The 57223-nt window shown below is 60.0% G+C and carries 50 protein-coding genes (2 of these 50 running past the window's edge); 24 read left to right on the plus strand and 26 right to left on the minus strand.

Annotation, left to right across the window (positions count from 1 at the left end; all coding sequences use genetic code 11):
• Nucleotides 1-136, plus strand: the end of a protein-coding gene (locus ABVN21_RS25365; RefSeq protein WP_339554896.1) for an L-serine ammonia-lyase. It extends 1241 nt beyond the left edge of the window; the window shows 136 of its 1377 coding nt (coding positions 1242-1377); its start codon lies off the left edge, out of view; the stop codon is at nucleotides 134-136.
• Between the two features lie 606 nt (nucleotides 137-742).
• Nucleotides 743-1846 carry a GlxA family transcriptional regulator gene (locus ABVN21_RS25370; RefSeq protein ID WP_150773583.1) on the plus strand — a complete coding sequence of 368 codons (1104 nt, stop codon included), beginning with the start codon at nucleotides 743-745 and terminating at the stop codon, nucleotides 1844-1846.
• A gap of 64 nt (nucleotides 1847-1910) precedes the next feature.
• Here ABVN21_RS25370 and ABVN21_RS25375 read toward each other — a convergent pair whose 3' ends face one another.
• The 6 genes from ABVN21_RS25375 to ABVN21_RS25400 form a co-directional block, all read right to left on the minus strand.
• The gene (locus ABVN21_RS25375) at nucleotides 1911-2174 is read right to left on the minus strand and encodes a hypothetical protein (RefSeq protein ID WP_339554895.1); all 264 of its coding nucleotides are present in this window, start codon (nucleotides 2172-2174) and stop codon (nucleotides 1911-1913) included.
• A gap of 342 nt (nucleotides 2175-2516) precedes the next feature.
• The gene (locus ABVN21_RS25380; RefSeq protein WP_339554894.1) at nucleotides 2517-3680 is read right to left on the minus strand and encodes a gamma-butyrobetaine dioxygenase; all 1164 of its coding nucleotides are present in this window, start codon (nucleotides 3678-3680) and stop codon (nucleotides 2517-2519) included.
• 14 nt (nucleotides 3681-3694) lie between these two features.
• Nucleotides 3695-4171, minus strand: coding sequence for a thioesterase family protein (locus ABVN21_RS25385; protein WP_339554893.1), 477 nt, complete (start codon nucleotides 4169-4171; stop codon nucleotides 3695-3697).
• A gap of 130 nt (nucleotides 4172-4301) precedes the next feature.
• Nucleotides 4302-5267 carry an L-carnitine dehydrogenase gene (locus ABVN21_RS25390; protein WP_339554892.1) on the minus strand — a complete coding sequence of 322 codons (966 nt, stop codon included), beginning with the start codon at nucleotides 5265-5267 and terminating at the stop codon, nucleotides 4302-4304.
• A gap of 136 nt (nucleotides 5268-5403) precedes the next feature.
• On the minus strand, nucleotides 5404-6291 hold the full coding sequence (locus ABVN21_RS25395) for a 3-keto-5-aminohexanoate cleavage protein (RefSeq protein ID WP_075946234.1): 888 nt from the start codon (nucleotides 6289-6291) through the stop codon (nucleotides 5404-5406).
• 74 nt (nucleotides 6292-6365) lie between these two features.
• Nucleotides 6366-7310: a choline ABC transporter substrate-binding protein gene (locus tag ABVN21_RS25400; RefSeq protein ID WP_339554891.1), complete on the minus strand. Its 945-nt coding sequence runs from the start codon at nucleotides 7308-7310 to the stop codon at nucleotides 6366-6368.
• A 196-nt stretch (nucleotides 7311-7506) separates the two neighbouring features.
• Between ABVN21_RS25400 and ABVN21_RS25405 the strand changes: the two genes are divergently transcribed.
• Nucleotides 7507-8451 carry a GlxA family transcriptional regulator gene (locus tag ABVN21_RS25405; protein WP_339554890.1) on the plus strand — a complete coding sequence of 315 codons (945 nt, stop codon included), beginning with the start codon at nucleotides 7507-7509 and terminating at the stop codon, nucleotides 8449-8451.
• A gap of 117 nt (nucleotides 8452-8568) precedes the next feature.
• On the opposite strand, the gene ABVN21_RS25410 is transcribed toward ABVN21_RS25405, so the two are convergent.
• Nucleotides 8569-8985 carry a DUF3010 family protein gene (locus tag ABVN21_RS25410; protein WP_339554889.1) on the minus strand — a complete coding sequence of 139 codons (417 nt, stop codon included), beginning with the start codon at nucleotides 8983-8985 and terminating at the stop codon, nucleotides 8569-8571.
• A 61-nt stretch (nucleotides 8986-9046) separates the two neighbouring features.
• A complete protein-coding gene (locus tag ABVN21_RS25415) occupies nucleotides 9047-9448 on the minus strand; it encodes a lysozyme inhibitor LprI family protein (protein ID WP_339554888.1) in 402 nt (133 codons plus the stop codon).
• 221 nt (nucleotides 9449-9669) lie between these two features.
• On the opposite strand from ABVN21_RS25415, the gene ABVN21_RS25420 reads away from it, so the two are divergent.
• The 8 genes from ABVN21_RS25420 (at nucleotide 9670) to ABVN21_RS25455 (ending at nucleotide 19449) form a co-directional block, all read left to right on the plus strand.
• Entirely contained in the window at nucleotides 9670-10647 is a 978-nt protein-coding gene (locus tag ABVN21_RS25420; protein ID WP_008033250.1) for a dipeptidase, read from the plus strand.
• Nucleotides 10648-10725: 78 nt separating this feature from the next.
• Complete coding sequence (locus ABVN21_RS25425) at nucleotides 10726-11256, plus strand: DUF5943 domain-containing protein (protein ID WP_075946228.1); 531 nt, start codon at nucleotides 10726-10728, stop codon at nucleotides 11254-11256.
• A gap of 15 nt (nucleotides 11257-11271) precedes the next feature.
• Nucleotides 11272-13332 (plus strand): dimethylglycine demethylation protein DgcA, encoded by a 2061-nt coding sequence (dgcA, locus tag ABVN21_RS25430; protein WP_339554887.1) that lies wholly within the window; start codon nucleotides 11272-11274, stop codon nucleotides 13330-13332.
• Between the two features lie 138 nt (nucleotides 13333-13470).
• Nucleotides 13471-15417, plus strand: coding sequence for a dimethylglycine demethylation protein DgcB (dgcB, locus tag ABVN21_RS25435; RefSeq protein ID WP_339554886.1), 1947 nt, complete (start codon nucleotides 13471-13473; stop codon nucleotides 15415-15417).
• The gene (locus ABVN21_RS25440) at nucleotides 15417-16637 is read left to right on the plus strand and encodes an electron transfer flavoprotein subunit alpha/FixB family protein (RefSeq protein WP_339554885.1); all 1221 of its coding nucleotides are present in this window, start codon (nucleotides 15417-15419) and stop codon (nucleotides 16635-16637) included. Before dgcB ends, ABVN21_RS25440 begins: the two co-directional genes overlap by 1 nt.
• Nucleotides 16638-16652: 15 nt before the next feature.
• Nucleotides 16653-17423 carry an electron transfer flavoprotein subunit beta gene (locus ABVN21_RS25445; protein ID WP_339554884.1) on the plus strand — a complete coding sequence of 257 codons (771 nt, stop codon included), beginning with the start codon at nucleotides 16653-16655 and terminating at the stop codon, nucleotides 17421-17423.
• 124 nt (nucleotides 17424-17547) lie between these two features.
• On the plus strand, nucleotides 17548-18114 hold the full coding sequence (locus tag ABVN21_RS25450) for a GNAT family N-acetyltransferase (protein WP_339554883.1): 567 nt from the start codon (nucleotides 17548-17550) through the stop codon (nucleotides 18112-18114).
• Nucleotides 18115-18243: 129 nt separating this feature from the next.
• Nucleotides 18244-19449: a retropepsin-like aspartic protease gene (locus ABVN21_RS25455; protein ID WP_339554882.1), complete on the plus strand. Its 1206-nt coding sequence runs from the start codon at nucleotides 18244-18246 to the stop codon at nucleotides 19447-19449.
• Between the two features lie 804 nt (nucleotides 19450-20253).
• Here the strand turns inward: ABVN21_RS25455 and gbcA are convergent.
• Nucleotides 20254-21549, minus strand: a complete 1296-nt coding sequence (gene gbcA / locus ABVN21_RS25460) for a glycine-betaine demethylase subunit GbcA (protein ID WP_339554881.1) — start codon at nucleotides 21547-21549, stop codon at nucleotides 20254-20256.
• 281 nt (nucleotides 21550-21830) lie between these two features.
• Here gbcA and gbcB point away from each other — a divergent pair, with 281 nt between their 5' ends.
• Complete coding sequence (gbcB, locus tag ABVN21_RS25465) at nucleotides 21831-22931, plus strand: glycine-betaine demethylase subunit GbcB (protein ID WP_339554880.1); 1101 nt, start codon at nucleotides 21831-21833, stop codon at nucleotides 22929-22931.
• 117 nt (nucleotides 22932-23048) lie between these two features.
• On the opposite strand, the gene ABVN21_RS25470 is transcribed toward gbcB, so the two are convergent.
• Together ABVN21_RS25470 and ABVN21_RS25475 are read right to left on the minus strand one after the other, a co-directional pair.
• The gene (locus ABVN21_RS25470) at nucleotides 23049-23873 is read right to left on the minus strand and encodes an NAD(P)-dependent oxidoreductase (protein WP_339554879.1); all 825 of its coding nucleotides are present in this window, start codon (nucleotides 23871-23873) and stop codon (nucleotides 23049-23051) included.
• 171 nt (nucleotides 23874-24044) lie between these two features.
• Nucleotides 24045-25085, minus strand: coding sequence for a low specificity L-threonine aldolase (locus tag ABVN21_RS25475; RefSeq protein ID WP_339554878.1), 1041 nt, complete (start codon nucleotides 25083-25085; stop codon nucleotides 24045-24047).
• 131 nt (nucleotides 25086-25216) lie between these two features.
• On the opposite strand from ABVN21_RS25475, the gene ABVN21_RS25480 reads away from it, so the two are divergent.
• The 9 genes from ABVN21_RS25480 (at nucleotide 25217) to ABVN21_RS25520 (ending at nucleotide 36056) form a co-directional block, all read left to right on the plus strand.
• On the plus strand, nucleotides 25217-25945 hold the full coding sequence (locus ABVN21_RS25480; RefSeq protein ID WP_339554877.1) for a TraX family protein: 729 nt from the start codon (nucleotides 25217-25219) through the stop codon (nucleotides 25943-25945).
• Between the two features lie 259 nt (nucleotides 25946-26204).
• Nucleotides 26205-27458 (plus strand): serine hydroxymethyltransferase, encoded by a 1254-nt coding sequence (glyA, locus tag ABVN21_RS25485; RefSeq protein WP_339554876.1) that lies wholly within the window; start codon nucleotides 26205-26207, stop codon nucleotides 27456-27458.
• Nucleotides 27459-27481: 23 nt separating this feature from the next.
• Nucleotides 27482-28732: a sarcosine oxidase subunit beta gene (locus ABVN21_RS25490; RefSeq protein WP_007980419.1), complete on the plus strand. Its 1251-nt coding sequence runs from the start codon at nucleotides 27482-27484 to the stop codon at nucleotides 28730-28732.
• Between the two features lie 15 nt (nucleotides 28733-28747).
• The gene (locus tag ABVN21_RS25495; RefSeq protein ID WP_034147448.1) at nucleotides 28748-29077 is read left to right on the plus strand and encodes a sarcosine oxidase subunit delta; all 330 of its coding nucleotides are present in this window, start codon (nucleotides 28748-28750) and stop codon (nucleotides 29075-29077) included.
• Nucleotides 29074-32091, plus strand: coding sequence for a sarcosine oxidase subunit alpha (locus tag ABVN21_RS25500; RefSeq protein WP_339554875.1), 3018 nt, complete (start codon nucleotides 29074-29076; stop codon nucleotides 32089-32091). The genes ABVN21_RS25495 and ABVN21_RS25500 overlap by 4 nt, the downstream gene beginning before the upstream one ends.
• Before the next feature lie 166 nt (nucleotides 32092-32257).
• On the plus strand, nucleotides 32258-32890 hold the full coding sequence (gene soxG / locus ABVN21_RS25505) for a sarcosine oxidase subunit gamma family protein (protein ID WP_339554874.1): 633 nt from the start codon (nucleotides 32258-32260) through the stop codon (nucleotides 32888-32890).
• Between the two features lie 130 nt (nucleotides 32891-33020).
• Nucleotides 33021-33878: a formyltetrahydrofolate deformylase gene (purU, locus tag ABVN21_RS25510; RefSeq protein ID WP_339554873.1), complete on the plus strand. Its 858-nt coding sequence runs from the start codon at nucleotides 33021-33023 to the stop codon at nucleotides 33876-33878.
• 202 nt (nucleotides 33879-34080) lie between these two features.
• Nucleotides 34081-35280, plus strand: a complete 1200-nt coding sequence (fdhA, locus tag ABVN21_RS25515; protein WP_339554872.1) for a formaldehyde dehydrogenase, glutathione-independent — start codon at nucleotides 34081-34083, stop codon at nucleotides 35278-35280.
• 215 nt (nucleotides 35281-35495) lie between these two features.
• Nucleotides 35496-36056 (plus strand): DUF2780 domain-containing protein, encoded by a 561-nt coding sequence (locus tag ABVN21_RS25520; RefSeq protein ID WP_339554871.1) that lies wholly within the window; start codon nucleotides 35496-35498, stop codon nucleotides 36054-36056.
• On the opposite strand, the gene ABVN21_RS25525 is transcribed toward ABVN21_RS25520, so the two are convergent.
• Nucleotides 36057-36941 (minus strand): acyltransferase, encoded by an 885-nt coding sequence (locus ABVN21_RS25525; RefSeq protein WP_339554870.1) that lies wholly within the window; start codon nucleotides 36939-36941, stop codon nucleotides 36057-36059.
• Nucleotides 36942-37169: 228 nt separating this feature from the next.
• Between ABVN21_RS25525 and ABVN21_RS25530 the strand changes: the two genes are divergently transcribed.
• Nucleotides 37170-37673 (plus strand): ATP-dependent zinc protease, encoded by a 504-nt coding sequence (locus ABVN21_RS25530; RefSeq protein ID WP_339554869.1) that lies wholly within the window; start codon nucleotides 37170-37172, stop codon nucleotides 37671-37673.
• Nucleotides 37674-37722: 49 nt separating this feature from the next.
• Here the strand turns inward: ABVN21_RS25530 and ABVN21_RS25535 are convergent, their stop codons facing one another.
• The 9 genes from ABVN21_RS25535 to ABVN21_RS25575 all read right to left on the minus strand — a co-directional run bounded on the left by ABVN21_RS25535 (nucleotide 37723) and on the right by ABVN21_RS25575 (nucleotide 48304).
• Nucleotides 37723-38352 (minus strand): glutathione S-transferase, encoded by a 630-nt coding sequence (locus ABVN21_RS25535; RefSeq protein WP_339554868.1) that lies wholly within the window; start codon nucleotides 38350-38352, stop codon nucleotides 37723-37725.
• Between the two features lie 169 nt (nucleotides 38353-38521).
• Nucleotides 38522-39823, minus strand: a complete 1302-nt coding sequence (locus ABVN21_RS25540) for an MFS transporter (RefSeq protein WP_339554867.1) — start codon at nucleotides 39821-39823, stop codon at nucleotides 38522-38524.
• Nucleotides 39824-40042: 219 nt separating this feature from the next.
• Nucleotides 40043-40222: a hypothetical protein gene (locus ABVN21_RS25545; protein WP_339554866.1), complete on the minus strand. Its 180-nt coding sequence runs from the start codon at nucleotides 40220-40222 to the stop codon at nucleotides 40043-40045.
• Entirely contained in the window at nucleotides 40219-41349 is a 1131-nt protein-coding gene (locus ABVN21_RS25550; protein ID WP_339554865.1) for a PepSY-associated TM helix domain-containing protein, read from the minus strand. The genes ABVN21_RS25545 and ABVN21_RS25550 overlap by 4 nt, the downstream gene beginning before the upstream one ends.
• Before the next feature lie 72 nt (nucleotides 41350-41421).
• Nucleotides 41422-43857, minus strand: a complete 2436-nt coding sequence (locus tag ABVN21_RS25555; RefSeq protein ID WP_339554864.1) for a TonB-dependent siderophore receptor — start codon at nucleotides 43855-43857, stop codon at nucleotides 41422-41424.
• A gap of 157 nt (nucleotides 43858-44014) precedes the next feature.
• Nucleotides 44015-44989, minus strand: a complete 975-nt coding sequence (locus ABVN21_RS25560; protein WP_339554863.1) for a FecR family protein — start codon at nucleotides 44987-44989, stop codon at nucleotides 44015-44017.
• Nucleotides 44986-45504 (minus strand): RNA polymerase sigma factor, encoded by a 519-nt coding sequence (locus tag ABVN21_RS25565; RefSeq protein WP_339554862.1) that lies wholly within the window; start codon nucleotides 45502-45504, stop codon nucleotides 44986-44988. The genes ABVN21_RS25560 and ABVN21_RS25565 overlap by 4 nt, the downstream gene beginning before the upstream one ends.
• A gap of 161 nt (nucleotides 45505-45665) precedes the next feature.
• Complete coding sequence (locus ABVN21_RS25570) at nucleotides 45666-46373, minus strand: 3'-5' exonuclease (protein WP_339554861.1); 708 nt, start codon at nucleotides 46371-46373, stop codon at nucleotides 45666-45668.
• On the minus strand, nucleotides 46370-48304 hold the full coding sequence (locus ABVN21_RS25575) for a putative nucleotidyltransferase substrate binding domain-containing protein (protein WP_339554860.1): 1935 nt from the start codon (nucleotides 48302-48304) through the stop codon (nucleotides 46370-46372). Before ABVN21_RS25575 ends, ABVN21_RS25570 begins: the two co-directional genes overlap by 4 nt.
• A 260-nt stretch (nucleotides 48305-48564) precedes the next feature.
• Here ABVN21_RS25575 and ABVN21_RS25580 point away from each other — a divergent pair, with 260 nt between their 5' ends.
• On the plus strand, nucleotides 48565-49005 hold the full coding sequence (locus ABVN21_RS25580) for a response regulator (protein WP_339554859.1): 441 nt from the start codon (nucleotides 48565-48567) through the stop codon (nucleotides 49003-49005).
• 151 nt (nucleotides 49006-49156) lie between these two features.
• On the opposite strand, the gene ABVN21_RS25585 is transcribed toward ABVN21_RS25580, so the two are convergent.
• Complete coding sequence (locus ABVN21_RS25585; RefSeq protein ID WP_339554858.1) at nucleotides 49157-51334, minus strand: malate synthase G; 2178 nt, start codon at nucleotides 51332-51334, stop codon at nucleotides 49157-49159.
• A 534-nt stretch (nucleotides 51335-51868) separates the two neighbouring features.
• Here ABVN21_RS25585 and ABVN21_RS25590 point away from each other — a divergent pair.
• Nucleotides 51869-52387 carry a glycine cleavage system protein R gene (locus tag ABVN21_RS25590; protein WP_034147426.1) on the plus strand — a complete coding sequence of 173 codons (519 nt, stop codon included), beginning with the start codon at nucleotides 51869-51871 and terminating at the stop codon, nucleotides 52385-52387.
• 215 nt (nucleotides 52388-52602) lie between these two features.
• Here ABVN21_RS25590 and rarD read toward each other — a convergent pair whose 3' ends face one another.
• From rarD to ABVN21_RS25610, 4 genes are all read right to left on the minus strand, one after another.
• A complete protein-coding gene (gene rarD, locus ABVN21_RS25595; protein ID WP_339554857.1) occupies nucleotides 52603-53490 on the minus strand; it encodes an EamA family transporter RarD in 888 nt (295 codons plus the stop codon).
• Nucleotides 53491-53609: 119 nt separating this feature from the next.
• Nucleotides 53610-54584, minus strand: coding sequence for a serine/threonine protein kinase (locus ABVN21_RS25600; RefSeq protein ID WP_339554856.1), 975 nt, complete (start codon nucleotides 54582-54584; stop codon nucleotides 53610-53612).
• A 208-nt stretch (nucleotides 54585-54792) separates the two neighbouring features.
• Nucleotides 54793-56694 (minus strand): PhoX family phosphatase, encoded by a 1902-nt coding sequence (locus ABVN21_RS25605; protein ID WP_339554855.1) that lies wholly within the window; start codon nucleotides 56692-56694, stop codon nucleotides 54793-54795.
• A gap of 67 nt (nucleotides 56695-56761) precedes the next feature.
• Nucleotides 56762-57223, minus strand: partial view of a TOBE domain-containing protein gene (locus tag ABVN21_RS25610; protein WP_339554854.1) — the 3' portion only. The gene runs 303 nt beyond the window's last position; 462 of the gene's 765 nt are visible here — the last part of the coding sequence; its start codon lies off the right edge, out of view; its stop codon occupies nucleotides 56762-56764.

Below are 57223 nucleotides of genomic sequence, written 5' to 3' on the forward strand. Positions count from 1 at the left end.
CTTGCGCGGTGATGGTCAGCACTTTATCTCGCTGGATCGGGTGATTCGCACGATGCGTGATACCGGTGCCGACATGCATGACAAATACAAAGAGACTTCGCGGGGTGGATTGGCCGTTAGCGCTGTGGAGTGTTGAGACCGAGTCGACCCCAATCGCTGGCAAGCCAGCTCCCACAGGTTCTCTGGTGTTGCTGATATCTGGATCACACCACAACCCTGTAGGAGCCGGCTTGCCGGCGATGAACGATAACGCGGATTTCCTGATGCACCGCGTTGAATGTATCGCCAGCAAGCCGGCTCCTACAGATAGCGGCCAGACCAGTCAAAACTGCGCGCTAAGTGAACACGTGATCCCAGGCGCGCCACCTTTTGGCGCGTCGCTTACAGATAAGTAATTGACCCCAATATCAGGAACGACCTGACCCTGACCATCCGTCACCTGTGCCTGCGGTGACACTCTTTCCGGGTTGCTCGCAGCCCTGTTCCCACAAGTGCTACCGATTTGCTCACAGGCAACGGAGCAGGGCATTTGCCGCCGCTGATGGCACTTATAACCCCTGCTCCCTGCGCGTCTTATATAGACACATTCCGACGTCGTTTTTAGGAGTTATTGAACGCACATTCAAATTTAGGCATGGCAATTGCTCTGTCATTACAAAGCCCGTCTCTCACGCGAGAACGATGGCAATAACAAGAGCCTCCGCCTGAGGCCATCACCCGCTTTGTGTGAGGAGATACCGCGATGACGTCGTTCAACTCCGGGGCCCAACCCCAGAACCGTGCGCCTCAATCCATCGGCTTTTTGCTGCTGGACAATTTCACGCTGATTTCCCTGGCTTCCGCAGTCGAACCACTGCGCATGGCCAACCAATTGTCCGGTCGCGAGTTGTATCGCTGGACCACCCTCACCGTCGATGGCGGTCAGGTCTGGGCCAGTGACGGTCTGCAAATCACCCCCGATGCCTCCATGCACAAAGCCCCCGCCCTGGACACCGTGATTGTCTGCGGCGGTATCGGAATTCAACGCACTGTTACCCGCGAACACGTTTCTTGGCTGCAAAGCCAGGCCCGTCAGTCCCGTCGCCTAGGCGCGGTCTGTACTGGCAGCTGGGCCCTGGCGTGCGCCGGCCTGCTGGACGGTTTCGATTGCAGCGTGCATTGGGAATGTCTGGCGGCGATGCAGGAAGCTTTCCCGCGTGTGGCCATGAGTACTCGTCTGTTCACCCTCGACCGTAACCGCTTCACCAGCTCTGGTGGCACGGCGCCGCTGGACATGATGCTGCACCTGATCAGTCGCGATCACGGTCGCGAACTTTCAGCCGCGATTTCGGAGATGTTCGTCTACGAGCGCATCCGTAACGAACAGGATCACCAGCGCGTGCCGCTCAAGCACATGCTCGGCACCAATCAGCCGAAGTTGCAGGAAATCGTCGCGCTGATGGAGGCCAACCTTGAAGAGCCGATCGACCTCGACGAGCTGGCGGTGTATGTCGCGGTCTCCCGTCGTCAGCTCGAGCGCCTGTTCCAGAAGTACCTGCACTGTTCGCCGTCGCGTTACTACCTCAAGTTGCGCCTTATCCGTGCGCGTCAACTGCTCAAGCAAACGCCGATGTCGATCATCGAAGTGGCGTCGGTGTGTGGTTTTGTGTCCACGCCGCACTTCTCCAAGTGCTACCGCGAATACTTCGGCATTCCGCCGCGTGACGAGCGCGTAGGTTCCAACACCACGCAGCAAGTGGCGATGATGCCGCTGCCACAAGCGCTGGTGCTGTCGCCGCTGTCCGGGCCATTGTCGGCGTTGAGCCAGGCGCGCAATGAGTCGACGTTTGCTAGCGTAAGGCTCTAAAGCAGAGGCACTTTTGTGGCGAGGAAGCTTGCTCCCTCGCCACAGAGTTGTTACACCTCGGCCATCAGGCGCTACGGCTCTGCTGAAACTCCGCCAACGCCGGCAACAACTGCTTGTCGATCGCCTGGCGCACCGCCGGCAGAATCGTCGCGCTGCTGGTGTACATCTGCTTGACCATGGTCCGCAGCACGATAGCTCGTTCGTTGTTCAAACCCCGCACTGCACATTCACAAGCCTGCTCGGCCGTGGCGCCGCTCGGCACTTGAAATCCCAACGCTTTCAGTTGGCCCAACAGGTCTTCCTGGTCTATCAAATCGGCGTACATCATGACGCAATCCTTCTTCAGGGAACGGTGTCGTGGCTCGATTCTGGTAGTGGCAAAGGGTGGCGGCAAGGGCGATTTGTCGCAATGGCCGCAATGACTACGAACAGGTCGTTTTCGGGCAATTTGCCGGCGAAGAGAGTTGGCACACTGGACCCAGCTCGCTTCACGAAGGTTTGGTCACCCTCGCGCAACGGCTCCTCAACAGTACCCTCCTCAGCTCCGATCTTGTCACGGCTTGATCGGGGTTTTTTTTGGCTGCAAAACGCAATCGCTGGCAAGCCAGCTCCTACAAGGTTCGCGTAAGCCTTTAGGAGCTGGCTTGCCAGCGATGAACGATGGCGCGGTCTAGCGTTGCAACACCAGAATGCGCGACAACAGCTCATCCCGGTCGACATAACACCCCTGGAAATGCCGCGCCCCGGTGGCCGGGTCAAACGCGTTACGCGCATGCAAAGTGCGGCGGTTGTCGAAGCACCACAGCTCGCCGGGATTGAGCCTTTGCATCAGCCTGAACCGAGGCTCGCGAGTCATCGCAATAAACCGTCGATATGCGCGATAGAGCTTGGGCATCTGCTCCACCGAGGCATCAAACGGACCCCGCAAAAAGTTTGCCATGCGAATTTCCGACACCTGCCCCAAGGCATCCAGCGCAATGATCGGCGCGAGGCAGCGGTAGTCGCTGTGGCGGTCTTTATTGCGGAATTCCACGGGGACCTCGCAGAGACTTTTGAACGACTCGGGATCTTCCAGGCGTAACGACTCGGCGATGGCAAAACCGTCGACAAAAATGCTCTCGCCACCCTCGGCGTCATTGATCAGGCAATGGAGGAATTGCAGGCCGGGTTGTAATTCGCGAGTCGGCAAATCGCTGTGAAGCGGCAGGTTGAACGCGGTGTAGGCGTTACTGTCGGCGTCAGCCTTGGATTGCACGTTGAACAGCACGCCGAAATTGCTTTCGCGGATGAAGGAGATGCGCTGGGCGATCAACTTCAAGGAGCCGGGTTCGGTCGGCACGCCACGGACTTGAGTCAGCCCGACGTCGCGCACCGCCAGCAGCCATTGCAACAAGGCGTCGTTGTCGTTTATCAGCGCTTGGTAATCGAACACTGGAAGCTGCAAATCACTGCGCCAGAGCCTGGCTTTCGGCTTGCCTGCGCGGCGTTCGGCACGGGATTCATCGTCGTAAGCGTGGGCGCGCAACCAGCCGGGATCGAAACGGCTGAGGTGGCCGTCCTGCCACTGCACGCACAGGCAGCCTTCAGCATCGACACAGGTTTCGGTGGGTGTCAGGTTTTCCGGCACGTCGACGATTTCCAGTACCTGCTCGCGGGTCACCGTGTACACGCATTGCGGGCACGGGCAATTGTCCCGCAGCCATTGATGATGGAAGGGACTGACGCGGTTGTCAGCCCACTTCACCAGAACACGATCCGCCATGGCCTGCACGCCTGTCAGCGCGCTGATCAACGGATAAGTACGGAAGTCGGCAAAAGCAGCGGCGGTGTTCAATGGCGATCTCCTTGTTATTTTTTTGGCGGCAGTGCGATCACTCGGCCGACGTAAGCGGGGGTTGGCAGGTCGGACTGTTCGGCGACAATGGCTTGCAGTTTGCCCAACGTTGCTTCGCTGAACGGAGTAGAACGCGGCCCGGCCAAATCCACGTGCAGCAGCATTTGCTCGTTACCGGCCAGCTCCTTGTCGTCACCGACCAGATGCAGGCTGTGATAGAGGTGCAGGCGTTTGCTGTCGTGGCCGATGATCTGCGTGCGCACTTCAACGTCGGCGTCGAGTTTCACTTCATGCAGGTAATTGAGGTGCAGTTCCAGGGTGAACAGCGAGTGGCCGCTGGCTTCGCGGTTGTTGCTGTCCATGCCGAGGCGATCCATCAGCGCGTCGGTGGCGTAGCTGAAGATCAGCAGGTAAAAGGCGTCGCGCAGGTGGCCGTTGTAGTCGACCCAGTCGGTGATGATTTTTGTCTGGTAGGTGGTGAGGGTGGGCATGTCATCAAATCCTGAAGTCATCAAAACCTGTAGGAGCCGGCTTGCTGGCGATAAACGATAACGCGGTACACCTGATGCATCGCGTGGCCTGGATCGCCAGCAAGCCGGCTCCTACAGAGAGCGGTGTTGCTTATTCGGCAAACGCCATCCCATGCTTCTCTTTGGTGGTCTTCACCGCCTCCAGCACCGCCAGCAGGCAGTCATCACGATAGCGCTCCAGCGCCGAAATGCTGTGTTTGCCAAGTTGATCGCTGGTGCCATCGACGACATCGTCGATCAACTTGTCGGTCAGTTCCGGCGCCGGCAGATAAGTCCAGGGCAACTGCAACGCCGGGCCGAATTGCGCCATGAAGTGGCGCATGCCGGCATCGCCGCCGGCCAGAGTGTAGGTCAGGAATGTGCCCATGAACGACCAGCGCAGACCGGCGCCAAAACGGATCGCATCGTCGATTTCGCCAGTGGTCGCCACGCCGTCGTTGACCAGGTGCAGCGCCTCGCGCCACAACGCTTCGAGCAAACGGTCGGCGATGAAACCCGGTACTTCCTTGCGCACATGCAGCGGGCGCATGCCGAGGGATTCATAGACTTTCATCGCCGCTTGCACGGCTTCAGGTGCAGTGTTTTTGCCGCCAACCACTTCCACCAATGGCAGCAGATACACCGGGTTGAAAGGGTGCCCGACCACGCAGCGTTCAGGGTGCGTGGCGCTCTCGTAGAATTCGCTGGGCAGCAGGCCGGAGGTGCTGGAGCCGATCAGGGCATTGGGCTTGGCCGCTGCGCTGATCTTGCTGTGCAGTTCCAGTTTCAGCTCCAGGCGTTCCGGAGCGCTTTCCTGGATGAAGTCGGCGTCGCGCACGCATTCTTCGATGGTCGCGACAAAACGCAGGCGATCTTGCGACGCGCCAGGCGCCAGGCCTTGTTTCTCCAGCGCACCCCAGGCATTGGCGACGCGTTTGCGCAGGGCGGCTTCGGCGCCGGGCGCCGGGTCCCAGGCCACCACGTCGAGGCCGTGGGCGAGGGCGCGGGACACCCAGCCGCTGCCGATGACACCGCTGCCCAGGGCAGCGAAGGTTTTGATTTCGGTAATGAAGGTCATGGCAACTTCCTGAAAAAATCGATGATCCCCGTAGGAGCCGGCTTGCTGGCGATTTGCGGTGTAACAGTCGACGTTTATTTCGAATGCCCGACCGTAATCGCCAGCAAGCCGGCTCCTACAAAGGGTGGCGTTCTAATTAACCGCGCTGGGTCAGGCCCATCTTTTTGCGGCCTTCAGCCGGAGTCAGCACGCGGGCGCCGAGGCGGCTGAGGATTTCGCTGGCGCGTTCGACCAATTGGCCGTTGGTCGCCAGCACGCCCTTGTCCAGCCACAGATTGTCTTCCAGCCCGACGCGCACGTTGCCGCCCAGCAACACGGCTTGCGCGGCCATCGGCATTTGCATGCGGCCGATGCCAAAACCGGCCCAGACCGCATCGGCGGGCAGGTTGTCGACCATGGCCTTCATGGTAGTGGTGTCCGCCGGCGCGCCCCACGGGATGCCCAGGCAGAGCTGGAACAGCGGGTTGTCGAGCAGGCCTTCCTTGATCATCTGCTTGGCGAACCACAGGTGACCGGTGTCGAAAATTTCCAGCTCGGCCTTCACGCCCAGCTCTTGAATGCGTTTGGCGCCAGCACGCAGCTGGGCCGGAGTGGACACGTAAATGGTGTCACCGTCGCCGAAGTTCAGGGTGCCGCAATCGAGGGTGCAGATTTCCGGCAGCAATTCTTCAACGTGGGCCAGACGGGTCAGCGGGCCGACCAGGTCAGTGTTCGGGCCGAACTCCATCGGGTTCTCGCCGGCGCCGATTTCCAGGTCGCCGCCCATGCCGGCGGTGAGGTTGACGATGATGTCGACGTCGGCCTCACGAATGCGCTCCATCACCTCGCGGTACAGCGCAACGTCACGGCTGAACTTGCCGGTTTGCGGGTCGCGAACGTGGCAGTGCACCACGGTGGCACCGGCCTTGGCGGCTTCTACGGCGGCAGCGGCGATTTGTTTCGGGGTGACCGGCACGTGTGGGCTCTTGGCGGTCGTGTCGCCAGCACCGGTGAGTGCGCAGGTGATGATGACGTCGTGGTTCATGAGGCGGTTTCCTTCAGGCGTAATGGTCCCGTCCGCAGCCCTGTCGGGCTGCGAATCGGTGGTTCAGATGAGATTTATTTGCTGGTCAGTTTCAGGTTTTCAGCCGCTGGTTTGCCATCGAAGGTGGTGACGCCTTCGAGCCAGCGCTGCTTGTCTTGCGGGTGATCTTTCAGCCATTGCTTCGCCGATTCGAAGGCGTCCTTGTGATCCAGCAGCGGCTGCATCATCCGGCTCTCGTCTTCGGCGGTGAATGTCAGGTTGCTCAGCAGGCGACCGATGTTCGGGCATTGCTCGGCGTATTTCGGCGCGGTGACCGTCCACACCGTGGCCATGCCTTCATCCGGGCCAAGGGCGTCTTCGCTGCCGGTGAGGTAAGTCATTTGCACGTTGACGTTCATCGGGTGCGGTGCCCAGCCGAAGAACACCACGGCTTCCTTGCGGCGCACGGCGCGATCAACCGCCGCGAGCATGCCGGCTTCGCTGGATTCAACCAGCTGAAACTTGCCAAGGCCGAACTGGTTCTTGGCGATCATCGCCTTGATCTGGGTGTTGGCGCCCGAGCCAGGTTCGATGCCGTAGATCTTGCCGCCCAGTTCTTTTTCGAACTTGGCGATGTCGGCGAAGGTTTTCAGGCCCTTGTCGGCGAGGTAAGTCGGCACGGCAAGGGTAGCGCGGGCGTCTTTCAGGCTGGGCGCTTCAAGGACCTTGACCTGGTTGGCGTCGACGAACGGGGTGATGGTCTGGGTCATCAGCGGGTTCCAGTAACCCAGGAACAGGTCCAGACGCTGATCGCGGATCCCGGCGAAGATGATTTGCTGGGAGGCGCTGGTTTGTTTGGTGTTGTAGCCGAGGCCATCGAGCAATACCTGGGTCATCGCGCTGGTGGCGATTACGTCGGTCCAGTTCACCACGCCCATGCGCACATTTTGGCAAGAAGCGGGTTCGGCGGCCATGACGCTGGCGCTCAGCAAAGCGGTACCACTGAGTGCAAGAACACAGCTGCTGATCAGTCGTTTCATTCTCAGGTTCCTCGGCAGTTTCATTATTGTGGGTCCGGTCGTCTTTGTGCGCCGGTGATGACACGTTACGCAGCAAATCAGCCATGAAAGCGCACTGCGGCGACCAGCACTTGCACTGCAGCGACCTGTGCTCTTGAATGCCTGTGGCAAGTGGCGTATCAACACTCTCACGCTGCCCGTCAACCGAGTGCGCTCAATGTCCCAGGATTTCTATTTCTTGTTGATGCCGGGTTTCTCGGCCATTGGATTTATCTCGGCCATCGAGCCGCTGCGAGTCGCCAACCGTTTCCGAGGCGAGCTGTATCGCTGGCATGTGCTGAGCGCCGACGGTGGCGCGGTTTTGGCCAGCAACGGCATGTCGGTCAACGCCGATGCGGCGCTGGAGCCGCTGAAGAAGGGCGCGACCCTATTGGTGGTCGCCGGTTTCGAACCGCTGAAATTCGCCACTCCCTCGCTGGAGCACTGGCTGCGGCGACTGGACAACGAAGGCGTGACCCTCGGCGCCATCGACACCGGTAGTTTCATTCTCGCCGAGGCGGGGTTGCTCGACGGCCATCGCCTGACCCTGCACTGGGAGGCCATCGACGCCTTCAAGGAGTCCTATCCGCAGCTCAGCGTCACCCAGGAGTTGTTCGAGATCGATCGTCGGCGCATCACTTCTGCTGGCGGAACCGCTTCGATCGATTTAATGCTGGATCTGATCGCCCAGGCCCACGGCCCGGACCTGGCGATCCAGGTCAGCGAACAATTCGTGCTCGGCCGAATTCGCCCGCGCAAAGACCACCAGCGCATGGAAGTCGCCACCCGGTATGGCATCCGCAACAAGAAACTGGTGCAAGTAATCGGCGAGATGGAGCAACACAGCGAACCGCCGCTGAGCACGCTGGAACTGGCGGAATCGATCAAGGTGACACGGCGTCAGCTCGAACGGCTGTTTCGCCTGCATTTGAATGACACACCGAGTAATTTCTATCTGCAATTAAGGCTGGAAAAAGCGCGGCAGTTGCTGCGACAGACCGACATGAGCGTGCTGGAAGTGAGCATTGCCTGCGGGTTTGAATCGCCGTCGTATTTCACCCGCAGTTATCGGGCGAAATATGAGCGGTGCCCTCGGGAAGACCGGCGCACCGCAAAAGCATGAACAATTGAGGCCCTTGTAGGAGCTGGCTTGCCAGCGATAGCGGTATATCCGTCAGCATCCTGATTGACTGATACACCGCTATCGCCAGCAAGCCGGCTCCTACAGAGTGTGATGCGGTTACTTCTTCATCAACGCCGAACACGCCGCCTTGTACGCCTCATGCTGATACTTGTTCAGCGTCGCAGGCGGCTCAAAACCGTGCTTCTTGGCTTGCGCATTGATCGTCTGTGGCGACAACAGCGTCACCTCACAATTCTCCAGCAACTGGAAAATACCCTCGATCTTGAACGTCGTCGGCCCGCCGGCGAACTCACCTTTCTTGCTGCGCTTCTTGATCGCGATCCGATCAACCGAATTCTCGCGCACAAACGAAGCAACCTGAGCCGCAAAGACTTTGACGTTGGCGGCTTCGTCGTCATCGTCCAGGGCGATTTTCTTGGTGGCGAGTGCGACATGGCTCAAAGCCGAGCCTTCGAGGTCGGCCACGGCGATGATCGCTTCGCTGCCTTTGATTTCGATGCCGCAGACTTTCATGTTGAATCCCTTTTCTGGCTGATGGCGTGCAGCTTACAGCTCAAGTTGACTGGCGGTGACGTTACTCCTGCCCAATCGACTCCAAAAACTCCGACCGCTCGTCACTCATCCTTGCCACGCAATCATTCTGCGCAATCGTGAACGCCTTGCTGCCCGACGTGGTCGGGAAGGCTTCGACGGCGCAGTCGGCGTCGCGGGTTTTCAGCCATTGTTGTTGGGCGGCTTTGATTTTGGCGGTGATGTCGGTCAGTTGCGACGGGTTCTTGCCGTAGAGCGACTGCATGCGCTCATTCAGACTTTTGTAGTTTTCGCTCAGCAGGTCTTCGGCGGTGGTTTTGCTGAAGGCCGAGCATTCCAGGGTCTGGATGTCGTTTTCGACTTTGTCGCAGGGGTTGTCGTCGGCTTCTTCAGCCGCGTGTACGCCAGTCGCTATCAGTGCCAAAGCCAGGAAGATCGATTTCATTACATCGCCCCAAATTTAGTAATGCGGCGAATTCTGGCCCAAGCGCGAGGGCTTGAACAGGGCACTGATTACGCCCGGCGACGACCCTTTGTCGCAGATTGACGCTTTCGGCAAACCCCCTGTCGTTTTTGCACCGGGTCGCCCCGGTCCTCAGGCATATGCTGGCCCCAAAGCGCCGGCAGACGATTCGGCGCATGAATCGCTAATAAGGGGACAGCCTGATGAGCCCAGCCGAATTGCACGCCGACAGCATCGTTATCGACGGGCTGATTATTGCCAAGTGGAACCGTGAGCTGTTCGAAGACATGCGCAAGGGCGGTCTGACCGCGGCCAACTGCACCGTGTCGGTGTGGGAGGGCTTCCAGGCCACCGTCAATAACATCGCCGCCAGCCAGAAACTGATTCGCGAGAACAGCGACCTGGTGATTCCGGTGCGTACCACTGCCGACATCCGCAAGGCCAAGGAGCAGGGCAAGACCGGCATCCTTTTCGGCTTCCAGAATGCCCACGCGTTTGAAGACCAGATCGGCTATGTCGAGGTGTTCAAGCAGCTCGGCGTCGGTATCGTGCAGATGTGCTACAACACCCAGAACCTCGTGGGCACCGGTTGCTACGAGCGTGATGGCGGCCTGTCGGGCTTCGGTCGTGAAATCGTTGCCGAAATGAACCGCGTTGGCGTGATGTGCGACCTGTCCCACGTCGGCTCCAAGACTTCCGAGGAAGTCATCCTCGAATCGAAGAAACCGGTGTGCTACTCCCACTGCCTGCCGTCGGGCCTGAAAATCCACCCGCGCAACAAGTCCGATGAAGAACTGAAGTTCATCGCCGACCACGGCGGCTTCGTCGGCGTGACCATGTTCGCGCCGTTCCTGGCCAAGGGCATCGATTCGACCATCGACGACTATGCCGAAGCCATCGAATACACCATGAACATCGTCGGCGAAGACGCCATCGGCATCGGCACTGACTTCACCCAGGGCCATGGCCAGGACTTCTTCGAATACCTGACCCACGACAAGGGCTACGCCCGCCGCCTGACCAGCTTCGGCAAGATCATCAACCCGCTGGGCATCCGCACCGTCGGCGAGTTCCCGAACCTCACCGAAACCCTGCTCAAGCGCGGTCATTCCGAGCGCGTGGTGCGCAAGATCATGGGCGAAAACTGGGTGAACGTCTTGAAAGATGTCTGGGGCGAATAAGCCGCCGCACTTCTGATTCCTTTCCTGCGGCCGTCCGTGCCGCAGGCAACACAACGAATTTTCTGGAGTTAAGTTTCCATGGCCAAGATCGCCCCACAATTGCCTATCGAAGTCGACAGCGAGACCGGTGTCTGGACCTCCGACGCCCTGCCGATGCTGTATGTGCCGCGCCATTTCTTCGTTAACAACCACATGGGCATCGAGGAAGTGCTGGGCGCTGACGCCTACGCCGAAATCCTCTACAAGGCCGGCTACAAATCCGCCTGGCATTGGTGCGAAAAAGAGGCTGAATGCCACGGCCTGGAAGGCGTCGCGGTGTTCGAGCACTACATGAAGCGTCTGTCGCAACGCGGCTGGGGCCTGTTCAAGATCCAGGACATTGACCTCGACAAAGGCACCGCCAGCGTCAAGCTCGAACACTCCGCTTTCGTCTACGTGTACGGCAAGGTCGGGCGCAAGGTCGACTACATGTTCACCGGCTGGTTTGCCGGCGCGATGGACCAGATCCTCGCCGCCCGCGGCAGCCAGATTCGCACCGTGGCCGAGCAAGTCTACGGTGGCTCCGAAGAGGGCCACGAAGACGGCTTGTTCATCGTCAAGCCGTTGTAAGTCGAGGAACCCGCCATGGCTTTCGAAGCAATGTTCCAGCCGATCCAGATCGGCAAACTGACCATCCGCAACCGTGTGCTCAGCACCGCGCACGCCGAGGTCTACGCGACCGACGGCGGCATGACCACCGACCGGTACGTCAAGTATTACGAAGAGAAGGCCAAGGGCGGGATCGGCCTGGCGATCTGCGGCGGCTCGTCCGTGGTAGCCATCGACAGCCCGCAGGAATGGTGGAGCTCGGTGAACCTGTCCACCGACCGCATCATTCCGCATTTCCAGAATCTGGCCGACGCCATGCACAAGCACGGCGCCAAGATCATGATCCAGATTACCCACATGGGCCGTCGCTCGCGTTGGGACGGCTTCAACTGGCCAACCCTGATGTCGCCATCGGGCGTGCGCGAGCCGGTGCACCGTGCCACCTGCAAGACCATCGAGCCGGAAGAAATCTGGCGGGTGATTGGTAACTACGCACAGGCTGCACGTCGCGCCAAGGCCGGTGGCCTGGACGGCGTGGAATTGTCGGCGGTGCACCAGCACATGATCGACCAGTTCTGGAGCCCGCGCGTCAACAAGCGTACCGACGAATGGGGCGGCACCTTTGAAGGCCGTATGAAATTCGGCCTGGAAGTCTTGAAAGCCGTGCGCGCCGAGGTCGGTGACGACTTCTGCGTGGGAATGCGCATCTGCGGTGACGAGTTCCACCCGGATGGTCTGTCCCACGAAGACATGAAGCAGATCGCCAAGTACTACGACGACACCGGCATGCTCGATTTCCTCGGCGTCGTCGGCTCGGGTTGTGACACCCACAACACCCTGGCCAACGTGATTCCGAACATGAGCTACCCGCCGGAGCCGTTCCTGCACCTGGCGGCCGGCATCAAGGAAGTGGTCAAGGTTCCGGTGCTGCACGCGCAGAACATCAAGGACCCGAACCAGGCCACGCGCATTCTGGAGGGCGGTTACGTCGACATGGTCGGCATGACCCGCGCGCACATCGCCGACCCGCACCTGATCGCCAAGATCAAGATGGGCCACATCGACCAGATCAAGCAGTGCGTCGGTGCCAACTACTGCATTGACCGTCAGTACCAAGGCCTGGACGTGCTGTGCATCCAGAACGCCGCGACGTCCCGTGAATACATGGGCCTGCCGCACATCATCGAGAAAACCACCGGCGTGAAACGTAAAGTCGTGGTGGTCGGTGCAGGTCCTGCGGGGATGGAAGCGGCTCGAGTGGCTGCCGAACGTGGCCACGACGTGACGCTGTTCGAAAAGAAAGAATTCATCGGCGGGCAAATCACCACGGCCTCGAGAGCACCGCAGCGGGACCAGATCGCCGGTATCACCCGCTGGTATCAGCTGGAACTGGCGCGCTTGAAAGTCGATCTGCGCCTGGGCACCGCGGCGGATGCGCCGACCATCATGGACCTGCGTCCAGACGTGGTGGTGCTGGCCGTCGGCGGTCATCCGTTCATCGAGCAGAACGAGCACTGGGGCGCGGCTGAAGGCCTGGTGGTCAGCAGTTGGGACATCCTCGACGGCAAAGTGGCGCCGGGCAAGAACGTGCTGGTCTACGACACCATTTGCGAATTCACCGGCATGTCGACCGCCGACTTCATCGCCGACAAGGGCAGCCAGGTCGAGATCGTCACCGACGACATCAAGCCGGGCGTGGCCATCGGTGGTACGTCGTTCCCGACTTACTACCGCAGCATGTACCCCAAAGAAGTGATCATGACCGGCGACATGATGCTGGAGAAGGTCTACCGCGAAGGCGACAAGCTCGTCGCGGTACTGGAAAACGAATACACCGGCGCCAAAGAGGAGCGGGTGGTGGACCAGGTGGTCATCGAAAACGGCGTGCGCCCGGACGAAGAAATCTACTACGCAATGAAGGAAGGCTCGCGCAACAAAGGCCAGATCGACGTCGAAGCCTTGTTCGCGATCAAGCCGCAACCTTGCCTGGAACAGAGCGGTGACGGCTATTTGCTGTTCCGCATCGGTGACTGCGTGGCCCAGCGCAACGTGCACGCGGCGATCTACGACGCGTTGCGGTTGTGCAAGGATTTCTAAGCCTGCCACCTGTAGGAGCCGGCTTGCTGGCGATGAACGATAACGCGGTCTGACTGATTCACCGCGTCGTCTGAATCGCCAGCAAGCCGGCTCCTACAAGACCGATGCATGACTCCGTGGTTTGTGGGAGCAACACCTATGTTGAACACCCTTCTTCCAATCCTGTTGTTCGCTGCCCTGGGCCTTGCGGTTCTCGGCGCGTTGCGGCGGGTGGCCATGTGGCGCCGGGGCCGGGCCTCGAAGGTCGACTTGATCGGCGGCCTGTTCGCCATGCCCAAGCGCTACATGGTCGACTTGCACCACGTCGTCGCGCGGGACAAATACATCGCCAACACCCACGTCGCCACGGCGGGTGGTGCGGTGGCGTCGATTGTGCTGGCGATTCTGGTGCACGGTTTCGGCCTGCATAACCGCATCCTCGGTTACGCACTGTTGTTGATGTCGGCGGTGATGTTCGTCGGTGCGGTCTTCGTTTATCTGCGTCGGCGCAACCCACCGAGCCGTTTGTCCAAAGGCCCGTGGATGCGCCTGCCGAAAAGCCTGTTGGCGTTCTCGGCTTCGTTCTTCATCGTGACCCTGCCGGTAGCGGGCATTCTTCCGGAAAACTTCGGTGGCTGGCTGGTTGCGGCGATCCTCGGCATTGGCGTGCTGTGGGGTGTGTCCGAGTTGTTCCTCGGTATGACCTGGGGCGGGCCGATGAAACACGCCTTCGCCGGTGCCTTGCACCTGGCCTGGCACCGTCGCGCCGAGCGCTTTGGCGGTGGTCGTTCCACCGGTTTGAAACCGCTGGACCTGAACGACCCGAGCGCACCACTGGGCGTGGAAAAACCCAAGGATTTTACCTGGAACCAACTGCTCGGCTTTGACGCCTGCGTGCAGTGCGGCAAGTGCGAAGCCGCGTGCCCAGCCTTCGCCGCCGGCCAACCGCTGAACCCGAAAAAACTGATTCAGGACATGGTGGTCGGTCTCGCCGGTGGCACCGATGCCAAGTTCGCCGGCAGCCCTTATCCTGGCAAGCCAATCGGCGAGCACGCAGGCAATCCGCATCAGCCGATCGTCAACGGTCTGGTGGATGCCGAAACCCTGTGGTCGTGCACCACCTGCCGCGCCTGCGTCGAGGAATGCCCGATGATGATCGAGCACGTCGATGCCATCGTCGACATGCGTCGCCATCTCACGCTGGAAAAGGGCGCCACACCGAACAAGGGCGCGGAAGTCCTGGAAAACCTGATCGCCACCGACAACCCGGGCGGCTTCGCTCCGGGCGGGCGGATGAACTGGGCGGCGGACCTGAACCTCAATCTGATGAGCGAGATGAAATCCGTCGACGTGCTGTTCTGGGTCGGCGACGGCGCTTTTGACATGCGCAACCAGCGCACCCTGCGGGCTTTCGTCAAAGTGCTGAAAGCGGCCAAGGTCGACTTCGCGGTACTGGGTCTGGAAGAGCGCGACAGCGGCGACGTGGCTCGACGCCTGGGCGATGAAGCGACCTTCCAGCTACTGGCCAAGCGCAATATCCAGACCCTGGCCAAATACAGTTTCAACCGCATCGTCACCTGCGATCCTCACAGCTTCCACGTGCTGAAAAACGAGTACGGCGCCTTCGATGGCAACTACCTGGTGCAGCACCACAGTACCTACATGGCGGAAATCATCGGTGCCGGCGCGCTGAATCTCGGCCAGCACAAAGGCAACAGCGTGACCTATCACGACCCGTGCTACCTCGGCCGCTACAACGGCGAGTACGAAGCGCCGCGCGAAGTGCTGCGCGCCCTCGGGATCGAAGTGAAAGAGATGCAACGCTCCGGTTTCCGCTCGCGCTGCTGCGGTGGTGGTGGCGGTGCGCCGATCACCGACATTCCCGGCAAGCAACGGATCCCCGACATGCGCATGGAAGACATTCGCGAGACCGGCGCCGAACTGGTGGCCGTGGGTTGTCCACAGTGCACGGCGATGCTCGAAGGCGTGGTCGAACCACGGCCGCTGATCAAGGACATCGCCGAACTGGTGGCCGACGCGCTGCTTGAAGACGAAGCGCCGAAGTCGACCACCCCGGTCAAACGTGAACCTGCGGAGGTGCACTGATGAGCGACATTATCCGCCGCGACCCGCGCGCCGAATGGATCGCCCGCAACCGTCTGCATCCGCTGCACGCGGCCATGCAACCGGCGCAGCACAGCTGGATGGGACCGAATGGCGTCATCCGCAAGAACCCCCATGGGATTGGTTTTATCGGTCCCGACGGCATCAAGCGCATTGACCGCAGTGGCGCTCAACAGGGTGGGGCGACCAAACGCTCGGCCGCCGTTGAAGTGCAATTGCCGCTGCATCAAGTGCCTACACCGGCCTTCTACATCAGCGTCGTTCCGGACATGGTCGGTGGCCGCTTGAGCAGCCACGATCGCGACCTGTTGGGCCTGGCTCATCAATTGGCCGGCAACGACGGAGCGGTGTTGGCCGTGGTCTTCGGTGAACACAAAGAGAGCGCCTTCGCGACCGCTGGTGTCGACCGCTTGCTGGTGCTGGAAGGCGACGAGTTCAGTGGTTATGCACCGGAACAACGGGTACAGGGCCTGCGGGCTGTGGATAACCAGTTCAGTCCGCGTCATTGGTTGCTGCCGGACAGCCGCACCGGTGGCGGCGAACTCGGTCGACGCTTTGCCGCAGCGCTGGGCGAGCGCCCGGCAACGCGGGTCTGGCAGGTCAAGGATCAGGAATGCATCGGCCGTGCGGGTGCCGGTTTGCAAGACCTTGCACGTCCGGTTGCACGCTTGATTCTGGCCGCCGTCGAATGTGCCGAACCAGTCAGCGAAACCCGACACGAAGCCTTGCCCGTGGAGTTATCCACAACCGTCGCGCGCAGTTTGTCGCGCATCGAAGATCTGGGCGCGGTGGCGGTGGACCCGGCGGCGATTCCGATGGCCGAAGCCGAGTTCATTTTTTCCGGCGGCAACGGGGTCAAGGATTGGGATTTGTTCCACCAGACCGCTGCAGCGTTGGGCGCCACCGAAGGCGCGTCCCGTGTGGCAGTGGACGATGGCTTCATGGCCCGCGACCGTCAGGTCGGCGCGTCCGGCACCTGGGTCACCGCACGGGTCTATGTTGCGGTGGGGATTTCCGGGGCGATCCAGCACCTGCAAGGCATCGGTGCCTGCGACAAGGTGGTGGCGATCAACCTTGATCCTGGCTGCGACATGATCAAACGGGCCGACCTGTCGGTGATTGGCGAAAGCGCCGAGGTTCTTCAAGCCTTGATCGATGCGGTGGCGGCTTACCGCAACGACGCCAAGCGTGATGCGGCTTAAGGGAAGGAAAGGGTTATGAGCACGAAAATCATCAGCCTGGTGTCCATCGGCGCCCACCCGACCTCCGGCCGGCCTCGTCGCGCGGAACAGGATGCGCGGGCAGTGGAACTGGGTCTGCAACTGGCTGGGGATAACTTGCAGGTGCTGCATGCCGGCGATGTCGCCGAGCCTGCGTTGCGCGCTTATCTGGGCATGGGGCTTGAGCAGTTGCACGTGCTGGAACAACCGCAGGGCGCCGATGCGCTACCGGCGCTCACTGCTTATTTGCGCGACGCCGGGGCGCAGGTGGTGCTGACTGGCAGCCAGGCGGAAACCGGCGAAGGCTCGGGCATGTTGCCGTTCCTGCTCGCCGAGGGCCTCGGTTGGCCGCTGGTGGTGGGGCTGGCGCAGGTCGAATCCATCGATGGCGGTTCTGCGCTGGTACTGCAAGCGTTGCCTCGTGGTCAGCGTCGTCGCTTGAAGGTTCGTTTGCCGTTCCTGGCGACTGTGGATAACGCAGCGCCCAAGCCGCGACAGAGCGCCTACGGCCCGGCCCGGCGCGGGGTGTTGCAGGCCGATGAAGTGGAAATCGTCGACGATGAACTGCTGGCGGTCGCCACGCTGCAACCGGCCAAGCCACGGCCTAAACGCCTGAAAGTGATCAAGGCCAAGAGCGGCGCCGACCGCATGAAAGCCGCAACAGCGAAGGCCAGCGGTGGCGGTGGGCAAGTGCTCAAGGGCGTGACGGCGCAGGCGGGGGCCGAAGCCATCCTCAAGTTGCTCATCGAAGAAGGCGTGGTCCGCTAAACGCTCATCCGCACAAATCTAAATGTGGGAGCTTGCCTGCTCGCGATGACGGTGTGTCAGTCGATATATACGAGGCTGATACACCGCCATCGTGAGCAGGCTCGTTCCCACAGGGGGAAAAACAATGGCAGTTGAATTTCGTTCTGCGGTACGCGCGGATGCGCGAGAGATTGCGCGCTTGTTCCAGATTTCATCAGAGGGCGCTTCGGATTACATCTGGAGCCAGATAGCTGAACCCGGCCAGGATCTGTTGGACGTCGGGGCTCTGCGTTACGCCCGTGACGGTGTGGATTTCTCCTGGCAAAACTGCCTGATTGCCGAGTCGCATGGGCAGGTCGTCGGCATGATGCACAGCTATGTTATGCGTCATGATCCATTCGCTGCACCGGTGACTGATCCGGTGCTGGCGCCCTACGCCACCATGGAAATCCCCGACACCCTCTACATTTCCAGCCTGGCGCTGCATGAGGATTGGCGCAATCAGGGGCTGGGCAAGGTGTTCCTTGCTTACGGCTATGACCGTGCCAATCAGCTCGGGCTCAATGGCCTGAGCCTGATCGACTACGCCGCCAACACCGGCGCCCGGCGTTTCTATGAGCGCCACGGCTTCCGTATTGTGGATACCTGTCAGATCACGCCGCATCCGATGATTCGGGTCACGGGGGAAGCCTATTTGATGTATCGGCCTTAGGGCCTGATCACCTCTCGCGACATGCCCTTGGCTGCTACATTTTTACTGTGCGCTGTTGAGGGTGCAGCATCCGGTATTCCTGGTTTCAGCGCTTGATCATAAAACCTGGTTTTTATGAATGGGCAGGCTATGAAGCCTTTAAAGCTGTCGCTACTGCTTCTTGTCGGGACGTTGCTCGCATCGACGGGAATGCTGGCCGCACCTCGCTCGAGCAAGTCTGAGCTGCGCCCGGACATTGATCCGAACTTCGATCAGTGGCTGGTCTCGGAGCAAGGGGTGAATGCTTCCCTGGGGCAAATGCGTCAGCGCTGCGACAGGGTTTTGGATGCCGAGAAAAACCTTAATTGTTCAGTGTCCGTCATTGCCCGCATGTTCGAGGACAAAGCCGCCAATCAGTTGCCCGATTACTTTCTTGCAATCAAGCGTAAGCACGCCCGGGCCATAGAGGCTAACCAAGAGCTGAAAGTGCTGTTCTCAATGTTCGGCGACCAGTCTCTTTCGACACTCAGAGAGACTGGCGATTTCTCGGTCAAAAAGATCCAGCGGCGCGAAGTGCTCGTCATCCATCCCTACGCCACTGATTTTTTCATTGCCGAAGAGGTCCTTCCGTTCATTGATGTCAGCGCAGCCAATGGTCATTCGGCGCGCTTCGTCCTCGACACCGGCGCCCCGCAAACCCGGGTGAATTACGAAACGGCGAAGCTGATGGGGATCAAGTTGCTGACCGACTCCCACTACGCCTACAGCACGTTCTATGGCGAGAAAGAGTTGACCGCACGCCTGGGGATTCTTGATTCCATCCAGATAGGAGGGAGCGAGTTCCGGAATGTGCTGGTGTTTGTCAGTGATCGGGACAACCTGCTGGGGCTCGATCTGATCAGCAAGTTGGGGCGGCTGAAAATTACCCGCAAAACCCTGGTGTTCAATCCCGCGCCTGCAACCCGATGTGATTCACCGATTGCCTACACCCGCATGGACATCAACCAACGGCTGACGATCGCTGTACGGCTCGATAACAGGGCCACGCTGGCGATTGTGGATACCGGGAACGTTGATTACCTGACATCCGCGTCACCGGGCGATCAAGTCAACGTTGTCACAGGCAACTCACCGATCAACATGGCGCAGCAGCGCTACCAAACCTTCAAGGGCGTTTTGAGTCTGCCGGGTGGAACCACGGCGATCACCTACAAGTTTTATCCTCGCTTCACCATTCCGCCGTCGTGGGTAATGGGCCGGTACGTGCCTTCAATCCTGCTGGGGTGGAGCGCGTTCGAGGACTTTGAGTTGGAGCTGGATATCGATGCCGGAAAATCCTGCTTGAATAAGGTTTGATCGAATTCCGCGTTTCCCAAGCTGTTTACCCACAATCCCTGTTAGCGCTTCTGTGGATAACATGTTCGCCCCTCGCTGCGACCCATACAGACCGCGGCCTGTAAGCCTCAGATCAAAAAACAACCAACATAAGTTGCGGTTTTCCAACGCTTTTTCCTGGAGATACGAGGGTTCGCAAACCTATAGTTGCCCCCAATCTCTGTTGGCGCTTCTGTGGATAAGATGTTCGCTTACTGCTACAGGCCTTATAAAACGTGGCTTTCGAGCGCCTGGCTAAAAAATGATCAAAGTTGTGTTTTTAACCGTCAAACCCTCCGCAAACCCAGAAAATTCGCGGCTTTCACCGGTTTTCCACAGAGGTTCTAAAGTTGTACCCAAAGTCTGTTGGCGCTTCTGTGGATAAGGTGTTCGCGATCCTCTGCAGGCCACGTAAATCGTGAGTTGTACGGGGTTGATCAATAAATGATCAGGTGCTGATGAAAACCAGGGTTATGGATAAGTCACGGATTTTCTTCGGTTTATGTCGAGAAAGTTTCCAGGGTTTCCACAGTTGTCCCCATTAGCTGTGGGTGGAGGTGTGGATAACTTGTTTGCGGAAGGCTGGGAGGCACGAGGGGCATAGCGCGGAACGGAATAGGTCATATTTCGTACAGCTCTAAGGCTGCGGGGGACTTAGATGGGGATGTAGTGCGAGGAACGACGCTATCGCGAGCAAGCTTGCTCCTACAATGGGTCTGAGGTGTACACACATTTCGTGAACGACCCGGACCTGTAGGAGCAAGCTTGCTCGCGATGCTTTTGACCTTAGCCTTGAACCGGAACGCCTTTAAGGTAAGGCGCAGGCTCAGCTCCGAGGTTGTTCAATAGGCGCTCGCTGTACCAGTCCACAAAGTTCACCACACCAAACTCATAGGTCTTGGAGTAAGGCCCAGGCTGGTACGCAGTGGAGTTGATGCCGCGCTGGTTCTCTTCGGCCAGGCGGCGGTCCTGGTCGTTGGTGGCGTCCCAGACCTGGCGCATGCGTTCCACGTCGTAGTCCACGCCTTCGACCGCGTCCTTGTGGACGATCCACTTGGTAGTGACCATGGTTTCCTGAGCGCTGATCGGCCACACGGTGAACACGATGATGTGGTCGCCCATGCAGTGGTTCCACGAGTGCGGCAGGTGCAGGATGCGCATCGACCCCAGGTCCGGGTTCTTGATGCGGCCCATGAGCTTGGCGCAGCCCTGTTTGCCGTCCAGGGTCATCGACACGGTGCCCTTGAGCAGCGGCATGCGCACGATGCGGTTACGCAGACCGAAACTGGCGTGGGCGTAAGGGATTTTCTCGGCTTCCCAGGCTGCGGCAGAGGCGGCGACGTGGTCTTTGAACGCCTGGTCGGCGCGCGGGTCGGTGACGTCGTCCCATTCCAGCAGGGTTTTCAACAGTTCCGGGTGCGACGCGTTGCAGTGGTAGCACTCGCGGTTGTTTTCCAGCACCAGTTTCCAGTTGGCCTTTTCCATCAAGGTGGTGGTAATCGCCACCTTGGTGTTTTCCATGTCGTACGGTTCCATGTAATGGCTGAGCGTCGACAGGAAATCATCGATCGCCGGCGGGTTCTCCGCCAGGCTGATGAAGATGTAGCCGCCGGCGGTCTTCACGTTCACCGGTTTGAGGCCGTACTGCTTCATGTCGAAGTCGGCGCCCATTTCGGTGCCGGCGAACAGCAGGCGACCGTCGAGTTCGTAGGTCCACTGGTGGTAGTGGCAGACCAGTTTGGCGACCTTGCCTTTTTCGCTGGTGCACAGGCGCGAGCCACGGTGCCGGCAGACGTTGTGGAATGCATGCACCACGCCTTCGGCGCCACGGATCACGATGATCGGGTTCTTGCCCACTTGCAGCGTCAGGTAGTTGCCCTTGGTCGGGATCTCGCAGGTCATTCCGGCGATCAACCACTCTTTCTGAAAGATTTCCTGCATGTCGATATCAAACAGGCGCTCGTCCGAGTAAAACGGCTGCGGCAGCGAGAACGTGCGCTCGCGCTCTTGCAGCATCTGCGCGGTGGCCTTGCGTGCGGGTTCCAGCGGATCGCCCAGGCTCAGGGTAGTAGTGACGTCCATCGTTTAATCCTCAAGGCCATTCTGTGTGGCCGGCGAAAGTGGCTACGGTTGTGCGACGCAAGACAAAAAACAGCAGTTATCTGTTGAGGCGAGTGTGGGGCCGGCGCTGGCCAGAACCTTATCCATGGGCGACATGGTGCAATCTGTTCCCGACGCGCAAGCCCCGGTAGTTGGGGGCTGGTCGCGATAAGCATGTGAATGTCGCAGATAGGTAAATGGGCGGTTCGCGCTATACGCAGAATCGCCAACATGAAGGCCGACAGTCGGCCGTGGAGATCAGCATGTCCAACAGCTTCCTGAACCCGGTAACCACCCAGACCTGGGCCAATGGTCGGCACATCGTCCGTTGCGTCAAAGTCATCCAGGAAACCTGGGATGTGCGCACCTTCTGCTTCATGGCCGACCAGCCGATCATGTTCTTTTTCAAGCCGGGGCAGTTCGTCACCCTGGAGCTGGAAATCGAAGGCCAGCCGATCATGCGTTCATACACCATTTCCAGCTCGCCGTCGGTGCCGTACAGCTTTTCGGTGACCATCAAGCGGGTCCCGGGCGGCCGGGTTTCCAACTGGCTGCACGACACCCTGCACGAAGGTCAGGAGCTGGCGGTGCACGGCCCGGTCGGGTTGTTCAACGCCATGGATTTCACCGCGCCGAAGGTCCTTTACCTCAGCGGTGGTGTCGGGATCACGCCGGTCATGTCCATGGCGCGCTGGTTCTACGACACCAACGGCAACGTCGACATGGTGTTTATCCACAGCGCCCGTTCGCCCAAGGACATCATTTACCACCGCGAACTCGAACACATGGCGTCGCGGATCGACAACTTCAGCCTGCACCTGATTTGCGAGAAGCATGGCCTGGGCGAACCGTGGGCCGGTTATCGCGGTTACCTGAACCACAAGATGCTGGAACTGATGGCGCCGGACTTCCTCGAGCGCGAAGTGTTCTGCTGCGGCCCGACGCCATACATGAACGCGGTCAAGCGCCTGCTGGAGAACGCTGGCTTCGACATGAAGCGTTATCACGAAGAGTCGTTTGGTGCGACGCCGCCAGAAGCACGCGCCGATGCCGTGGAACAAGCCGAACAAGCCGCCGAGGCGCCGGAAGTCGATGCGGCGGACCTGCATCAAGTCGAGTTCATCGCTTCCGGCAAAAGCATTCGCGTGGCGCCGGGCGAGACCGTTCACGCGGCGGCATCCAAGGCCGGTCTGCTGATCCCGAAAGCCTGCGGCATGGGCATCTGCGGCACCTGTAAGGTGCTGAAGCTGGGCGGCGAAGTGGAGATGGAACACAACGGCGGGATCACCGAAGAAGACGAAGCCGAAGGGTACATCCTGTCGTGCTGCAGCGTGCCGAAGGGCGACGTGCGTATCGATTTCTAAACAACGCCAAACAACCTGTGGGAGCGAGCCTGCTCGCGGTTGCGGTGGTTCAGCCAACATTGATGTTGAGTCTGATTCCTTCATCGCAAGCAGGCTCGCTGCCACAGGTGCTGTGTTTCAGTCGATAAACAGGTCGGGCATCAGCTTGTCGCTGCTGTCGGGCTCGAAACGGTAATGATGGAACTCGGTCACGCCGTTCTCCCGCAAAACCTCCTCATCAATCAACAACCGCCCGGTCAGGCTGCGATTCGCGCTGCTAAGGATGATATGCGCCGCATCGGCCATGATCGCCGGCGTTCGCGCATGTTTGAACGACTCCCGCGACCCCAGCTGAAACTCGATCGCCGCCGTGGCAATCATCGTCTGCGGCCACAGTGAATTGACGCTGATCCCGTAGTTCTTGAATTCCTCGCTCATGCCCAACGTGAGCATGCTCATGCCGTATTTGGTCACGGTGTACGGGCTGTATTGGGCGAACCATTTGGTGGCGAGATTCAGCGGCGGCGAGAGGTTGAGGATGTGTCCGTTGGACTTCTTCAGGTAGGGCAACGCGGCCTGACTGCACAGCAGTACGGCGCGGGTGTTGATCTGGTGCATGAGGTCGAAGCGCTTGAGTTCGACGTGTTGCACCCCGGTCAACTTGATCGCCCCGGCGTTGTTGATCAGCGCATCGATGCCGCCGAAGTGTTCGTTGGCCTGGGCCAAAGCCTGATGCACGGCGTCTTCATCGCGCACATCCACTTGCAGGGCCAGCGCCTTGCCACCGGCGGCCTCGACTTCCTGGGCCACGCTGAAAATCGTGCCGGGTAGCTTGGGATGCGGCGAGGCGCTTTTCGCCGCGATCACAATATTGGCCCCGTCCCGCGCAGCCCGTAGCGCGATCTCACGACCAATCCCGCGACTGGCGCCGGTAATGAACAGGGTTTTGCCTTGCAATGACATGCGTACGCTCCTGCTTATTGTTTTGTGAGCGGAGGCTCGACAAACAATGTAGACCAAGAGCGCACATCGCCTCTGTAGGAGCCGGCTTGCTGGCGATCCGGACGACGCGGTGCCTGGTCGTCCGCCATCGCTGGCAAGCCAGCTCCTACAGGGATTGCGTAAGTTTGATTATTACGCGGACATCACTTCACGAATGTCTTTGGCCAATTCCCGAACGCGTTCTTCTTCGGTGTCCCACGAACACATGAAGCGTGCGCCGCCGTTGCCGATGAAGGTGTAGAAGCGCCAGCCCTTGGCGGTCAGCGCGGCAATAGCCGGTTCCGACAGTTGCAGGAACACGCCGTTGGCCTGCACCGGGAACATCAGCTCCACGCCCGGAATATCGCTCACCAATTCGGCCAGCAATTGCGCGCAGCGGTTGGCGTGATGGGCGTATTTAAGCCAGGCGCCGTTTTCCAGGATCCCGACCCAAGGCGCGGAGAGGAAGCGCATCTTGGAGGCCAGTTGCCCGGCCTGTTTGCAGCGATAGTCAAAGTCTTCGGCCAGTTTGTGGTTGAAGAACAGAATCGCCTCGCCCACGGCCATGCCGTTTTTCGTGCCACCGAAGCACAACACGTCGACGCCGGCCTTCCAGGTCAGGTCCGCCGGGGTGCAGCCGAGGAACGCGCAGGCGTTGGAGAAGCGCGCGCCGTCCATGTGCAGGTTCAGGCCCAGTTCCTTGCAGGTGGCGCTGATGGCGCGGATTTCGTCCGGGGTGTAGACGCTGCCGACTTCAGTGGCTTGTGTCAGGGTCACGACGCGGGGTTTCGGGTAATGGATGTCCTGGCGCTTGAGGGCCACTTCGCGGATCGAGTCCGGGGTCAGCTTGCCGTTTTCGGTGCGGGCGATCAGCAGCTTGGAGCCGTTGGAGAAAAATTCCGGGGCGCCGCATTCGTCGGTTTCGACGTGGGCGGTTTCCGAGCAGATCACGCTGTGGTAACTCTGGCACAGCGACGACAGGGCCAGCGAGTTGGCGGCAGTGCCGTTGAAGGCGAAAAACACTTCGCAGTCGGTTTCGAACAGTTTGCGGAAATCGTCGGACGCGCGGGCGGTCCATTCGTCGTCGCCGTAAGCGCGCTGGTGGCCATGGTTGGCCTGCTCCATGGCAGCCCAGGCTTCAGGGCAAATGCCGGAGTAGTTGTCGCTGGCGAATTGTTGGCTCTTGTCGGTCATGGCCTGCTTCCGTGGTCGAGGCGCTTATGGTGAAGCGTCTCGTGGTCAATGAGGGTGCGCACTTTACCGAAGATCGTCCGGGGAGCACACGGGATGTCACTGTCAGAAAAATACAAGGATGCCGGGCAATTATGCACATGACTATGCCCTTAAAGCAGCGCGACGGTGCACTGGATCTGCTCAAGTGGCTGGCGCTGCTGAGCATGGTGCTCGATCACCTGCGATATGTCGGTTATTCCGTCGATTTGTTGTATGTGCCGGGGCGTTTGGCGTTTCCGTGGTTTTGCCTGGCGATGGCTGCGAACCTGGCGCGCACATCGACGGTGACGACGGGCGGGCAGTGGCGTTATTTGGGGTGGTTGCTGTTGTTTAGCGCGGTGAGTGAAATTCCTTACCGGATGTTCATTCCTGAGCACGATACGCTGAACGTGTTGCCCACCCTGGTCCTTGGCTTGTTGGTGGCGCGTGGCTGGCAGCAGCCGACGCTGCAATCGCGGTTGCTGGCGGCGCTCGCCTTGCTGCTGGCGGCGCTTTTCACACAAAAAGTGATGTTCGGTTTCTTCGGGGTGTTGTTGCCGTTGGCGATGTTTTTGGTTATCCGGCGACCGTGGTATATCGCGCTTTTGCCGGGGCTGGTTTGTCTGGCGTGTAATCAGTGGCAAGTGTTGTATTACGCCGCACGGCTGGGCAATCACGCCGCCATTCCGGCCATCGTCACTTGCCTGATTGCACCATGGATGGGGATGTTCTTGTTGCGACACCTCCATGACGTAAAACCACCTCCGATGCGCCGCTGGGCGTATGCGCTGTACCCCGCGCATTTTTTGGTGTTGCTCGCGGTACGACAGGCTATCGCGTAGCCCTGTAGGCGCTGGCTTGCCAGCGATTGCGATGGGTCAGCCGGTATCAATGCCAGATGTGACGCCCCCATCGCTGGCAAGCCAGCTCCTACAGGGACCCTGCGTCCATTTCCCGCCATGTCGTAAACGCACCTTTGCGTGGCGCCCGTAGGCATTTGACGACTCCAAGCCAGTCATACCATCGCTATCAAAGGGCACTGCCGAAAAGTACGTGCCTCACCGAGACGAATGGCGCACCACCGCCGCTGGGAGAGACGCGATGTTCAGCAAGCAAGACCAGATCCAGGGTTACGACGATGCACTGCTGGCGGCGATGAATGCCGAGGAGCAACGTCAGGAAGATCACATCGAGCTGATCGCGTCGGAGAACTACACCAGCAAACGCGTCATGGAAGCGCAAGGCAGCGGCCTGACCAACAAATACGCCGAAGGCTATCCGGGCAAGCGCTACTACGGTGGCTGCGAGCACGTCGACAAGGTCGAGGCCCTGGCCATCGAACGCGCCAAACAACTGTTCGGCGCCGATTACGCCAACGTCCAGCCGCACTCCGGTTCCTCGGCCAACAGCGCCGTATACTTGGCGTTGATCCAGCCGGGCGACACCATCCTCGGCATGAGCCTGGCCCACGGCGGTCACCTGACCCACGGCGCCAAAGTGTCGTCCTCGGGCAAGCTGTACAACGCCGTGCAGTACGGCATCGACACCAAGACCGGCCTGATCGACTACGACGAAGTCGAGCGCCTGGCCGTTGAATGCAAGCCGAAGATGATCGTTGCCGGTTTCTCGGCTTACTCCAAGACCCTCGACTTCCCGCGCTTCCGTCAAATCGCCGACAAGGTTGGCGCGCTGCTGTTCGTCGACATGGCCCACGTGGCTGGTCTGGTGGCCGCCGGTCTGTACCCGAACCCGCTGCCGTACGCCGACGTGGTCACCACCACCACCCACAAGACCCTGCGCGGTCCACGTGGCGGCCTGATCCTGGCCAAGTCCAACGAAGAGATCGAGAAGAAACTCAACGCAGCCGTTTTCCCCGGCGCCCAGGGCGGCCCGCTGATGCACGTCATCGCCGGTAAGGCGGTGTGCTTCAAGGAAGCGCTGGAGCCAGGCTTCAAAGCGTATCAACAACAAGTGATCGACAACGCCCAAGCCATGGCCGGCGTGTTTATCAAACGCGGCTACGATGTAGTGTCCGGCGGTACCGACAACCACCTGTTCCTGGTCAGCCTGATCCGTCAGGGCCTCACCGGCAAAGACGCGGATGCAGCACTCGGTCGCGCCCACATTACTGTGAACAAGAACGCTGTCCCGAACGATCCACAGTCGCCGTTCGTGACCTCCGGCCTGCGCATCGGCACCCCGGCAGTCACCACTCGCGGCTTCAAGGTTGCCCAGTGCGTGACGCTGGCGGGCTGGATCTGCGACATCCTCGACAACCTCGGCGATGCCGATGTCGAGGCCAATGTCGCCCAGCAAGTATCGGCCCTGTGCGCAGACTTCCCGGTTTATCGCTGAGTGCGGTTTTGGAGTAAATGACTATGCAACGCTACTCAGGCTTCGGCCTCTTCAAACACTCTCTCAGCCACCACGAAAACTGGCAGCGCATGTGGCGCACGCCGACCCCTAAAAAGGTCTACGACGTGGTCATCGTCGGCGGTGGCGGGCATGGTCTCGCCACGGCTTACTACCTGGCCAAGGAACACGGCATCACCAACGTGGCGGTGGTCGAGAAAGGCTGGCTGGGCGGCGGTAACACCGCGCGCAACACCACCATCGTTCGCTCCAACTACCTGTGGGACGAGTCGGCGCACCTGTACGAGCACGCGATGAAATTGTGGGAAGGACTGTCCCAGGACCTGAACTACAACGTCATGTTCTCTCAGCGCGGCGTCTATAACCTGTGCCACACCCTGCAAGACATCCGTGATTCCGAGCGTCGGGTCAGCGCCAACCGCCTCAACGGCGTCGACGGCGAACTGCTCGATGCCAAGCAAGTGGCCGACGAGATTCCGTATCTCGACTGCTCGAAAAACACCCGCTACCCGGTGATGGGCGCAACCGTCCAGCGTCGCGGCGGCGTGGCCCGACACGATGCCGTGGCCTGGGGCTTTGCCCGTGCCGCTGACGCATTGGGCGTGGACCTGATCCAGCAAACCGAAGTGATCGGCTTCCGCAAGGAAAACGGCGTGTGCATCGGTGTTGAAACCAACAAGGGCTTCATCGGTGCCAAGCGAGTGGGTGTCGTCACCGCCGGTAACTCCGGGCACATGGCCAAGCTCGCTGGTTTCCGCTTGCCGATCGAATCCCACCCGCTGCAAGCGCTGGTGTCCGAGCCGATCAAACCGATTATCGACAGCGTGATCATGTCCAACGCCGTGCACGGTTACATCAGCCAGTCCGACAAGGGCGACCTGGTGATCGGCGCCGGTATCGACGGCTACAACGGCTACGGCCAGCGTGGTTCGTACCCGGTGATCGAGCACACCATCCAGGCCATCGTCGAGATGTTCCCGGTGCTGTCGCGGGTGCGCATGAACCGTCAGTGGGGCGGCATCGTCGACACCACGCCGGATGCCTGCCCGATCATTTCGAAAACCCCGGTACCGAACATGTTCTTCAACTGCGGCTGGGGTACCGGTGGCTTCAAGGCAACACCTGGCTCGGGCAACGTGTTTGCCGCGAGCCTGGCCAAGGGTGAAATGCACCCGCTGGCGGCGCCTTTCTCCATCGACCGCTTCCACAACGGTGCGCTGATCGACGAACACGGCGCTGCTGCCGTCGCCCACTAACAGGAGAAATTTCCTATGTTGCATATCTTCTGTCCTCACTGCGGCGAGTTGCGCTCCGAAGAGGAATTCCACGCATCCGGCCAGGCGCACATCCCGCGTCCACTGGACCCCAACAGCTGCACCGACGAGGAGTGGGGCGACTACATGTTCTTCCGCGACAATCCTCGCGGTCTGCACCATGAGCTGTGGATTCACGCCGCCGGTTGCCGTCAGTACTTCAACGCCACCCGCGACACCGTGACCTACGAGATTCTCGAAACCTACAAGATCGGCACCAAGCCACAATTCACCGACAAGACCGATAGCCCGAAAGCGGCCACCACGGCTCTGGGAGAGAAGGTATGAGCCAGATCAATCGCCTGTCCAACGGCGGACGGATCGACCGCAACAAAGTGTTGAGCTTCACCTTCAACGGCCAGAGCTACAAAGGCTTTGAAGGTGACTCCCTGGCCGCTGCACTGCTGGCCAACGGCGTCGACATCATCGGTCGCAGCTTCAAGTATTCCCGCCCGCGCGGCATCTTCGCCGCCGGTGCCGAAGAGCCGAACGCGGTGCTGCAAATCGGCGCCACCGAAGCCACGCAAATCCCGAACGTACGCGCCACGCAACAAGCGCTGTATCAAGGTCTGGTCGCCACCAGCACCAACGGTTGGCCGAGCGTTAACAACGACATGATGGGGATTCTCGGCAAGGTCGGCGGCAAGCTGATGCCACCGGGTTTCTACTACAAAACCTTCATGTACCCGCAATCGTTCTGGATGACTTACGAGAAGTACATCCGCAAGGCTGCCGGTCTGGGCCGCTCGCCAACCGAGAACGATCCCGACACCTACGACTACATGAACCAGCACTGCGACGTGCTGATCGTCGGCGCCGGCCCTGCGGGCCTGGCCGCTGCACTGGCCGCTGCGCGCAGCGGTGCCCGTGTGATCCTCGCGGACGAACAGGAAGAGTTTGGCGGCAGCTTGCTCGACTCCCGCGAAAGCCTCGACGGCAAGCCTGCCGTGGAATGGGTCGCCAGCGTCATCGCCGAACTGAAAAACACCCCGGACGTGCTGCTGTTGCCTCGGGCCACGGTCAACGGTTACCACGACCACAACTTCCTGACCATTCACGAGCGTCTCACCGATCACCTCGGCGACCGCGCACCGATTGGCCAGGTGCGTCAGCGCATCCATCGGGTTCGCGCCAAGCGTGTCGTACTTGCGACCGGTGCTCACGAGCGTCCGCTGGTCTACGGCAACAACGACGTGCCGGGCAACATGCTCGCTGGCGCTGTCTCCACTTACGTGCGCCGTTACGGCGTGGCGCCGGGCAAGAAACTGGTGCTGTCGACCAACAACGACCACGCCTACCGCGTGGCGCTGGATTGGCTCGACGCCAGCCTGCAAGTCGTCGCCATCGCCGACGCCCGCAGCAACCCGCGTGGTGCGCTGGTGGAAGAAGCACGCGCCAAAGGCATCCGTATCCTCACCGGCAGCGCCGTGATCGAGGCCCGTGGCAGCAAGCACGTGACCGCTGCCCGCGTGGCCGCGATCGATGTCAAAGGACACAAAGTCACCAGCCCGGGCGAATGGCTCGAATGCGACTTGGTCGCCAGTTCCGGCGGTTACAGCCCGGTGGTTCACCTGGCTTCGCACTTGGGCGGCAAGCCGGTCTGGCGTGAAGACATCCTCGGTTTCGTACCGGGCGAAGCACCGCAAAAACGCGTGTGCGTGGGTGGCATCAACGGCGTCTACGGCCTCGGCGATTCCCTGGCCGATGGCTTTGAAGGCGGCGTGCGCGCGGCCAGCGAAGCCGGTTTCGGTCCGGTCGAAGCGACTCTGCCGAAAGCCCTGGCGCGTCTGGAAGAGCCGACGCTGGCATTGTTTCAAGTGCCCTACGAAAAAGTCACCGCGCGTGCCCCGAAGCAATTCGTCGATCTGCAAAACGACGTCACCGCAGCCGGCATCGAGCTGGCGACCCGCGAGGGTTTCGAGTCGGTCGAGCACGTCAAGCGCTACACCGCACTGGGCTTTGGCACCGATCAGGGCAAGCTCGGTAACGTCAACGGCCTGGCCATTGCCGCCCGTTCGCTGAACGTGACCATCCCGCAAATGGGCACCACCATGTTCCGCCCGAACTACACGCCGGTGACTTTCGGCGCCGTGGCCGGTCGTCACTGTGGGCACATTTTCGAGCCGGTGCGTTTCACTGCGCTGCATCACTGGCACCTGAAAAATGGCGCCGAGTTTGAAGACGTCGGTCAGTGGAAGCGTCCCTGGTACTTCCCGAAATCCGGCGAAGACATGCACACCGCGGTCAAACGCGAATGCAAAGCCGTGCGCGACAGCGTCGGCCTGCTGGACGCTTCGACCCTGGGCAAGATCGACATCCAGGGCCCGGATGCGCGTGAGTTCCTCAACCGCATCTACACCAACGCCTGGACCAAGCTCGACGTGGGCAAGGCGCGTTACGGCCTGATGTGCAAAGAAGACGGCATGGTGTTCGACGACGGCGTAACCGCTTGCCTGGCCGACAACCATTTCGTCATGACCACCACCACCGGCGGCGCTGCACGCGTGCTGCAATGGCTGGAAATCTACCAGCAGACCGAATGGCCAGACCTGAAGGTGTACTTCACGTCCGTGACGGATCACTGGGCGACCATGACCCTGTCCGGGCCGAACAGCCGCAAGCTGCTCAGCGAGGTCACCGACATCGATTTGAGCAACGAAGCCTTCCCGTTCATGACCTGGAAAGAAGGTCTGGTCGGTGGCGTGCCGGCGCGGGTGTTCCGGATTTCGTTTACCGGTGAACTGTCGTACGAAGTCAACGTGCAAGCCGACTACGCCATGGGCGTGCTGGAAAAAATCGTCGACGCCGGCAAGAAATACAACCTGACGCCGTACGGCACGGAAACCATGCACGTACTGCGGGCCGAGAAGGGCTTCATCATCGTCGGCCAGGACACCGACGGCTCGATGACCCCGGACGACCTGAACATGGGGTGGTGCGTTGGTCGCACTAAACCGTTCTCGTGGATCGGCCAGCGCGGCATGAACCGTGAAGACTGCGTGCGTGATCAGCGTAAGCAACTGGTCGGCCTGAAGCCGATCGATCCGAACAAATGGCTGCCGGAAGGTGCGCAACTGGTGTTCAACACCAAGCAGGCCATCCCGATGACCATGGTCGGCCACGTGACCTCCAGCTACGCGCACAACTCCCTCGGCTATTCGTTTGCCATGGGCGTGGTCAAGGGCGGCCTGAATCGCATGGGCGAGCGTGTGTTTGCGCCACTGGCGGACGGCAGCGTGATCGAGGCTGAAATCGTTTCTTCGGTGTTCTTCGATCCGAAAGGCGAACGGCAGAACGTGTGATTGCCGGATGTGGCGCGGTGTATCCGATACACCGCGTTGCCTGGGATCGCCGGCAAGCCGGCTCCTACGGGATTGAGGTGAACGCGGTCTGAAGGAGCTGGCTTGCCAGCGATGGCATCAGATCAGTCACCACAAGCCTCACAACAGAATTCAGGAAAGGTGCTTTATGACCGCAGCCAATGTTTACCAACAACGCCCAACCACCGGGTCCAAGGCCGAGTCGTCGCTGCATCACGCCGACCTCGCCAGCCTGGTGGGCAAGGGTCGCAAGAACGCCGGTGTGACCGTGCGTGAAAAGAAACTCCTCGGCCACCTGACCATTCGTGGCGATGGCCACGATGCCGCGTTCGCCGCTGGCGTGCACAAAGCCCTGGGCATTGAATTGCCGGGCGCGCTGACCGTTATCGTCAAAGGCGAAACCAGCCTGCAATGGATGGGGCCGGACGAATGGCTGCTGATCGTGCCGACCGGCGAAGAATTCGCCGCCGAGAAAAAACTGCGTGAAGCGCTGGGCGACCTGCACATCCAGATCGTCAACGTCAGTGGCGGCCAGCAGATTCTCGAACTGAGCGGCCCGAGCGTGCGCCAGGTGCTGATGAAGTCCACCAGCTACGACGTGCACCCGAACAACTTCCCGGTAGGCAAGGCCGTCGGCACGGTGTTCGCCAAGTCGCAACTGGTGATCCGCCACACCGCCGAAGACACCTGGGAACTGCTGATCCGTCGCAGCTTCTCGGATTACTGGTGGTTATGGTTGCAGGATGCTTCTGCCGAGTATGGCCTTAGCGTTCAGGCTTGAGAATTTATCGCCAGCAAGCCGGCTCCTACAGGGTTGATGTCGATCACTTGAACGGCATGATTCTGTAGGAGCCGGCTTGCTGGCGATCAACCGCACAGCGGTTGTCCATAACAAAAGGAGTCACCGCACTATGAGCCGCGCCCCAGACACATGGATTTTGACCGCCGACTGCCCCAGCGTGCTCGGTACCGTGGACGCGGTGACGCGCTTTCTGTTCGAGCAGGGTTGCTACGTCACCGAACACCATTCGTTCGATGACCGGCTCTCGGGCCGTTTCTTCATTCGAGTGGAATTCCGCCAGCCCGATGGCTTCGATGAGCAGTCGTTTCGCGCAGGCCTGGCCGAACGTGGTGAATCCTTCGGCATGGTCTTCGAGCTGACGCCGCCGCACTATCGACCGAAAGTGGTGATCATGGTCTCCAAGGCTGATCACTGCCTCAACGACTTGCTCTATCGCCAGCGCATCGGCCAGTTGTCGATGGATGTCGCCGCCGTGGTCTCAAACCACCCGGACCTCAAGCCGCTGGCAGACTGGCACCAGATTCCGTACTACCACTTCCCGCTGGACCCGAACGACAAACCGTCGCAAGAGCGTCAGGTGTTGCAGGTGATCGAAGAGTCCGGCGCCGAGCTGGTGATCCTTGCGCGTTACATGCAGGTCCTGTCGCCGGAACTGTGCCGCAAGCTCGATGGCAAGGCGATCAACATTCATCACTCGTTGCTGCCGGGTTTCAAAGGCGCCAAGCCGTATCACCAGGCCTACAACAAGGGCGTGAAACTGGTCGGCGCGACGGCGCACTACATCAACAACGACCTGGATGAAGGTCCGATCATTGCCCAGGGCGTCGAGGTGGTGGATCACAGTCATTATCCGGAAGACCTGATTGCCAAGGGGCGCGACATTGAAGGCCTGACCTTGGCGCGGGCGGTTGGGTATCACATTGAGCGCCGTGTGTTCCTTAACGCGAACAGAACAGTCGTTCTCTAGATCGCCATCGCTGGCAAGCCAGCTCCTACAGGGGGTTTGTGTCGTTCACAAATTTTGCGTTCGCCCCGAATCACTGTAGGCGCTGGCTTGCCAGCGATGAGGCCCTGACAAGCAACACAAGAAACAGCATCTGTACCCGAGCACTTAACGCGCTGCCTGCCTGGGCAACGCATTTCCATAAAAACAACAGCGAGGTGAAAGCATGTCTGGCAATCGTGGTGTGGTGTATCTCGGCGCTGGCAAGGTCGAAGTACAGAAGATCGACTATCCGAAAATGCAGGACCCACGCGGCAGGAAGATTGAACACGCCGTTATCCTGCGCGTGGTTTCCACCAATATCTGTGGTTCCGACCAGCACATGGTGCGCGGTCGCACCACTGCGCAAACCGGCCTGGTGCTGGGCCATGAGATCACCGGCGAAGTGATCGAAAAGGGCAGCGACGTCGAGAATCTGCAAATCGGCGACCTGGTGTCCGTGCCCTTCAACGTGGCTTGCGGGCGCTGCCGTTCCTGCAAGGAAATGCACACGGGCGTGTGCCTGAGCGTCAACCCGGCACGTCCGGGCGGCGCTTACGGTTACGTCGACATGGGCGACTGGACCGGTGGCCAGGCTGAATACGCCATGGTGCCGTACGCCGACTTCAACCTGCTGAAGCTGCCGGATCGCGACCGGGCCATGGAAAAAATCCGTGACCTGACCTGCCTCTCCGACATTCTGCCGACCGGCTACCACGGCGCCGTGACTGCGGGCGTTGGCCCAGGCAGCACCGTGTACATCGCGGGCGCCGGCCCGGTTGGTCTCGCCGCCGCCGCTTCCGCCCGCCTGCTGGGCGCGGCAGTGGTGATTGTTGGTGACGTCAACACCGTGCGGCTGGCCCACGCCAAGGCCCAGGGTTTCGAAATCGCCGACCTGTCCCTGGACACGCCGCTGCACGAACAAATTGCAGCACTGCTCGGCGAGCCTGAAGTGGACTGCGCCATCGACGCCGTTGGTTTCGAAGCCCGTGGACACGGCCATGACGGCGTGAAACACGAAGCCCCGGCCACCGTACTCAACTCGCTGATGGGCGTGGTGCGGGTTGCCGGTAAAATCGGCATTCCGGGCCTCTACGTCACCGAAGATCCGGGCGCTGTCGACGCCGCCGCGAAAATGGGCAGCCTGAGCATTCGCTTCGGTCTGGGCTGGGCCAAATCCCACAGCTTCCACACCGGCCAGACCCCGGTGATGAAGTACAACCGCCAGCTGATGCAGGCGATCATGTGGGACCGCATCAACATCGCCGAAGTGGTGGGTGTTCAGGTGATCAGCCTGGATCAGGCGCCGCAGGGGTATGGCGAGTTTGATGCGGGCGTGCCGAAGAAATTTGTGATCGATCCGCACAAGATGTTCAGCGCGGCGTAAGCCTCCAAGTAAAACAAAACGGCGACCTCAGGGTCGCCGTTTTTGTGGGCCTGTACACCCCAACCCTTGTGGCGAGGGAGCAACCTCCCTCACTACAACAGACGAGCGGCTTTGAAGTGGAGGGCAGCCTGCGGAACATGCCCGCCGATCCCCGGTCAAACCGGCAGCTTTGCGCCCGTGAGCCGGGCGTTTTCATGGCACAAGAGGATGTCTGGATGAAGATTTCACGCGTTTTTGCACTGACTTCGCTGATGACCCTGGCGGCCAGCCCGGTTTTCGCACAGTTCAGCCTGGGCGATGCAGCCAACGCCATTGCGGGGATGAAGGGTGACAACGCAGCGACGAAGGCCGCGCCGACCTCCGAAACGGCGGACCTGTTGGGTGCGCTCACCCAGTTGGATGTAACACCACAGCAAGCCGTCGGCGGCGCCGGGGCGATGCTGGGGCTGGCGAAGAATCAATTGAGTTCTGCCGACTATTCGGAACTGGCCAAAAGCGTGCCGGGGATCGACAAGTTGTCGGGCGGCGGTGAGCTGGGCGCGCTCGCCGGTTTACTCGGCTCCACCGGCAAGGCTGCCGGGCTGGATAACGCCCTGGGCAACGTGAAGGACACCAACGACCTGAACAACGCCTTCAGCGCCCTGGGCATGGACACGGGCATGATCGGCCAGTTTGCCCCGGTCATCCTGCAATACCTCGGTCAGCAAGGCGTCGGTGGCTCGTTGCTGCAAAGCCTCGGCGGGATCTGGGGCACCGGCGCCGGAATCGGTAGCTGATCAGCTACCGGCGCGCAACGCGTCGATGCGCCGGTCCTTCTCGATCCAGAGCTGGTTGACCCAGTTCTGGATTTTCTCCCGAAACAGCGGATCGTTTTCGTAATCGCCCTGCCACAGGGCCGGATCAAGTTCGCGGGTCTTGATGTCGATGATGACCCTTGCCACGTTGCCGCTGATCAAGTCCCAAAACCCCGGAATCGTCGGCTGCGGATACACCACCGTCACATCCAGAATCGCATCCAGCTGTTCGCCCATTGCCGCCAGCACAAAGGCCACGCCACCCGCCTTGGGCTTGAGCAAGTGAGTGAACGGTGATCGCTGCTGAGCGCTTTTAGCTGCGGTAAAACGGGTGCCTTCCAGGTAATTCACCACCGTCACCGGCTGGCGCTTGAACAGTTCGCAAGCTTGTCTGGTGATCTCCAGGTCTTTGCCGGCCAGCTCCGGATACTTCGCCAGGAACGCTTTGGAGTAACGCTTCATGAAGGGGTAATCCAGCGCCCACCAGGCCAGGCCCAGTAACGGCACCCAGATCAGTTCTTTCTTGAGGAAGAATTTGAAAAACGGCGTGCGCCGGTTCAGCGTCTGGATCAACGCCGGGATATCGACCCAGGATTGATGGTTGCTGATTACCAGGTACGAAGTGTCACGGCGCAAATCGTCACCGCCGCGAATGTCCCATTGGGTAGGGATGCACAGGCGGAAGATCAGTTTGTCGATTTCCGACCAGGTTTCGGCGATCCACATCACCGCATTTGATGCGTAATCGCGAAGGCGACCAGACAGGACCAATTTGAGCAGGGCAAACACCATTAAAGGTCCGATCAGGACCAAAGTGTTCAATAAAAGCAGCAGGGTAACGAAACAGCCGGTGAGCAGGCGGCGCATAAGAAACTCTTAAAAGCGTTTGGGCGCGCCATGATAAGCAGCTTCGTGCGGCAGGCCAAATCGGGTGCTGACAAATGTTTCACCTGGCTATCGGTAGGCTTGCAGCGCAGTGCACACCCCGTGGCGAGGGAGCTTGCTCCCGCCGGGTTGCGAAGCGGCCCAACTATCGTTGTTTGTTGCGGTCTAGAATTTGGCCATTGCACCCTTATTTCCAAGGACACCCATCACGTGAAATCGCTCCTCGCACTGCTTTCCCTTTTGGCCCTGCCGGTCATGGCTGCCGAACCAACCCTGTACGGGCGCTACGAATACATCGCCCTGCCGGAAATTGGCGGTGAAGTGCTCAAGGCGAAAATGGACACCGGCGCCCTGACGGCGTCGCTGTCGGCCAAAGACATCGAAACTTTCACCCGCGATGGCGAAGACTGGGTACGTTTCCGCCTTGCCACCAAGGACGCGAGCAACCAGGTCTACGAACACAAAATCGCGCGGATCAGCAAGATCAAGACCCGTTCCGAAGAGGACGAGGATGAAGAGGCGGCCGCGCCCACCAAGCGTCCGGTGGTCGATCTGGAACTGTGCCTGGGTAACGTCAAACGCACGGTCGAGGTCAACCTGACTGACCGCAGCAGCTTTAACTACCCACTGTTGATCGGCGCCAAGGCCCTGCGTGAGTTTGGCGCGGCGGTGAACCCGGCTCGGCGGTTTACCGCGGACAAGCCGGATTGTTGAGTGGCGGGATCGTTTTGGGTCAAAAGATCGCAGTACAGCCAGCGAAGCTTTAAACCTTCGGCATCGTCGCAATCATCGAAGGCCGCTGACTCACCTCGAAATACCACGCCGCCAATTGCGGGTTTACTGAGCGCCAGTCCAAATCCGGATGGCGCAGGTCCACGTATCCCAACGCACACGCCACGCTGATCGCGGCCACGTCGAAGTGGCTGGTCAGCTCGGCGATGGCGTCTTTTTCCAGTAGTGCCAGGGCACGGCGGATCTTGTCGCGTTGGCCGTCCAGGTACGCGTCCCAGTGTTTTTCCGGGGCGCGAAGGACGACTTCGTAGCGCACCAGCACCGCCGCATCCATGATCCCGTCGGCCAGTGAAGCCAGGGTCAGGCGGCGCCAGCGGGCCGTGCCTTCGCGAGGGATCAGCGGGTTGCCGACGTGCTGGTGATCCAGGTAGTCGAGAATCACCCGGCTGTCGTGGATGACGTTGCCGTCGGCCAGGCGCAGGGCGGGAATTTTGCTTAGGGGGTTGTCGTCGATCAGGGTCTGGTCCGGGTCGACCGGCGTGAGCACACAGTTTTGCAGGGCGACGCGGTCTTGCTGACCGGTTTCGTGCAGCAGCACCATGACTTTGCGAACGAAGGGCGAGAGAGAGTTGTGGTACAGGGTCATGCTCGGGGCAGACATATCGACGTCTCGGTCAGAGGGAGTGTCGGGGCAGCATAGCGCGTTGATGCGAGAGCTCAAGTGAAGCCTGTGGGAGTGAGCCTGCTCGCGATGGCGGTGGTACAGGCAACGGTAATGTTGACTGTGACGGCCGCATCGCGAGCAAGTTTGCTCCGACAGGATTTGCGTGTCAGCTGGCGGGTTGCAGTGTCTGCGACCCAGCTTGTGGGCCTGAAGCTTGCTGAGGCTTGAGTTCGCGGGCGACGGTCCAGACGATGAACGCGGCGACGATGTCGAAGATCGCCAGCACCACGAACAGCGGGCTGTAACCGATTTTGGTCACCATCACACCGAACACCAGGGTGAAGGCAGCCGCGCCGAGGTAACCGAACATTCCGCCCATGCCGGTGGCCGTGGCCACTTCGTTTTTGCCGAACGAGTCAGAGGTGATCGCGTACAGCGCACCGGACAGGGTCTGGTGAGCGAAGCCGCCGACGCACAGCAGAGCAATTGCCGTGTACGGGCTGGCGACGAGGCCGATGCACGCCGGGCCGATCATGCACGAGGCACCGAACAGCAGGACCATCTTGCGCGAGGTGAACAACGACACTTTGCAGTGCTTGTGGAAGAACGGGCTCAGATAGCCGCCCAGTACGCAGCCAAGGTCGGCGGCGAGGAACGGCAGCCAGGCGAACATCGCGATCTCTTTGATGTTCATGTGCCGCTCGGTCATCAGGTACAGCGGAATCCACGCGTTGAACGTCTGCCAGGCTGGCTCGGAGAGAATCCGCGCGCTGGCGATGGCGTAGAAATTACGGCTGCCAATGATCTTCTTCCAGCTGCCTTTTTTGCTCGCCGCGTCTTTGAAGTGTTCTTCCTGGCCGCTGAGGATGTAAGCGCGCTCTTCGTCGCCCAGGCGTTTTTGGTCCCTTGGGTGTTTGTAGAGGATCAGCCACAAGAAGCTCCAGATCACGCCCAGGCCGCCGACGATCAGGAACGCCAGTTCCCAGCCGCTGTGCAGGATCGCCCAGACCACAAGTGGCGGCGCCAGCAATGCGCCGACCGATGAACCGATGTTGAACCAGCCGATTGCCACCGAACGTTCCTTGGCCGGAAACCATTCAGTGGTCGCTTTGACTGCCGCCGGCAAGCCTGCCGCTTCTGTCAGCCCAAGCAGGCCGCGGACGAACGCCAGACCCTGCCAGCCACTCGCCAGCGCAGCCAGGGCGCAGGCAATCGACCAGGCGAAAGCGAAAATGGCGAAACCCATTTTGGTGCCGATGGCATCAATGATGTAACCGGCCACCGGTTGCATCAGCGCATAGCAAACCTGCCAGGCGACGACGATGTGCGAGTACTGCTCGGTGGAAATGTTCATTTCGCTCATCAGTGTCGGGGCAGCCACTGAGAGGGTATTGCGAGCCAGGTAGTTGACTATCAGGCCGGCTGTCACCAGACCGACCATCCACCAGCGGATGCCTTTGACTTTCATCACATCACCGTCATTTTATTTTTGGAGTTATGGGTGTAGCTGTTGTTGTAAGTTGTCGTACAACATGCGTCTTTATAGGAGCGCAAGGGGGAAAGTGTCAACAAATATGTCAAAGGGTAGGCGGGGTAAAGCGACAGGCGGGGAGGGAGGTGTTGTCGTATAACCCTGCAGGAGCTGCCGAAAGCTCGGGCCGCGTTCGGCAGCGCCTACAGGGGTGGGTCAGTGGCGTTGGAGGAGACCGCGCAGGGCAAGAACGGCAGGAATACCCAGCCCGAGCCAGCTCAGGGCATCCCAGATGCCATCGCCAAGCAACGCGGCAAACAATCCCGCGGCACTGAACAGAGCGATGATGGTGGGCGTAGCGAAGACTTTCCAGAAATTCGACTGCCTGGGTCTCATGCCGCGCTCTCCACTTTTTCCAGGACTGGTTTTGCTGCCTTGCGCCGCACCACCCAGAGGTAAACCCCGCTGCCGAGCACGATGATCGTCAACACATCCAGGGTCGCCCAGAGGATCTGCATCGGCATGCCGCCGTAATCACCGAAGTGCAGCGGTTGCGACATGCCCATCGCATCCATGTACCACGGACGTTCAGCCACGGCGGTGACTTGCAGGGTGCTCGCGTCGATCAAAACCGGGGTCAGCAGGTGAGAAGTCAGGTGCGTGCTGCCTTTCATGAACACTGCGTAATGGTGCTCGCTGGAAAACCGCGTGCCGGGGAAAGCGATGAAGTCCGGTTGCATGCCCGGTGCGACTTCCTTGGCGATGTCGAGCAGGCGGGTGGCGGGCGCCAGTTGTGTCAGCGGCGGGGCATCGCGGTACGGCGCGACCATCGCGCTGAGGCTGTCGTTGCGCCACGCGGCGATCAACAGGTCGGCGCAAGCACTGATTACACCCGTCACGCCCACCACCAGCGCCCAGGTCAGGGTCACGACGCCGATCAGGTTATGCAGGTCGAGCCAGCGCAGGCGTGTGGATTTGTCCTGGCGCACGGTGGCGAACTTCAAGCGGCGCATGAACGGCAGGTACAACACCGTGCCGGAGACGATCGCCACCACGAACAAAATCCCCATGAATGCCAGCAGCAACTTGCCCGGCAGCCCGGCGAACATGTCCACGTGCAAGCGCAACATCAGCATCATGAAACCGCCATTGGCCGACGGCATCTCCAGCGCTTCGCCGGTGCGGGCGTCGAGCATGAACGTGTGGGAAGAGTTCGGTTCAGTACCGGCCGTTGCCGCCATGATCGCGATGGCGGCATTGGGCTCGTCTTCATCGAATCCGAAGTACTGCATCACTTCGCCGGGACGATGCTTCTCCGCCGCCAGCACCAATTGCTGCAAATTCAGTTGCGGGGTGTCCGCGGGCATTTGCTTCAACTCGGCAGCATCTCCCAGCAAGTGGTCGATCTCGTGGTGGAAGATCAACGGCAAGCCGGTCAGCGCCAGCATCAGCAGGAACACCGTGCAAATCAGGCTGGTCCAGGTATGAACAGCGGACCAGCGGCGAATTGTTTTACTTTTCATTTCAAAGCCTTCAGAAACACCAAAGCCGCCCATTGAGGGCGGCTTGGTCGTGGGGCATGTCAGGTCATGCCGTTACCACTTGTAGTTAACGCTAGCCAAGACATTGCGACGGTCGCCGTAGTAGCAGTAGAACCCGTCACACGTCGAGATGTATTCCTTGTCGAATACGTTATTGGCGTTGACGGCAACGCTAACGCCTTTGAGGGAGCTGTTCAGGCGGCCCAAGTCATAATGGACTGCTGCGTCATAAACGGTATACGAATCGCTATGGCCGTCAGATTTATCACGCACGAAGCCCATGCTGCCGATGGCAATGTTGTCGGTTTCTCCGATATAGCGCACGCCGAAGCCGAGTCCGAAACCATCCAGCACGCCAGTGTGCCAAGTGTAATCAGCCCATGCAGAGGCCTGGTTTTCCGGCGTCAGTGGAAGTGGGCGGTTTTTGTCCAGGGGGCTGGTGACTTTGGTCATCTTGGTATTGGCGTAGGTATACGCCGCCGTCAATTTGAGGTTTTCGTTGACGTCACCGGTCGCCTCCAGTTCGAAACCACGCACCTTGGCTTCACCCAACGGACGCGATACGCCCAGTGTGTCACTGAGCACGATGTCCTTGCGGGTCAGATCATAGGCCGCTGCAGTGAACAGCATGTCCATACCCGGAGGCTGGTATTTGATACCCACTTCGTATTGCTTGCCAGTGCCCGGCTTGAAGGCTTCACCGTTGGCGCCACCGGCTTCGGCCTGGAAAGACTCCGCGTAAGAGATGTACGGGGTGAAGCCGGAATCGAACACATAGCTCAGGGCTGCGTTTGCGGTGAAGGCTTCGTCGTTGCGGGTGTCCTTGGCATTGTTCGCGTTGTAGAAGGTCGAGTCGGTGTGCAGCCAGTCCTGACGACCGCCCAGCGTCAGGCGCCAGTTGTCGAGGGCCATCTGGTCCTGAACGTAGAGGCCTGTGTCATGGGTCTTCTGGTTGTAATCGTTGAACGCGGTGTAATTGACGTTACTGAAGTCCTGGCCGTAAATCGGGGTGATGATATTGCTGGTCGGCGCGCTGCCAAACAGCCATTTGTAGTTGGTGTTGACGCGTTGGTGGTCCAGGCCCAGCAACACGGTGTGCCTGATCACGCCAGTGTCGAAATCGGCCTGGAAGTTGTTATCCACAGCGAATTGGCTGATGTCTTCGTTGACGACGTTGGCGCCCCGGGACAAGGTGCCGTCGTCACTGACCGAGCCGAAAAATCCGCCAGAGGTGATGCCTTGGAAGGACAAGTCGCTTTTGGTGTAGCGCAGATTCTGACGGAACTGCCAAACGTCGTTCATCCGGTGCTCAAACGCATAACCCAAGGCGTAATAAGTCTTGTCGTAGAACTCCCACTCGGGATCGCCCAGGTTCTTGTGATACTTCACTTCGCCGGCAGGTGTTGAAAGCTTGGTGCCTTGCAACGGCAAGAACTGGCTGGTAATGCCGGTATCGTCACGGTTGAACTGGCTCAGAAAGGTCAGTTTGGTATCGGGATCGATGTTCCAGGTCAGGCTGGGAGCGATGTTGTAGCGTTTATCATCGGTGTGCTCAATGGTGGTGTTGCTGTCTCGCACCACACCGCTGACACGGTAAAGAAATTGCCCTTGGTCATCGAGGGGACCGGTGCTGTCGAAGCTGATCTGCTTGCGCTCGTAGCTGCCGACCTGTAGCTGCACTTCGTTGCTGGCAAGTTCTTCAGGGCGGCGGCTAACCATGTCAAGCAAGCCACCAGGAGGTGTCTGGCCGTATAGCGATGATGCAGGGCCGCGCAGCAAAGCCACTCGTTCAAGGTCCCAGGTTTCTATTTTGGGCATGGCATAGGTGCCTTTGGGCAGCGGCAAGCCATCGAGGAATTGAGTCGGTTCAAATCCGCGGACCTTCAGCCATTCGGCACGGCTGTCGCTGCCGTAGCTGCTGGCTACGACTCCAGGCATATAACGTACGGCGTCATCCAGGTTCTGAACGGCGCGGTCCTGCATCTGCTCACGGGTGGCGACAGAAATTGAACGAGGCACCTCGGCCAGCGCCGTATCGGTTTTAGTCCCGGCGGCCGTTCGCTTGGCCAGATAGCCTTGCACCGGCCCCCAGGCACTTTCGTTGTCTTCCACACCAATCACGCTGGTCGCCGGCAGGGCCATCGCGCCCTCGGGCACGGCCACCAGGCTGTAAGTCCCTGAACCACTTTGCTCCAGTTGCAGACCGGTGCCGCGCAGGGCTTCACGCAGAGCGCCAGCAGCATCGAACTGGCCGTTGACGGGTGCCGAGGTCTTGCCCGCTGCCAGCGATGGGTTCAACGACAGTGCGACGCCGGCCTGGCTGGCGATCTGGTTCAGCGTGTTGGCCAAAGGCGCGGCCGGCAAGTTGTAAGCGCGTACGCTGGACGCCTGTTCAGCGGCGATCAGTTGGCTGCTGGCGAAAGGGGTGCAAAGGACAATGGCAACCGCCAGCAAACTGGGGCGCAACAAGGTGTCTAGCGAACGGGACATACAGCGGCTCCTGAAAGTGAATACTTCTCAATTGCCTAGGTGCCGGACGAGAATCAAAAAGTGATAGGGCTAGATGAAAATAATTTAGATTTAGTAATTCAGTCTGCACAGCTGTGGCGAGTGAGCTTGCTCCCTCGCCACAGGGTTCCGCTTTTGCTCAGGGCTTGGATTCAGTCTTCGCTGCCACGGTCACCCACCATTGCGTGCGTTGTTCAATCTGTACCGGCAGAGTCGGTAACAGCGCGCTCAACGCCAGATCGGTATCCCGCAGCGGGAAGCTGCCGGTGATCCGCAGTTCGGCCACCTCCGGCGCCACGCCCAAATGCCCGGGACGATAGCGACCGATTTCCTGAATCAGATCCTCCAGCCGCGCGTTGTCCACCACCAGCATCCCGCGGGTCCAGGCATCCGCACCCAGGTTGAGCGCGGTCATTGGCCCCAACCCGTCATTGCGTATCAGCATTTGCTGGCCTTCGCGCAAAATCAGTTCGTCAGGGTTTGATTGCGGATGGGCAGCTACCGCCGATTGCAGCACGCTCAGGCGCGTGCCTCCCTCTTCGCGCTTGACCAGGAACCGAGTCCCCAACGCCCGCATGCTGCCTTCACGCGTCTCGACGATGAACGGCCGGGCGTCACCATGACCGGTTTCGACGAGGATTTCGCCTTCCTGAAGAATCACCAGTCGCTGCTTTTCGTCGAAGCGCACGTCCACGGCACTGTGGGTATTGAGGTTGATCAGCGTGCCGTCGGTGAGGCGAAGCGTGCGTTGCTCACCGGTGGCGGTGCGCTGGTCGGCCAGCCAATAGTCGAGCGGCAGGTAACGATCAGCGCCGAACAGCGTCAAGCCAATCACCGCGACGACGCTGGCCACACCGCTGCCAAGCTTGCGAACTCGCCGGCGAATGTTCGCGCGCGATTGCAGCAGGGCCGTGCGGGCCGGGCCGCTGGCGACGCTGAAACGTTGGTCGAGCATGCCTAACTGGCGCCAGGCGCGCGCATGTTCCTCGTGGGCGGCGTGCCATTTGGCAAATTCTTCGCGCTCCACAGCGTTGCCGGAATCCATGGACAATTGCCACGCGATCGCGGCATCAAGCACCTGCGCCGACACCGGCTTGGAACTGACCGGGCTCATACCGGCTCACCGTACAACGCGATGTAGCACTGGCGGATGCCTTGCGCCAGGTATTGGCGAACGCGGGGTACGGAAACGCCCAAGCGCTCGGCGATTTCCGCGTGGCCGAGGCCGTCAAGGCGATTGTAGAGAAACGCCGCCCGGGCCTTGCTCGACAGCTTGCCGAGCAGGCGATCAATGTTTTTCAAGTCTTCGAGGATCATTTGCTGTTCCTCTACCGAGGGTTGCTCGGCTTCGGGAATCAGCATCAGTTCGGTGAGGTAGGCCTGTTCCAGCGCGGCGCGGCGGAAATAATCGAACAGCAGGCCCTTGGCAATCGCCACCAGAAATGCCCGCGGTTCGCGTGGCAGTTTCAGCTCCTCACGGCCCAGCAAGCGCACGAAAGTGTCCTGGCTGAGATCTTCAGCCCTTTGCGGGCAAGCGACGTTGCGCCGAAGCCAAGCCAATAGCCAACCGCGATGGTCGCGATATAACGCACCGACGAGCTCACTTTGAGGGCTTGGGACTGACGACACGCAGCATCACCGTTTGGGAAGTGTTAACTAACGAGAATTGTTCGCGATTGTGTCAGAGGCGGGGGCGGTAAAGCAATTGGCGTTGGTCGGGTGAGTTTTGATGTTTATCACCGCTCTGTGGCGAGGGAGCGAGCTCCCTTGCCACTGGGGTTAAGTGAAGGTTAGAAGGACGGGGTTTGCTGCCGGCGCTTCCACTGATTCAACCGTTGTTGCAAATGCAGCGGGCTGCGAATCTGTTGTTGCCGCGCGCGGCTGAACAGGATCAACGCCAGCTCAGCAGTGGCGAGTGCATCGGCACTGGCGTTGTGGCGTTCGAAGACCTCCAGCTTGAACCAGTCGATCCACTCGTCCAGACCGGCCTCGCGGATGTTGGCCTGTGGACACAGCAGCGGTGCGATGTCCGCCACGTCCAGAAACGCATGCTGCAACTTGTAGCCCAAGTGATCCTTCAACGCGCGCCCGAGCATGTGCTGGTCGAACGGCGCATGAAAGGCCAGCACCGGGCTGTCGCCAACGAACTCCATCAATTCAAGTAGCGCCTCGGCGGGATCGCTGCCGGCGGCAATTGCGCTGGGGCCGAGACCGTGAATCAAAATGCTGGGGCCGAGCTTGAGTTCGGCGCATTGCAGGGTGCGTTCGAACTGCTGACTGAAATCGATCGCGCCGTCCTCGATCACTACCGCGCCGATGGACAGCACCCGGTCCTTGTTCAGGTTCAGCCCGGTGGTTTCCAGGTCGAGCACAACCCAGCGCTGTTCACGCAGGCTGCACTCACTCAAACCGCTCAGCGCCGGCAAGCGTTGCAGACGTTGTTGCAGATCGCCACTCAGCATCGGCCCGGCCGGGCGCAACCATGAGAACAGGCTCATAGCTGATACCGCAGGGTCAGGCTGCTTTGCAGGCGTTGGGCCTGGCGCAAGGATTCTCGCAGGATGCGTCGATCCAGATGATTGAGGCTGTCCGGATCAACCCGGTTTGAGTAGGGCAAATTCTCCCGGGTCTGTAGCTGATGCTGCTGCATGCGGGTTTGCTGGATGAAGTGATACGCCTCTTCGTACGCCGCTCCGTCCAGCGGTTCGATGACTTCTTTATCCACCAGTTGGCGAAAGCGCTCCAGCGTATTGTTGGTTTCGATTCCGTTGGCCAATGCCAGCAATCGTGCGCCGTCTACGAATGGAGTCAGGCCCTGAACCTTCAGGTCGAGTGTGGCTTTCTCGCCATTTTTCCGCGCCAGGACAAACTCGCGGAATCGTCCTACGGGAGGGCGATTGCGCAACGCATTCTCGGCCATCATGCGCTGGAACAAGCGGTTGTCGCCGACCTGATCGAGAATCCCGCGGCGCAGCTGTTCGCAACTTTGCTCGTTGCCCCAGACCACGCGCAAATCGAAATATATGCTCGAACCCAGCAGGTTCTCCGGAGTGGCCTCGCGGATGAATGCCGCAAAGCGCCGTGCCCATTCGACCCTGGACAAACACAGTTCGGGATTGCCGGCCATGATGTTGCCCTTGCACAGGGTGAAGCCGCAGAGCGCCAGGCTGTGGTTGATCTGCTGGGCGATGGGCAGCAACTTGCCGCGGATTTCCGCAGCGTGGGCGGCGTCCCGGGCTTCGAAAATAATGCCGTTGTCCTGGTCAGTGTGAAGGGTCTGTTCGCGGCGACCTTCGCTGCCGAAACACAACCAACTGAACGGCACGCCGGGGTCGCCTTTCTCCGCCAGCGTCAGTTCGATCACCCGGCACACGGTATGGTCGTTGAGCAGGGTGATGATGTGGGTGATCTGGGTCGAAGAGGCACCATGGGCCAGCATGCGCTCGACCAATTGACCGATCTCGCCACGCAGCACTACCAGGTTTTCCACGCGTTGGGCGCTGCGAATGGTACGCGCCAGGTGCACCAGATCGACCCGTTGCAGGGAAAACAGATCCCGCTCGGAAACCACCCCGCACAGGCGCTGGTCCTTGACCAGGCAAACGTGCGCGATATGCCGTTCGGTCATGGCAATCGCTGCATCGAAGGCGCTGTGGTCCGGGCTTAGATAGAACGGCGCCTGCGTCATGTGCCGCTCGATGGCTTCGTTGAAGTCGCCGATGCCACTGGCCACCACATGGCGCAAGTCGCGCAGGGTGAATATGCCTAGCGGTGCCTTTTGTTCATCGACCACCACGATGCTGCCGACCTGCTGCTCATGCATCAGGGTCACGGCTTCCCGTAACGGCGTGGTCGGGCTGCACGTCACCGGATGGCGCATGGCCAATTCGCCAAGGCGGGTGTTCAGCGAGTATTGGGTGCCGAGGGTTTCCACGGCTTTCTGCTGTACTTGCTGATTGACCTGATCCAGCAAGCTGCTCACGCCACGTAGGGCAAAGTCGCGAAAGGTGCCGGAAAGCGCAAACAATTTGATGAATGCGAGCTTGTTCAGTTGTAGGCAAAAGGTGTCTTCGGCGGCGAGGTGTTCAGTGCGGGTCGCGCGCTCGCCCAGCAGCGCGGCGAGGGGAAAACACTCGCCGGTGGTGATTTCGAACGTGGTTTCGGTACCGCCCTTGGCCGAATGCGGACGCTCGCCCACGACTCGACCCTGCTTGACGATGTAGAAGTGTTCAACCGGGCCGTCGGCAGGCTTGATGATGCTCTCGCCGGGCGCATAAAAACGCAGCTGACATTGCTCAACCAGGTACGCCAGGTGGGCGTGTTCCATCTGATTGAAGGGCGGGAAGCGCTGAAGGAATTGCAAAGTGCCCTGGATGTTCTGCAACACCGCGGTTTTCCCTGCCTGTGTGAAGGCGTCCGCTTTACTCATAACCATTACCGCAGTCTTTTTTGGATTTGTTGTTGTCGGATGACTCAGCCATGGTCGGCCCCTGCGGGCTGGGTGCCCATTGGACGTAAGTCTAGGTAGGCAGCAGGTGTGATGAAGTGTCGGAAAAGACTTACGCAATTGAGCGAAAAACCTCTGTGTTCCCCTCTTGGAAAAGTTTCCGACGAAGTGCACATTGAAGGTCTGCTTAGCGATGTCTCACCACTGTGCTAGGGAACTGTACTGAACATGTAGAGAAAGCCATGTCCGACCACGATATTTTGAGTGACGCCGAGCGCGAGGCGCTCAGTGCCGTCATGCTGGAACCTGACCTGCCGCCGCAGCGGGTGCTGATCGTCGATGACGATAGAGACGCCCGAGAGCTGTTGTCAGAGATTCTGGGGTTGGACGGGATTCGCTGCCTGACCGCGGCCAGTGGCGAAACAGCACTCAAGATGCTGGACGAGAAACCCTCCATTGGCCTGGTGATTACGGATCTGCGGATGGGACATATCGATGGCCTGGACTTGATCCGCCAGGTGCGCGAGTCGGTACGGGCGGCCATGCCGATCATCATCGTTTCCGGTGATGCCGATGTGAAAGACGCGATTGCCGCGATGCATTTGAGCGTGGTGGACTTTTTGCTCAAGCCTGTCGATACCGACAAGTTGCTCGGGTTGGTCAAGCATGAGTTGGGGATGTAGGCGCCGGCTTGCTGGCGATGAACGATTACATGGTTTGCCTGATTCACTGCGGTGTCTGGATCGCCAGCAAGCCGGCTCCTACGGATTTACCGCAATAAAAAAGCCCTGATCTTTCGATCAGGGCTTTTTCATGTCCGGCGCAAACGCTCAGTTACAGGCCATTGGCAGCCTTGAACTCACGGCGGCGACGGTGCAGAACCGGCTCGGTGTAGCCGTTCGGCTGCTTGGTGCCTTCGATCACCAGTTCGACGGCCGCCTGGAAGGCGATGTTGCTGTCGAAGTTCGGTGCCAGCGGACGGTACAGCGCATCACCGGCGTTCTGACGGTCAACCACCGGCGCCATGCGCTTGAGGCTTTCCATCACTTGCTCTTCGGTGACGATGCCGTGACGCAGCCAGTTGGCGATGTGCTGGCTGGAAATACGCAGCGTCGCACGGTCTTCCATCAGGCCGACATCGTTGATGTCCGGCACTTTCGAACAGCCAACGCCCTGGTCGATCCAGCGCACTACATAACCAAGGATGCCCTGGGAATTGTTGTCCAGTTCGTTCTTGATTTGTTCGGCAGTCCACTGCGGATTCACCGCCAGCGGGATGGTCAGGATGTCGTCCACCGACGCGTGGGCGCGCTTGGCCAGTTCGGCCTGACGGGCGAACACGTCAACCTTGTGGTAGTGCAGCGCGTGCAGAGCGGCGGCGGTTGGCGAAGGTACCCAAGCGGTGTTGGCACCGGCCAGTGGGTGAGCGATTTTCTGTTCGAGCATCGCCGCCATCAGGTCGGGCATGGCCCACATACCTTTACCGATTTGGGCGCGACCTTGCAGGCCGGTGCTCAAGCCGATATCGACGTTGGAGTTCTCGTAGGCGCCGATCCATTTTTCCGCCTTCATGTCAGCCTTGCGCACCATCGGGCCGGCTTCCATGGAGGTGTGGATTTCGTCGCCGGTGCGGTCGAGGAAACCGGTGTTGATGAACACTACGCGTTCGCTCGCAGCCTTGATGCAGGCCTTGAGGTTGATCGTGGTACGACGCTCCTCATCCATGATCCCGACTTTGAGGGTGTTGCGCGGCAGGCCCAACACGTCTTCGATGCGACCGAACAGCTCGTTGGTGAACGCGGCTTCTTCCGGGCCGTGCATTTTCGGTTTAACGATGTAGACCGAACCGGTGCGCGTGTTTTTGCGCGAGGTATTGCCGTTCAGGTTGTGCATCGCCGCGAGGCAAGTGACCAGACCGTCAAGGATACCTTCCGGCACTTCGTTGCCATCTTTGTCGAGGATCGCATCGATGGTCATCAGGTGACCGACGTTGCGCACGAACAACAGCGAGCGGCCGTGCAGGTTCACCGCGTTACCGTCGACACCGGTATAGGTGCGGTCAGCGTTCATGGTGCGGGTGAAGGTCTTGCCGCCCTTGGCGACTTCTTCCGACAGGTCGCCCTTCATCAGGCCGAGCCAGTTGCGGTAGATCACCACTTTGTCATCGGCATCGACGGCGGCGACGGAGTCTTCGCAGTCCATGATGGTGGTCAGCGCGGCTTCCATCAGGATGTCTTTGACGCCGGCAGCGTCGGTCTGGCCGACCGGGGTGCTGGCGTCGACCTGGATTTCGAAGTGCAGGCCGTTGTTTTTCAGCAGGATCGCGGTCGGTGCCGAAGCATCGCCCTGGAAGCCGATCAACTGGGCATCGTTGCGCAGGCCGCTGTTGCTGCCGCCTTTGAGGGCGACGACCAGTTTGCCATCAACGATTTTGTAGCTGGTGGAGTCGACGTGGGAGCCGGCTGCCAGGGGCGCCGCTTCGTCGAGGAAGGCGCGGGCGAAGGCGATGACCTTGTCGCCGCGAACCTTGTTGTAGCCTTTGCCTTTTTCCGCGCCGTCAGCTTCGCTGATGGCGTCGGTGCCGTAGAGCGCGTCGTACAGCGAACCCCAGCGGGCGTTCGAAGCGTTGAGCGCGAAGCGGGCGTTCATTACCGGAACCACGAGTTGTGGACCGGCCATGCGGGCGATTTCTTCATCGACGTTTTGCGTCGTTGCCTGGAAATCGGCCGCTTCTGGCAGCAGATAACCGATGTCTTGCAGGAAGGCTTTATAAGCCACGGCATCGTGCGCCTGACCGGCACGGGACTGGTGCCAGCCATCGATACGAGCCTGGAAATCATCGCGTTTGGCGAGTAGGGCTTTGTTCTTCGGCGCAAGGTCATGAATGACCTTGTCGGCACCGGCCCAGAACTTATCGGCGGTGAGGCCGGAACCGGGAATGGCTTCGTTGTTCACGAAGTCGAACAGGACTTTGGCGACCTGCAGGCCACCGACTTGAACGTGTTCAGTCATTGCTTGCCTCACTCTGCTCAGCTATTTCGCTTTTCAGCTCTTCAATTTAACAATGAAGCCTTGGGCATTTAAACCACAAACCCTGCGACCAGTGCATGCCATTTCTGACGGCTGGGTGGGGACCAATCAACGGCGTTGAGGCCTTGCTGACGGGGCTTTCAGGGATGCGACTGCGCCTGTGGCAGACATCGATCCAACGTTATGTAGTGCGCGCTGCGGCATACTACATGATGAATTGCGCTTGTGAAAATTAGACTAATTACGTCGTTCTGCGACCCCGTGACGCATTGCAGTCACGTCGGGGATCGGGATGTTCTCAAAAAAGTATGAGATTGTTCCAGTTAAATATAAAAAGTTGTACACGATTTATGGTTCTCAGCAGATCGGCGGCGTATTTGATCGCTGGCAAGCCAGCGCCTACAGGGCCTTGCGCAATTTTGCAGGAACTGGCTTGCCAGTGATGACGTCGGTCCTGTCAGCGCCGGTTCAACCCTTGCCTATACTTGTTTTTCAATAACAAAAGAGGGCTGCGCCATGGACCACCTCGTACTCACAGTTTTCGCACCGGACAAGCCCGGGCAGGTCGAGCGCATTGCCCAATGCATTGCCGAGCAGGGCGGCAATTGGCTGGAAAGCCGCATGTCGCGCATGGCCGGACAATTTGCCGGGATACTTCGGGTGGGGGTGCCGGCCGAAGCCTACGATTCGCTGGTCGATGCCCTACAGGCGTTGTCTGCCCATGGAATTCGCGTATTGATCGCCGAAAGCGGTATCGAACAATCCTGTACCTGGAAACCGATCGCCATGGAATTGGTGGGCAATGACCGGCCGGGGATCGTGCGTGATATCACCCGGTTACTGAGCGAGCAGGGAGTGAATCTGGAACGGCTGGTGACCGAGGTGCGCCCGGCGCCGATGAGCAGCGAGCCGCTGTTCCATGCCGAAGCAATTCTCGCCGTACCTTTGACGCTGTCTCTGGACGTGCTGCAATCGCGCCTCGAAACCCTGGCGGACGACCTGATGGTCGAATTGGTACTGCGCAGCGAACCCTGAGCAGGTTATCCAAGTTAAACGTGCACCTGCCTGTGGATAACCTGTAGAGACAGCCCGCCAGGCCACGCCGGCCGGGGCTTTTTCAAATCTGATCAAAAAACCAGCAGTTTCAGTCACTTGCGCACAAACGCCGGGGATCACGCTGTGGATAACCTTGGGAAGGAACGCTGTAGGCCACGTTAAACGTGGCCTACAGAGGTTTGTACGTTTTTTGATCAGCTGCGGCGGCGCAGGCTAAGCCACGCATCGACGCTGTAAACCGCCAGGCCGGCCCAGATGAAAATGAACGTCACCAGTGTGCTGGAGGACAAGTGTTCGCCAAACAGCAACACGGCTTGCAACAGCACCAACGTCGGCGCCAGGTATTGAAGAAACCCTAACGTGGTGTAGGGCAAATGCCGTGCAGCGGCGTTGAAACACACCAGCGGCACGAGAGTCACCGGGCCGGCGGCCACCAGCCACCAGGCTTCGGACGTCGTCCAGAATTCAGGTTGAGCGCTTGCTGCCGTCTGATTGAACAGCAACCAGGCGACGGCAATAGGCACCAGCATCCAGGTTTCCACCACCAACCCGGGCAGTGCCTTGACTGGTGCCTGCTTGCGAATCAGGCCGTAGAAACCAAAGGACAGTGCCAGCACCAACGACACCCACGGCAGGCTACCGACTTGCCACACCTGTTGCGCGACACCAACCGCCGCCAGACCCACCGCAATCCACTGCATGCGCCGCAGTCGCTCGCCGAGGATAAGCATACCCAGCAGCACGTTGACCAACGGGTTGATGTAGTACCCGAGGCTGGCTTCCAGCATGCGTCCGTTGTTCACCGACCACACATAGGTCAGCCAGTTGGCCGCAATCAGCGTGCCGCTCAGTGCCAGGATCGCCAGTCGTTTCGGATTCTCGCGCAGTTCGCGCCACCAGCCCGGATGCTTCCAGACCATCAGCAGCAACGCGCCGAACAGCGCCGACCAGAGCACGCGATGGATGATGATTTCCACGGCGGGCACGCTGGCGATGGCTTTGAAGTAGAGCGGGAAAAGTCCCCAGATGATGTAGGCACTCAGGCCCAGGATGTACCCGCGACGCGGGTTGGCGGCTTGCATGCAGAATCCTTGCTTAGGCAGCTAACAAAGAGGGGATTGTATAGATGTGTAAGGACTTTTGTAGGAGCCGGCTTGCCGGCGATGAACGATAACGCGGTGCACTCCGGCTCCTACAAGGGTTAGAACAATTTCAGTGGTTCTTCGTTGAGGGCGGCGAGCTGCTCACGCAACGCCAACACCTGATCGCCCCAATAGCGTTCCGTACCAAACCACGGAAAACTGCGCGGGAAGGCCGGGTCGTCCCAACGGCGGGCCAGCCAAGCGCTGTAGTGCATCAGGCGCAGGGCGCGCAGCGGTTCGATCAGCGCCAATTCGCGGGGATCGAAGTCGTGGAATTCGTTGTAGCCGTCCATCAATTCCGACAATTGACCGAGACATTCCTGACGGTCGCCAGCGAGCATCATCCAGATGTCCTGCACCGCCGGACCCATGCGGCAGTCGTCAAGGTCGACGATGTGGAACATCTCATCGCGGCACATCATGTTGCCGGGGTGGCAGTCGCCGTGCATGCGGATGTTCTGGTGCGGCGTGTTGCTGTAGGCATCTTCCACACGCTTGAGCAGATCACGGGCCACCGACTCGTAGGCCGGCAACAGGCTGCGGGGGATGAAATTGCCTTCCAGCAAGGTCGCCAGCGAGTCGTGACCGAAGTTCTTCACGGCCAGCGCTTCACGATGCTCGAAGGGCTTGGTGGCGCCGACGGCGTGCAGGCGACCGAGCAATTGCCCCAGGCGATACAACTGATCGAGGTTGCCCGGCTCGGGTGCCCGGCCGCCTCTTCGCGGGAACAAGGTGAAACGGAAGCCGTTATGTTCGTGCAGGGTTTCACCGTTGTGGATCAGCGGCGCAACGACCGGCACCTCGACTTCGGTGAGTTCGAAGGTGAACTGGTGCTCTTCCAGGATCGCTTCGTTGGTCCAACGTTGGGGACGGTAGAACTTGGCGATCAGCGGCTCGGAGTCTTCGATACCGACCTGATAGACACGGTTTTCGTAGCTGTTGAGCGCCAGAATGCGTGCATCGCTGAGGAAGCCGATGCTTTCGACGGCATCGAGCACGAGGTCTGGGGTGAGCGTTTCAAACGGGTGGGCCATGCTGACTCCTGCGCGCAGCAGGCTGCTGCGTCCGGCCAGGCATGGTAGCGCAGACGGGGCTTCTTTAGTGGCCGGGTTGAGAGGTGTGCTGTTTGGGCTGACGCTATCGCGCGCAGGCTCGCTCCCACAGGTGATCGTTGTTGTGCCGAGAATTGCATGCACACAGACGATCTAATGTGGGAACGAGCCTGCTCGCGATGAGGGTCTATCAGGCGCCGATAACCCCGCCGTCTTCACGCGTAATGACCATCACCGAAGACCGCGGCTTACCGTTGGGCAAATGCTCGGGAAAGGTCGAACCCCCGTTCTCCCCCGGATGCTGAATCCCGATAAACATCGTCTTCTGGTCCGGCGAGAAACTGATCCCCGTCACTTCACAGCCAATCGGCCCGACCATGAACCGACGAATCTCCCCGGTCAGCGGGTCGGCGCACAGCATCTGGTTGTTGCCCATGCCGGCGAAATCACCGGTATTGCTCGAATCACCGTCGGTTTGAATCCACAACCGGCCGGCAGTATCGAACGCCAAGCCGTCCGGGCTGTTGAACATGTTCTGCGGGGTGATGTTCGACGAGCCTCCTTTCGGCGTGCCGGCATGCACTTGCGGGTTGCCGGCCACCACAAACAAATCCCAGGCAAAGGTTTTCGAACCGTGATCGTCGCGGTCGGTGCGCCAGCGCAGGATCTGCCCGTAGACGTTCTTCTCGCGCGGGTTCGGCCCGCCCACCGGTTGGCCGTCCTCGCCGCGTTTGGCGTTATTGGTCAGCGTGCAGTAAACCTGGCCGTCCTTGGGGCTGACGACGATCCATTCCGGGCGGTCCATGCGCGTGGCCTTGACCACGCTGGCGGCCAGGCGCGCGTGAATCAGCACTTCGGCCTGATCGGCAAAACCGCTGCTGGCGTCGATGCCGTTTTTGCCGTGGCTCAGTTCGATCCACTCGCCCTGGCCTTTCGGGTGATCGCCATTGCCGTCGCCCGCGTCGAAGCGCGCCACGTACAAGGTGCCGTGGTCCAGCAGGTCGCGGTTGGCCTCAGGTTTTTTGTGATTGATCTTGTCGCGGCTGACGAATTTGTAGATGAACTCGCCGCGCTCGTCGTCGCCCATGTACACCACGGCGTGGCCATCAGCCGTTTCCGCCAGGGCCGCGTTTTCGTGTTTGAAACGGCCCAGTGCGGTGCGTTTGACCGGAGTCGATTGCGGGTCGAACGGGTCGATCTCCACCACCCAGCCGTGACGGTTGAGTTCGTTGGGGTTCTTCGCCAGGTCGAAACGCGGGTCGTGCTGATGCCAGTTGATCTCTTTACTGGTCACCACCGCGCCGTAGCGTTTCTGTGGCGCGTCGAATTTCTGTTCGGCGTTGCTGCTGCCGAAGCAATCGGTGAAGTTCTCTTCGCAGGTCAGGTAAGTGCCCCACGGCGTCTGGCCATTGGCGCAGTTCTGGAACGTGCCGAGGACGGTTTTGCCGTGTGGATCAGCGCTGGTTTTCAACAGGTCATGACCCGCCGCCGGTCCGCTCAGGCTGATCGGCGAGTTGCCGTGGATGCGTCGGTTGTAGCGCGAGCCCTGAACGAATTGCCATCTACCTTTGCTGCGTTGCACTTCAATGACCGACACACCTTCGCAAGCCAAAGCCTTGTGCACCTCTTCGGCCGATTGCGGCATGCCGCCGTGGGGATAGAGGTAGCGGTAATTGGTGTACTCGTTGTTGATCGCCATCAACGCGCGGTTGTTGTCGCCGGGAATGGCGAACAGGCTCATGCCGTCGTTGTTGTCGCCGAACTGGAGTTCCTGATGTTCGGCGCTGCCGTTGCCACTCGGGTCGAAGGCCGGGCCGTTTTTGTGCAGGGGCTGGCCCCAGCTGATCAATACCGAAGCCTTGTAACCCGGTGGCAGGTTAATGCTGTCGCTGGTGGCGGCGGGGATGCTGTCGAAACCCAGTAACTGGCTGGTGCCGGCGCTGACACTGGCGGCCAGCACGCTGCGACTCAGCAGGTTGCCGCCGAGGAACATTGCGGCGCCGCACAGGGCACCTGCGCTGATAAATCCACGACGGCTGAGGCCGAGCATCTGTTCGAGGTCGGTGGGTTGGTGTTCTTTCAATAGGCTCACATCAGGCTCCCTGCGAAATTTGCAGTCACCTTAATGATCGTCGATGAAGGTTTTGTTGCAGTTGTGCTTACAGCGGCGTGCCGAGTAACACGTTGGACGGCGAGAATTGTGCGCGCACCGGTTGACCGGGCGTCAGCTTGCGGGACAGCAAATGCCCAGGCTCGGCCAGTGCGCAGAGTATCTGGCCGTTGGGTAGGGCGATGCGCACTTCGCTGGGGCCGTCTTCGGCGTCGAGTATTTCTTCGATGATCCCGGTCAGGCAATTGTGTCCGAGCGTTCCGTCATCGTCGTTGCCGAGCACGTCGAGCCAGCCAGCCTTGATCAGAGCAACCACTTCGGTGCCCGGCTGCAAATCCAGGCGCAGGGTGCTGTCGTGGGTGATTTGCGTGTCGATGCTCAAGCCTTCGGCCAGTTCCAGGCGAATCCGGTCATTGTGGCCCTGGGTTTCGATGGCGGCGACCTTGCCGTGCAATTGATTGCGCGCACTGGTGCGCAGCATCAAGCGGCCCAGCAAATCGAGGTCGCTGGC

This window comes from Pseudomonas sp. MYb327, assembly GCF_040438925.1.
Classification (GTDB): Bacteria; Pseudomonadota; Gammaproteobacteria; order Pseudomonadales; family Pseudomonadaceae; genus Aquipseudomonas.

What these genes read in the sequence shown, in the direction of transcription:
- purU (WP_339554873.1), top strand. Translation starts at nt 33,021, where the DNA reads ATGAGCCGCGCCCCAGACACATGGATTTTGACCGCCGACTGCCCCAGC.
- ABVN21_RS25425 (WP_075946228.1), top strand. Translation starts at nt 10,726, where the DNA reads ATGGCCAAGATCGCCCCACAATTGCCTATCGAAGTCGACAGCGAGACC.
- dgcB (WP_339554886.1), top strand. Translation starts at nt 13,471, where the DNA reads ATGTTGAACACCCTTCTTCCAATCCTGTTGTTCGCTGCCCTGGGCCTT.
- ABVN21_RS25545 (WP_339554866.1), bottom strand. Translation starts at nt 40,222, where the DNA reads ATGAGACCCAGGCAGTCGAATTTCTGGAAAGTCTTCGCTACGCCCACC.
- glyA (WP_339554876.1), top strand. Translation starts at nt 26,205, where the DNA reads ATGTTCAGCAAGCAAGACCAGATCCAGGGTTACGACGATGCACTGCTG.
- ABVN21_RS25580 (WP_339554859.1), top strand. Translation starts at nt 48,565, where the DNA reads ATGTCCGACCACGATATTTTGAGTGACGCCGAGCGCGAGGCGCTCAGT.
- ABVN21_RS25490 (WP_007980419.1), top strand. Translation starts at nt 27,482, where the DNA reads ATGCAACGCTACTCAGGCTTCGGCCTCTTCAAACACTCTCTCAGCCAC.
- ABVN21_RS25390 (WP_339554892.1), bottom strand. Translation starts at nt 5,267, where the DNA reads ATGACCTTCATTACCGAAATCAAAACCTTCGCTGCCCTGGGCAGCGGT.
- ABVN21_RS25560 (WP_339554863.1), bottom strand. Translation starts at nt 44,989, where the DNA reads ATGAGCCCGGTCAGTTCCAAGCCGGTGTCGGCGCAGGTGCTTGATGCC.
- ABVN21_RS25450 (WP_339554883.1), top strand. Translation starts at nt 17,548, where the DNA reads ATGGCAGTTGAATTTCGTTCTGCGGTACGCGCGGATGCGCGAGAGATT.
- soxG (WP_339554874.1), top strand. Translation starts at nt 32,258, where the DNA reads ATGACCGCAGCCAATGTTTACCAACAACGCCCAACCACCGGGTCCAAG.
- fdhA (WP_339554872.1), top strand. Translation starts at nt 34,081, where the DNA reads ATGTCTGGCAATCGTGGTGTGGTGTATCTCGGCGCTGGCAAGGTCGAA.
- ABVN21_RS25540 (WP_339554867.1), bottom strand. Translation starts at nt 39,823, where the DNA reads ATGAAAGTCAAAGGCATCCGCTGGTGGATGGTCGGTCTGGTGACAGCC.
- ABVN21_RS25555 (WP_339554864.1), bottom strand. Translation starts at nt 43,857, where the DNA reads ATGTCCCGTTCGCTAGACACCTTGTTGCGCCCCAGTTTGCTGGCGGTT.
- ABVN21_RS25550 (WP_339554865.1), bottom strand. Translation starts at nt 41,349, where the DNA reads ATGAAAAGTAAAACAATTCGCCGCTGGTCCGCTGTTCATACCTGGACC.
- ABVN21_RS25475 (WP_339554878.1), bottom strand. Translation starts at nt 25,085, where the DNA reads ATGACCGACAAGAGCCAACAATTCGCCAGCGACAACTACTCCGGCATT.
- ABVN21_RS25525 (WP_339554870.1), bottom strand. Translation starts at nt 36,941, where the DNA reads ATGCGCCGCCTGCTCACCGGCTGTTTCGTTACCCTGCTGCTTTTATTG.
- ABVN21_RS25440 (WP_339554885.1), top strand. Translation starts at nt 15,417, where the DNA reads ATGAGCGACATTATCCGCCGCGACCCGCGCGCCGAATGGATCGCCCGC.
- ABVN21_RS25495 (WP_034147448.1), top strand. Translation starts at nt 28,748, where the DNA reads ATGTTGCATATCTTCTGTCCTCACTGCGGCGAGTTGCGCTCCGAAGAG.
- gbcB (WP_339554880.1), top strand. Translation starts at nt 21,831, where the DNA reads ATGTCCAACAGCTTCCTGAACCCGGTAACCACCCAGACCTGGGCCAAT.
- ABVN21_RS25600 (WP_339554856.1), bottom strand. Translation starts at nt 54,584, where the DNA reads ATGGCCCACCCGTTTGAAACGCTCACCCCAGACCTCGTGCTCGATGCC.
- ABVN21_RS25400 (WP_339554891.1), bottom strand. Translation starts at nt 7,310, where the DNA reads ATGAAACGACTGATCAGCAGCTGTGTTCTTGCACTCAGTGGTACCGCT.
- ABVN21_RS25410 (WP_339554889.1), bottom strand. Translation starts at nt 8,985, where the DNA reads ATGAAAGTCTGCGGCATCGAAATCAAAGGCAGCGAAGCGATCATCGCC.
- ABVN21_RS25480 (WP_339554877.1), top strand. Translation starts at nt 25,217, where the DNA reads ATGCACATGACTATGCCCTTAAAGCAGCGCGACGGTGCACTGGATCTG.
- ABVN21_RS25590 (WP_034147426.1), top strand. Translation starts at nt 51,869, where the DNA reads ATGGACCACCTCGTACTCACAGTTTTCGCACCGGACAAGCCCGGGCAG.
- ABVN21_RS25385 (WP_339554893.1), bottom strand. Translation starts at nt 4,171, where the DNA reads ATGCCCACCCTCACCACCTACCAGACAAAAATCATCACCGACTGGGTC.
- ABVN21_RS25535 (WP_339554868.1), bottom strand. Translation starts at nt 38,352, where the DNA reads ATGTCTGCCCCGAGCATGACCCTGTACCACAACTCTCTCTCGCCCTTC.
- ABVN21_RS25405 (WP_339554890.1), top strand. Translation starts at nt 7,507, where the DNA reads ATGTCCCAGGATTTCTATTTCTTGTTGATGCCGGGTTTCTCGGCCATT.
- rarD (WP_339554857.1), bottom strand. Translation starts at nt 53,490, where the DNA reads ATGCAAGCCGCCAACCCGCGTCGCGGGTACATCCTGGGCCTGAGTGCC.
- ABVN21_RS25455 (WP_339554882.1), top strand. Translation starts at nt 18,244, where the DNA reads ATGAAGCCTTTAAAGCTGTCGCTACTGCTTCTTGTCGGGACGTTGCTC.
- ABVN21_RS25500 (WP_339554875.1), top strand. Translation starts at nt 29,074, where the DNA reads ATGAGCCAGATCAATCGCCTGTCCAACGGCGGACGGATCGACCGCAAC.
- ABVN21_RS25585 (WP_339554858.1), bottom strand. Translation starts at nt 51,334, where the DNA reads ATGACTGAACACGTTCAAGTCGGTGGCCTGCAGGTCGCCAAAGTCCTG.
- ABVN21_RS25520 (WP_339554871.1), top strand. Translation starts at nt 35,496, where the DNA reads ATGAAGATTTCACGCGTTTTTGCACTGACTTCGCTGATGACCCTGGCG.
- ABVN21_RS25375 (WP_339554895.1), bottom strand. Translation starts at nt 2,174, where the DNA reads ATGATGTACGCCGATTTGATAGACCAGGAAGACCTGTTGGGCCAACTG.
- ABVN21_RS25575 (WP_339554860.1), bottom strand. Translation starts at nt 48,304, where the DNA reads ATGAGTAAAGCGGACGCCTTCACACAGGCAGGGAAAACCGCGGTGTTG.
- ABVN21_RS25370 (WP_150773583.1), top strand. Translation starts at nt 743, where the DNA reads ATGACGTCGTTCAACTCCGGGGCCCAACCCCAGAACCGTGCGCCTCAA.
- ABVN21_RS25395 (WP_075946234.1), bottom strand. Translation starts at nt 6,291, where the DNA reads ATGAACCACGACGTCATCATCACCTGCGCACTCACCGGTGCTGGCGAC.
- ABVN21_RS25470 (WP_339554879.1), bottom strand. Translation starts at nt 23,873, where the DNA reads ATGTCATTGCAAGGCAAAACCCTGTTCATTACCGGCGCCAGTCGCGGG.
- gbcA (WP_339554881.1), bottom strand. Translation starts at nt 21,549, where the DNA reads ATGGACGTCACTACTACCCTGAGCCTGGGCGATCCGCTGGAACCCGCA.
- ABVN21_RS25445 (WP_339554884.1), top strand. Translation starts at nt 16,653, where the DNA reads ATGAGCACGAAAATCATCAGCCTGGTGTCCATCGGCGCCCACCCGACC.
- ABVN21_RS25415 (WP_339554888.1), bottom strand. Translation starts at nt 9,448, where the DNA reads ATGAAATCGATCTTCCTGGCTTTGGCACTGATAGCGACTGGCGTACAC.
- dgcA (WP_339554887.1), top strand. Translation starts at nt 11,272, where the DNA reads ATGGCTTTCGAAGCAATGTTCCAGCCGATCCAGATCGGCAAACTGACC.
- ABVN21_RS25570 (WP_339554861.1), bottom strand. Translation starts at nt 46,373, where the DNA reads ATGAGCCTGTTCTCATGGTTGCGCCCGGCCGGGCCGATGCTGAGTGGC.
- ABVN21_RS25420 (WP_008033250.1), top strand. Translation starts at nt 9,670, where the DNA reads ATGAGCCCAGCCGAATTGCACGCCGACAGCATCGTTATCGACGGGCTG.